55 protein-coding genes, 1 pseudogene and 1 other annotated feature are annotated in these 57,671 nt (G+C 37.9%); of the genes and pseudogenes, 16 read left to right on the plus strand and 40 right to left on the minus strand.

Annotated features, from left to right (window positions below; genetic code table 11):
• The first annotated feature begins 139 nt into the window (after positions 1 to 139).
• The 3 genes from BAMA_RS15495 (at position 140) to BAMA_RS15505 (ending at position 1,463) form a co-directional block, all read left to right on the plus strand.
• Complete coding sequence (locus tag BAMA_RS15495) at positions 140 to 712, plus strand: TetR/AcrR family transcriptional regulator (protein WP_034640810.1); 573 nt, start codon at positions 140 to 142, stop codon at positions 710 to 712.
• A gap of 86 nt (positions 713 to 798) precedes the next feature.
• Complete coding sequence (locus BAMA_RS15500; protein WP_034640812.1) at positions 799 to 1,146, plus strand: DMT family transporter; 348 nt, start codon at positions 799 to 801, stop codon at positions 1,144 to 1,146.
• Positions 1,147 to 1,148: 2 nt separating this feature from the next.
• Entirely contained in the window at positions 1,149 to 1,463 is a 315-nt protein-coding gene (locus tag BAMA_RS15505) for a DMT family transporter (RefSeq protein WP_034640814.1), read from the plus strand.
• A gap of 195 nt (positions 1,464 to 1,658) precedes the next feature.
• On the opposite strand, the gene BAMA_RS15510 is transcribed toward BAMA_RS15505, so the two are convergent.
• From BAMA_RS15510 to acsA, 5 genes are all read right to left on the minus strand, one after another.
• On the minus strand, positions 1,659 to 2,213 hold the full coding sequence (locus BAMA_RS15510) for an ECF transporter S component (RefSeq protein ID WP_034640816.1): 555 nt from the start codon (positions 2,211 to 2,213) through the stop codon (positions 1,659 to 1,661).
• The gene (locus tag BAMA_RS15515) at positions 2,200 to 2,586 is read right to left on the minus strand and encodes a DUF4430 domain-containing protein (protein ID WP_034640818.1); all 387 of its coding nucleotides are present in this window, start codon (positions 2,584 to 2,586) and stop codon (positions 2,200 to 2,202) included. Before BAMA_RS15515 ends, BAMA_RS15510 begins: the two co-directional genes overlap by 14 nt.
• A 124-nt stretch (positions 2,587 to 2,710) precedes the next feature.
• Positions 2,711 to 3,967, minus strand: a complete 1,257-nt coding sequence (gene tyrS, locus BAMA_RS15520) for a tyrosine--tRNA ligase (protein WP_034640821.1) — start codon at positions 3,965 to 3,967, stop codon at positions 2,711 to 2,713.
• A 68-nt stretch (positions 3,968 to 4,035) separates the two neighbouring features.
• Positions 4,036 to 4,262 (minus strand) — a binding site (T-box leader).
• A 148-nt stretch (positions 4,263 to 4,410) separates the two neighbouring features.
• Entirely contained in the window at positions 4,411 to 4,968 is a 558-nt protein-coding gene (locus BAMA_RS15525; protein WP_034640823.1) for a maltose acetyltransferase domain-containing protein, read from the minus strand.
• A gap of 255 nt (positions 4,969 to 5,223) precedes the next feature.
• Positions 5,224 to 6,942 (minus strand): acetate--CoA ligase, encoded by a 1,719-nt coding sequence (acsA, locus tag BAMA_RS15530; protein ID WP_034640825.1) that lies wholly within the window; start codon positions 6,940 to 6,942, stop codon positions 5,224 to 5,226.
• Between the two features lie 219 nt (positions 6,943 to 7,161).
• Here acsA and BAMA_RS15535 point away from each other — a divergent pair, with 219 nt between their 5' ends.
• From BAMA_RS15535 to BAMA_RS15555, 5 genes are all read left to right on the plus strand, one after another.
• Positions 7,162 to 7,794: a GNAT family N-acetyltransferase gene (locus BAMA_RS15535; RefSeq protein WP_034640827.1), complete on the plus strand. Its 633-nt coding sequence runs from the start codon at positions 7,162 to 7,164 to the stop codon at positions 7,792 to 7,794.
• Between the two features lie 14 nt (positions 7,795 to 7,808).
• Positions 7,809 to 8,453, plus strand: coding sequence for an acetoin utilization AcuB family protein (locus BAMA_RS15540; RefSeq protein WP_034640829.1), 645 nt, complete (start codon positions 7,809 to 7,811; stop codon positions 8,451 to 8,453).
• Entirely contained in the window at positions 8,450 to 9,616 is a 1,167-nt protein-coding gene (locus tag BAMA_RS15545; RefSeq protein WP_157406021.1) for an acetoin utilization protein AcuC, read from the plus strand. The genes BAMA_RS15540 and BAMA_RS15545 overlap by 4 nt, the downstream gene beginning before the upstream one ends.
• Positions 9,617 to 9,782: 166 nt before the next feature.
• A complete protein-coding gene (locus tag BAMA_RS15550; RefSeq protein ID WP_034640834.1) occupies positions 9,783 to 10,643 on the plus strand; it encodes an alpha/beta fold hydrolase in 861 nt (286 codons plus the stop codon).
• Positions 10,636 to 11,520: an alpha/beta fold hydrolase gene (locus tag BAMA_RS15555; RefSeq protein WP_034640836.1), complete on the plus strand. Its 885-nt coding sequence runs from the start codon at positions 10,636 to 10,638 to the stop codon at positions 11,518 to 11,520. Before BAMA_RS15550 ends, BAMA_RS15555 begins: the two co-directional genes overlap by 8 nt.
• A 43-nt stretch (positions 11,521 to 11,563) precedes the next feature.
• On the opposite strand, the gene BAMA_RS15560 is transcribed toward BAMA_RS15555, so the two are convergent.
• Positions 11,564 to 13,057, minus strand: a complete 1,494-nt coding sequence (locus BAMA_RS15560) for a peptide MFS transporter (protein WP_034640838.1) — start codon at positions 13,055 to 13,057, stop codon at positions 11,564 to 11,566.
• 381 nt (positions 13,058 to 13,438) lie between these two features.
• Between BAMA_RS15560 and mscL the strand changes: the two genes are divergently transcribed.
• On the plus strand, positions 13,439 to 13,837 hold the full coding sequence (gene mscL / locus BAMA_RS15565; RefSeq protein ID WP_034641094.1) for a large conductance mechanosensitive channel protein MscL: 399 nt from the start codon (positions 13,439 to 13,441) through the stop codon (positions 13,835 to 13,837).
• Positions 13,838 to 13,875: 38 nt separating this feature from the next.
• Here mscL and ccpA read toward each other — a convergent pair whose 3' ends face one another.
• The 4 genes from ccpA to BAMA_RS15585 form a co-directional block, all read right to left on the minus strand.
• Positions 13,876 to 14,874, minus strand: coding sequence for a catabolite control protein A (ccpA, locus tag BAMA_RS15570; protein WP_034640840.1), 999 nt, complete (start codon positions 14,872 to 14,874; stop codon positions 13,876 to 13,878).
• A gap of 272 nt (positions 14,875 to 15,146) precedes the next feature.
• On the minus strand, positions 15,147 to 16,217 hold the full coding sequence (locus BAMA_RS15575; RefSeq protein WP_034640843.1) for a bifunctional 3-deoxy-7-phosphoheptulonate synthase/chorismate mutase: 1,071 nt from the start codon (positions 16,215 to 16,217) through the stop codon (positions 15,147 to 15,149).
• A 372-nt stretch (positions 16,218 to 16,589) separates the two neighbouring features.
• Entirely contained in the window at positions 16,590 to 16,919 is a 330-nt protein-coding gene (gene ytxJ, locus BAMA_RS15580; protein ID WP_157406023.1) for a bacillithiol system redox-active protein YtxJ, read from the minus strand.
• Positions 16,912 to 17,394 carry a DUF948 domain-containing protein gene (locus BAMA_RS15585; RefSeq protein ID WP_034640847.1) on the minus strand — a complete coding sequence of 161 codons (483 nt, stop codon included), beginning with the start codon at positions 17,392 to 17,394 and terminating at the stop codon, positions 16,912 to 16,914. Before BAMA_RS15585 ends, ytxJ begins: the two co-directional genes overlap by 8 nt.
• Before the next feature lie 178 nt (positions 17,395 to 17,572).
• Between BAMA_RS15585 and BAMA_RS15590 the strand changes: the two genes are divergently transcribed.
• Entirely contained in the window at positions 17,573 to 18,688 is a 1,116-nt protein-coding gene (locus BAMA_RS15590; RefSeq protein ID WP_034640848.1) for an aminopeptidase, read from the plus strand.
• 33 nt (positions 18,689 to 18,721) lie between these two features.
• Here the strand turns inward: BAMA_RS15590 and BAMA_RS15595 are convergent, their stop codons facing one another.
• The 5 genes from BAMA_RS15595 to BAMA_RS15615 all read right to left on the minus strand — a co-directional run bounded on the left by BAMA_RS15595 (position 18,722) and on the right by BAMA_RS15615 (position 22,212).
• On the minus strand, positions 18,722 to 18,916 hold the full coding sequence (locus BAMA_RS15595; protein ID WP_034640850.1) for a hypothetical protein: 195 nt from the start codon (positions 18,914 to 18,916) through the stop codon (positions 18,722 to 18,724).
• A 16-nt stretch (positions 18,917 to 18,932) separates the two neighbouring features.
• Complete coding sequence (locus tag BAMA_RS15600) at positions 18,933 to 19,331, minus strand: PH domain-containing protein (protein ID WP_034640852.1); 399 nt, start codon at positions 19,329 to 19,331, stop codon at positions 18,933 to 18,935.
• Between the two features lie 63 nt (positions 19,332 to 19,394).
• Complete coding sequence (locus BAMA_RS15605; protein WP_034640853.1) at positions 19,395 to 19,937, minus strand: GNAT family N-acetyltransferase; 543 nt, start codon at positions 19,935 to 19,937, stop codon at positions 19,395 to 19,397.
• A 146-nt stretch (positions 19,938 to 20,083) separates the two neighbouring features.
• Complete coding sequence (gene murC / locus BAMA_RS15610) at positions 20,084 to 21,394, minus strand: UDP-N-acetylmuramate--L-alanine ligase (protein ID WP_034640855.1); 1,311 nt, start codon at positions 21,392 to 21,394, stop codon at positions 20,084 to 20,086.
• Positions 21,395 to 21,597: 203 nt separating this feature from the next.
• Positions 21,598 to 22,212 (minus strand): TetR/AcrR family transcriptional regulator, encoded by a 615-nt coding sequence (locus tag BAMA_RS15615; protein WP_034640857.1) that lies wholly within the window; start codon positions 22,210 to 22,212, stop codon positions 21,598 to 21,600.
• Positions 22,213 to 22,370: 158 nt separating this feature from the next.
• Here BAMA_RS15615 and BAMA_RS15620 point away from each other — a divergent pair, with 158 nt between their 5' ends.
• Entirely contained in the window at positions 22,371 to 24,593 is a 2,223-nt protein-coding gene (locus BAMA_RS15620; RefSeq protein ID WP_034640859.1) for an MMPL family transporter, read from the plus strand.
• A 38-nt stretch (positions 24,594 to 24,631) separates the two neighbouring features.
• Here BAMA_RS15620 and BAMA_RS15625 read toward each other — a convergent pair whose 3' ends face one another.
• The 8 genes from BAMA_RS15625 to BAMA_RS15660 all read right to left on the minus strand — a co-directional run bounded on the left by BAMA_RS15625 (position 24,632) and on the right by BAMA_RS15660 (position 33,997).
• Complete coding sequence (locus BAMA_RS15625; protein WP_034640860.1) at positions 24,632 to 25,747, minus strand: nicotinate phosphoribosyltransferase; 1,116 nt, start codon at positions 25,745 to 25,747, stop codon at positions 24,632 to 24,634.
• A gap of 59 nt (positions 25,748 to 25,806) precedes the next feature.
• Positions 25,807 to 29,835 carry a DNA translocase FtsK gene (locus BAMA_RS15630; protein WP_034640862.1) on the minus strand — a complete coding sequence of 1,343 codons (4,029 nt, stop codon included), beginning with the start codon at positions 29,833 to 29,835 and terminating at the stop codon, positions 25,807 to 25,809.
• 115 nt (positions 29,836 to 29,950) lie between these two features.
• Positions 29,951 to 30,313, minus strand: a complete 363-nt coding sequence (locus BAMA_RS15635) for a hypothetical protein (protein ID WP_034640866.1) — start codon at positions 30,311 to 30,313, stop codon at positions 29,951 to 29,953.
• Positions 30,314 to 30,471: 158 nt separating this feature from the next.
• Positions 30,472 to 31,086, minus strand: a complete 615-nt coding sequence (ytpR, locus tag BAMA_RS15640) for a YtpR family tRNA-binding protein (protein WP_034640868.1) — start codon at positions 31,084 to 31,086, stop codon at positions 30,472 to 30,474.
• Entirely contained in the window at positions 31,083 to 31,895 is an 813-nt protein-coding gene (locus BAMA_RS15645; RefSeq protein WP_034640870.1) for a DUF1444 domain-containing protein, read from the minus strand. Before BAMA_RS15645 ends, ytpR begins: the two co-directional genes overlap by 4 nt.
• A 79-nt stretch (positions 31,896 to 31,974) precedes the next feature.
• Positions 31,975 to 32,289, minus strand: a complete 315-nt coding sequence (locus tag BAMA_RS15650) for a thioredoxin family protein (protein ID WP_034640873.1) — start codon at positions 32,287 to 32,289, stop codon at positions 31,975 to 31,977.
• A 72-nt stretch (positions 32,290 to 32,361) separates the two neighbouring features.
• Positions 32,362 to 32,871, minus strand: a complete 510-nt coding sequence (locus BAMA_RS15655; RefSeq protein WP_034640875.1) for a DUF84 family protein — start codon at positions 32,869 to 32,871, stop codon at positions 32,362 to 32,364.
• A 52-nt stretch (positions 32,872 to 32,923) separates the two neighbouring features.
• Complete coding sequence (locus tag BAMA_RS15660; RefSeq protein WP_034640878.1) at positions 32,924 to 33,997, minus strand: M42 family metallopeptidase; 1,074 nt, start codon at positions 33,995 to 33,997, stop codon at positions 32,924 to 32,926.
• 139 nt (positions 33,998 to 34,136) lie between these two features.
• Here BAMA_RS15660 and BAMA_RS15665 point away from each other — a divergent pair, with 139 nt between their 5' ends.
• Positions 34,137 to 34,448, plus strand: a complete 312-nt coding sequence (locus tag BAMA_RS15665; RefSeq protein WP_034640879.1) for a PepSY domain-containing protein — start codon at positions 34,137 to 34,139, stop codon at positions 34,446 to 34,448.
• 185 nt (positions 34,449 to 34,633) lie between these two features.
• On the opposite strand, the pseudogene BAMA_RS24095 reads toward BAMA_RS15665, so the two are convergent.
• The 3 genes and pseudogenes from BAMA_RS24095 to BAMA_RS15675 form a co-directional block, all read right to left on the minus strand.
• A pseudogene (locus tag BAMA_RS24095) lies at positions 34,634 to 34,735 on the minus strand (hypothetical protein); the annotation flags it as partial.
• A 12-nt stretch (positions 34,736 to 34,747) separates the two neighbouring features.
• The gene (locus BAMA_RS15670) at positions 34,748 to 36,304 is read right to left on the minus strand and encodes a fatty acid--CoA ligase (RefSeq protein ID WP_034640880.1); all 1,557 of its coding nucleotides are present in this window, start codon (positions 36,302 to 36,304) and stop codon (positions 34,748 to 34,750) included.
• A 292-nt stretch (positions 36,305 to 36,596) separates the two neighbouring features.
• On the minus strand, positions 36,597 to 37,436 hold the full coding sequence (locus tag BAMA_RS15675; protein WP_034640881.1) for a YtnP family quorum-quenching lactonase: 840 nt from the start codon (positions 37,434 to 37,436) through the stop codon (positions 36,597 to 36,599).
• 86 nt (positions 37,437 to 37,522) lie between these two features.
• Between BAMA_RS15675 and BAMA_RS15680 the strand changes: the two genes are divergently transcribed.
• Positions 37,523 to 37,873, plus strand: coding sequence for a PH domain-containing protein (locus BAMA_RS15680; RefSeq protein ID WP_034640883.1), 351 nt, complete (start codon positions 37,523 to 37,525; stop codon positions 37,871 to 37,873).
• 16 nt (positions 37,874 to 37,889) lie between these two features.
• Here the strand turns inward: BAMA_RS15680 and BAMA_RS15685 are convergent, their stop codons facing one another.
• The 8 genes from BAMA_RS15685 to trmB form a co-directional block, all read right to left on the minus strand.
• Entirely contained in the window at positions 37,890 to 38,324 is a 435-nt protein-coding gene (locus BAMA_RS15685) for an ester cyclase (protein ID WP_034640884.1), read from the minus strand.
• A 133-nt stretch (positions 38,325 to 38,457) separates the two neighbouring features.
• Positions 38,458 to 39,330: a PspC-like choline-binding domain-containing protein gene (locus BAMA_RS15690; RefSeq protein ID WP_034640887.1), complete on the minus strand. Its 873-nt coding sequence runs from the start codon at positions 39,328 to 39,330 to the stop codon at positions 38,458 to 38,460.
• Positions 39,331 to 39,397: 67 nt separating this feature from the next.
• The gene (locus tag BAMA_RS15695; protein ID WP_051758991.1) at positions 39,398 to 40,369 is read right to left on the minus strand and encodes an N-acetylmuramoyl-L-alanine amidase family protein; all 972 of its coding nucleotides are present in this window, start codon (positions 40,367 to 40,369) and stop codon (positions 39,398 to 39,400) included.
• A 318-nt stretch (positions 40,370 to 40,687) separates the two neighbouring features.
• Positions 40,688 to 42,007, minus strand: a complete 1,320-nt coding sequence (locus tag BAMA_RS15700; protein ID WP_034640888.1) for an aspartate aminotransferase family protein — start codon at positions 42,005 to 42,007, stop codon at positions 40,688 to 40,690.
• 47 nt (positions 42,008 to 42,054) lie between these two features.
• Positions 42,055 to 43,479 carry a sodium:solute symporter family protein gene (locus BAMA_RS15705; protein ID WP_034640891.1) on the minus strand — a complete coding sequence of 475 codons (1,425 nt, stop codon included), beginning with the start codon at positions 43,477 to 43,479 and terminating at the stop codon, positions 42,055 to 42,057.
• A gap of 17 nt (positions 43,480 to 43,496) precedes the next feature.
• Positions 43,497 to 44,456, minus strand: coding sequence for an agmatinase (speB, locus tag BAMA_RS15710; RefSeq protein ID WP_034640893.1), 960 nt, complete (start codon positions 44,454 to 44,456; stop codon positions 43,497 to 43,499).
• A gap of 123 nt (positions 44,457 to 44,579) precedes the next feature.
• The gene (locus BAMA_RS15715; protein ID WP_034640895.1) at positions 44,580 to 45,953 is read right to left on the minus strand and encodes a sigma-54 interaction domain-containing protein; all 1,374 of its coding nucleotides are present in this window, start codon (positions 45,951 to 45,953) and stop codon (positions 44,580 to 44,582) included.
• A 94-nt stretch (positions 45,954 to 46,047) separates the two neighbouring features.
• Complete coding sequence (gene trmB / locus BAMA_RS15720) at positions 46,048 to 46,701, minus strand: tRNA (guanosine(46)-N7)-methyltransferase TrmB (protein ID WP_034640899.1); 654 nt, start codon at positions 46,699 to 46,701, stop codon at positions 46,048 to 46,050.
• Positions 46,702 to 46,856: 155 nt separating this feature from the next.
• Here trmB and BAMA_RS15725 point away from each other — a divergent pair, with 155 nt between their 5' ends.
• Positions 46,857 to 47,135, plus strand: a complete 279-nt coding sequence (locus BAMA_RS15725) for a YtzH-like family protein (RefSeq protein ID WP_034640903.1) — start codon at positions 46,857 to 46,859, stop codon at positions 47,133 to 47,135.
• Here the strand turns inward: BAMA_RS15725 and BAMA_RS15730 are convergent.
• The 4 genes from BAMA_RS15730 to pepV form a co-directional block, all read right to left on the minus strand.
• The gene (locus tag BAMA_RS15730; protein WP_034640904.1) at positions 47,132 to 47,935 is read right to left on the minus strand and encodes a phosphotransferase family protein; all 804 of its coding nucleotides are present in this window, start codon (positions 47,933 to 47,935) and stop codon (positions 47,132 to 47,134) included. The two genes, BAMA_RS15725 and BAMA_RS15730, sit on opposite strands and share 4 nt — an antisense overlap.
• Positions 47,936 to 48,153: 218 nt before the next feature.
• Positions 48,154 to 50,250 carry a type I pullulanase gene (gene pulA / locus BAMA_RS15735; RefSeq protein ID WP_034640908.1) on the minus strand — a complete coding sequence of 699 codons (2,097 nt, stop codon included), beginning with the start codon at positions 50,248 to 50,250 and terminating at the stop codon, positions 48,154 to 48,156.
• A 77-nt stretch (positions 50,251 to 50,327) separates the two neighbouring features.
• The gene (thpR, locus tag BAMA_RS15740; RefSeq protein WP_034640911.1) at positions 50,328 to 50,876 is read right to left on the minus strand and encodes an RNA 2',3'-cyclic phosphodiesterase; all 549 of its coding nucleotides are present in this window, start codon (positions 50,874 to 50,876) and stop codon (positions 50,328 to 50,330) included.
• A gap of 243 nt (positions 50,877 to 51,119) precedes the next feature.
• A complete protein-coding gene (pepV, locus tag BAMA_RS15745) occupies positions 51,120 to 52,526 on the minus strand; it encodes a dipeptidase PepV (protein WP_034640913.1) in 1,407 nt (468 codons plus the stop codon).
• Positions 52,527 to 52,927: 401 nt separating this feature from the next.
• Here pepV and BAMA_RS15750 point away from each other — a divergent pair, with 401 nt between their 5' ends.
• Entirely contained in the window at positions 52,928 to 53,152 is a 225-nt protein-coding gene (locus BAMA_RS15750) for a DeoR family transcriptional regulator (RefSeq protein ID WP_034640915.1), read from the plus strand.
• Between the two features lie 133 nt (positions 53,153 to 53,285).
• On the opposite strand, the gene BAMA_RS15755 is transcribed toward BAMA_RS15750, so the two are convergent.
• Together BAMA_RS15755 and BAMA_RS15760 are read right to left on the minus strand one after the other, a co-directional pair.
• A complete protein-coding gene (locus tag BAMA_RS15755) occupies positions 53,286 to 54,005 on the minus strand; it encodes a pseudouridine synthase (RefSeq protein ID WP_034640918.1) in 720 nt (239 codons plus the stop codon).
• Positions 54,006 to 54,047: 42 nt separating this feature from the next.
• On the minus strand, positions 54,048 to 55,691 hold the full coding sequence (locus BAMA_RS15760) for a putative polysaccharide biosynthesis protein (protein ID WP_034640921.1): 1,644 nt from the start codon (positions 55,689 to 55,691) through the stop codon (positions 54,048 to 54,050).
• Between the two features lie 297 nt (positions 55,692 to 55,988).
• On the opposite strand from BAMA_RS15760, the gene BAMA_RS15765 reads away from it, so the two are divergent.
• On the plus strand, positions 55,989 to 57,260 hold the full coding sequence (locus BAMA_RS15765; protein ID WP_034640923.1) for a BaiN/RdsA family NAD(P)/FAD-dependent oxidoreductase: 1,272 nt from the start codon (positions 55,989 to 55,991) through the stop codon (positions 57,258 to 57,260).
• Positions 57,261 to 57,671 lie beyond the last annotated feature (411 nt).

Raw genomic sequence — 57,671 nt, forward strand, 5'->3', positions numbered from 1 at the left:
GAGAAAAGCCAATCTTTTGATTGGCTTTTTTTCGTTACAAACCTTTTGAGGGAATACAAAGGATTTTTTCCTACACTTGACATTTTAAATCCTTTCGCTAAAATGAATGATATTCAGTCATTAAAACGAAAGGATGTAGATAATGGATAAAAAAGAAAGAATTATTAACGCTGCGATTGATGTATTTATTGAAAAAGGAATTGAAAAAGCAAAGATTTCCGATATTGTAAAGGCTGCTGGTATTGCGCAAGGAACGTTTTATTTATACTTCCCTTCTAAATTATCAGTTATGCCCGCGATAGCAGAAGTAATGGTCGAAAGAATGGTACGTTCTGTTACAGAATGCGTACAAAATGAAGCTCCTCTTACAGACCAACTTTCACAAATGATTGATGCTATTTTTGACTTTACAAGGGACCATCGTGACATCCAAGCGATGGTATATGCTGGTCTAACATCAAGTGAACATATAAAAGAATGGGAAACAGTATATCAACCAATTTATTCTTGGATGAACGAGCTTTTAAGCAAAGCAAAACATGCAGGCACCGTGCGCAGCTCTATTCATGTAGAAACAACTTCCAAGCTTTGCATCGCCTTTATTGAATCAGCAGCAGAACAAATTTATTTATATGATCATAAAAAAGATGATCAAGCGAATCTGCATAAAGCAGAAGTATTAAGCTTTTTAAAACATGCATTACGTATTTAAAAAGTACATGTAAAACGAATTCACTTTTAACAAAGGGGTTCGTTTTGTGTGAAAATGAATGAAAGTCAGTCATTGGAGGTTTTATAATGAAAAATAAAGCATGGACATATGTAATCTTAACATGTCTTTTTGAATTGTTTTGGGTGTTCGGTTTCAACACTGCCCACACATGGTGGCACTGGGTAATCATTATCAGTATTATCCTTCTTGATTTCTACTTCTTGTCTAAAGCATGTGAAGCTTTGGCAACAGGTACCGTATATGCAATCTTTGCTGGGGCAGGAACTGTTGGAACAGCGGTAATGGACGTCTTCCTATTTGATGGAAGCTTTTCTGTAGGAAAGTTCTTCTTTGTCGTCATCATTATTCTTGGTGTTATTGGGTTAAAACTAGCTGATAACAAAGAAGAAAAACTAGCAAAAGGAGTTGCGTAAACATGGGTTGGATCTTTGTCTTTTTTGCAGCAATTAGTGAAATCGTTGGTGTTATTGGTCTTAAAATGTACAGTGAGAAGAAAACGTTACGAAACGGTGCAATTTACTTAGGTGGATTTGCAGTTTCCTTCACACTTCTCTATACTTCCTTTCAATATTTACAAGTAAGTATTGCATATGCAGTTTGGATTGGTATTGGAACCGCTGGTGCTGTCTTGTTAAATATGTTTTTCTTTGGGGAATCTAAAAACATGGCACGTATTGTGAGCGTAATGGCGATTGTTATTGGCGTCACTGGATTAAAAGCATTATCTTAATAAAGTGAAACTTCACTCAGTGGGGGTTTTCTTCATCCCCCGCCGAGTGTTAGTTGAACGAATCGGGCTTTACAGGCTGTTAATCTCCCACCTAAACTTCTTCGTTTTCTCTTAAGTTTTGAGGTGGGATTCTTACAGCCCGCAAATAGCGGGATAAAAAAGAAAAGTGGTGTCTTATGTTAGACACCACTTTTCTTATATACTCACACTATAATATTTTCTCAGTAATTTATGTAATAGCGGGATGAACACCGGTGCTAATGCAACGTAGAAAATGAAGTTGCCAATTGCATGGTACATATCGAATGGTAATCCTGCTAACCAATATACCCAAAAATATTTCAAACCATAAAATGGTGCTTGCCATAGTGCCATAATGAAACCATATAACAAACCAGTAAAAGCCGCGTATACACTCATTGCAAGGTGTGGAATTCGTTCAAATAATGGACGAATAACAATACCTGTTAAAAGTGCAATTACCGCATAGCCAATCACTTGCGGAATAGTCCATAGTCCCATTCCGAGGACAAGGTTTGATAAAATCATCGACAATGCACCAATTAGCACACCGTATTTCACACCCATTACAAGTGCAATAATAATAATGATTACTGTCATCGGTTGTACATTTGGAATAAATGAAAATGTAATACGCCCCGCAACTGTTAACCCAGTAAGCATTGCCACTAATACGATACTTTTTACATGTGTGAGCGGGATATTCCGAAATTCATCACTTAACTTCATGTAAGTCCCATGTAATCACGTCGCCAGCTTTCACTTTGATGTCTTTTGCACCCTTCATTGCAGGCTCGTCATTCACTTCGAACATCCAGTACTTACTTGCATCTGCATCTTGTTTTTTACCTTCGATTGAAGTAATCATACCGTTATCATCTTCAATTTTGAAGTTTTCTTTCATGATATCGTATACGTTCGCATCAGCTTTTACATCTACTGCTTTTTTCGCAACTTCTTCTTTTCCATTATCCATTGTTACTTCAATTGTAACCTGTGATTTCGTATCTTTCTTCGTTTCTTTCGCTGTATCTTGGCAGCCTGTGATGATCATCATCATTGCAATAAGTAAAGATGTCATCATTAATTTTACTCTTTTCATTTCTAAATCCTCCTTCATATAAGTGCAGAATAACTTCATGAATATTGAAATAATAATGAAGCCAAAAGTTATTATAGCACATAACTAAAAAAAAGACGCATTCCTCAGAACACGTCTTTTCTTCTTAGTAACGAATTAAGAAATACTTCTTCTTACCGCGGCGAATAATTGTAAACTTTCCTTCGATGCGGTCCTTTTCTGTTACAACATAATCTAACTCTTGTGTACGCTCACCGTTAATGTAAACTGCACCGTTCGTCACATCTTCACGTGCTTGACGTTTTGACGGTGAAATTTTACTTTCAACAAGTAAGTCGATTAATGCTGTATCTTCTGCATTACGCTCTACAGATGGTACATCTTTAAAACCTTGTTCAATTTCATTTGCAGTTAATTCTGCAACAGAACCGCTAAATAGTGCCGCAGAAATTTTGATCGCTTGTTCTAATGCTTCTTCGCCGTGAACAAGTTTTGTCATTTCAGCTGCTAATGCTTTTTGTGCTGCACGTTTTCCTGGATCTTCTTCTACTTGCTTTTCTAACTCAATGATTTCTTCATGAGATAAGAATGTGAAGTATTTTAAGTATTTAACAACGTCGCGGTCATCTGTATTAATCCAGAACTGGTAGAACTCATATGGCGTTGTTTTTTCTGGATCTAACCAAACTGCGCCACCTTCTGTTTTACCAAATTTCGTACCATCAGATTTTGTAACAAGCGGGATTGTTAAACCAAATGCTTTCGCATCTTCTTCTGACTTACGAATTAACTCAAGGCCAGCTGTAATGTTCCCCCACTGATCGCTACCACCAATTTGCAGGCGGCAACCGTGCTGATTGTATAAGTTTAAGAAATCGTATGATTGTAAAATCATGTAACTAAACTCTGTGAAGGAAATACCTGTATCTAAACGAGATGCTACTGTATCTTTCGCTAACATATAGTTTAAGCCGAAGTTTTTACCAACGTCACGTAAGAATGTAATAACATCTAAATTACCAAGCCAGTCATAGTTATTTGCTAATGTTGCTTTATTTTCTACACCTTCAAAGTCTAAAAACTTAGCAAGCTGATTTTTCAAGCTCTCTGTGTAGTAAGCAACTGTTTCTTTTGTATTTAATGAACGCTCTGCTTTTTTACCACTTGGGTCACCGATCATTCCAGTACCACCGCCAACAAGAGCGATTGGTTGATGACCAGCTAATTGGAAGCGACGTAACATTAATAAAGGTAACATATGACCAATGTGTAAGCTATCTGCAGTTGGGTCAAAACCACAGTATAATTTCACACTTTCTTTTTCTAATAACTCTTGTAAACCTTCAGCATCTGTTTGCTGATTAATTAGACCACGAAACTCAAGATCTTGTAATAGATTCATTTCATTCACTCCTTTAAAAAAATCGTTTGTGCGTAGAATTTGAGAACATAAAAAAATCGTCCCCTAAAATAAGGGACGATTTTTGATCGCGATACCACCCTAGTTGCAGGCAAAATAAGCCTACCACTTCATTCACATAACGGCTCATCACCGTCTTTCCCCTTTTGAATATCGTTCAATCGAAGAAAGATGCTCCAGAGTTGTAATTCGCGATCATCTATGTGCTGATTTTCACCGACCATCAGCTCTCTAAAACAGGGAAATGATCACTACTTCTCCCTTTCCACGCTCAATTATTTATATACTTTTCTTTATATCATTATTTGTATAGGTGTGTCAAATGGAGGTTGCAATCCATATTGTAACAGCTGAAAATAATGCGACTCCATTTTTTCTTCTCATAAACTTATACAAACAACAAAGGTAACAGGTTCAATATTTTTTTATTTTATCTTTTTCATAACTTTTGCCGGATTCCCTCCAACAACAACATTATCCGGTACATCTTTCGTCACAACTGCACCAGATGCAACAACGACATTATTACCAATCGTAACACCAGGGTTAATTACCGCTCTTCCCCCAATCCACACGTTATCCCCAATCTTTACTGATTTTCCAAATTCCGCACCACTTACTCGCTCTACCGCATTAAGTGGATGTGCTGCTGTATAAATGTGAACACCCGGAGCTAACATACAATTGTTACCGATATGTACTGGACATACATCTAAAATGACACAATCGAAGTTCGCATAAAAATTCTCGCCAACATGGATATTGTAACCGTAGTCACATCGAAATGAAGATTCCATATAAATGTTTTCACCAGTACTACCAAATAGCTTCTTCAAAATTACAGTTCGCTCTTCTTGCTTCGCTTCACACGTTTCATTAAACTTTCTTGTTAATAGACGTGCTTGTCTTCTTTCTTCTACTAACCTTGCATCAGACGCGATATACAACTCACCTTGCACCATTTTTTCTTTTTCTGTTTTCATACATAATACTCCCCTATATACATCTTGTTTTTGAGCAGCTAAAGAACTGCCTCGAAATCACAAAGAAACATACACTCACTTTCTATATGTGTTTTAAACAACGCACGTGGCAGTCAAAAGCACTGTCCGTTACTACACATCACCAGTTCCTCTCTACCACCAAAAAGCAAGGTTTTTGATTCTCTGTTTTTTATTTTTACTTCTATATCATAACAAATAAGAAAGGCCTGAACATTTCGTTCAGACCTTTCTTATTTAATCTTCCATTGTTGATAAATCGCCAGTTGGCAAGTTTAACTCCCACGCTTTTAACACACGTCTCATAATTTTACCGCTTCTCGTTTTCGGTAATTTATCTCGGAATTCAATTTGTCTTGGCGCTGCATGAGCTGCAAGGCCCTTCTTTACAAATTGACGAATGTCTTCTTTTAATTCATCAGATGCTTCGTATCCTTCGCGCAGCGCAATAAACGCTTTAATAATTTCACCGCGCACTGGGTCTGGAATACCAATAACACCAGCTTCTGCAACTGCTGCATGTTCAATTAATTTACTTTCTACTTCAAATGGCCCAACGCGCTCACCAGAAGTCATAATGACATCATCAATGCGGCCTTGGAACCAGAAATATCCGTCTTCATCCATATAAGCTGAATCACCAGATACATACCAGTCACCTTGCATAAAGTAAGACTCATACTTTTGTGGATTGTTCCATACTGCACGCATCATAGATGGCCAGCCTTTTCCAATCGCTAAGTTCCCCATTGTATATGGCGGTACTTCATTTCCTTCGTTATCAACAATCGCAGCCTTTACGCCTGGAATTGGTTTCCCCATTGAACCTGGACGAATTTCCATACAAGGGTAATTACAAATAACTTGTGCACCTGTTTCTGTCATCCACCACGTATCATGAATGCGAAGTTGGAACACTTTCATCGCCCAGCGAATAACTTCTGGGTTTAGCGGCTCACCAACACTTAAAATGTGGCGAAGTGCCGATAAGTCATATTTTTTAAGTGCTTCTTCACCAGCTCCCATTAACATACGGAATGCTGTTGGTGCACTATACCAAACTGTTACACCGTAATCTTCTAGCGTTTCATACCATGCCTCTGGGCTAAAACGGCCACCTAACACAACATTTGAAGCACCAACTAACCAAGGTGCAAAAATACCATAAGCAGTTCCTGTTACCCACCCTGGATCAGCTGTACACCAATATACATCGTCTTCTTTTAAATCAAGAACCCACTTCGCCGTTTGATATTGTTGTACCATCGCATTTTGCACATGAAGTACACCTTTTGGCTTTCCAGTAGACCCAGATGTATAATGAAGAATTAAACCATCTTCTCTTCCTAACCATTCAATTTTTAAGTCTTTCGAAGCTTTTTCAAATAATGGTTTAAAAGAAACGATTTTTCCGCCTTCTTCTACATTATCGCCTACTAAGAACACTGTTTTTAATGATGGTAAATCATTAAATGGTACGCGCTCTAATAGTTCAGGCGTCGTAATTAATACTTTCGCTTCGCTATCTTCTAAGCGGTCACGCACTGCACCTTCCATGAACGCTTCAAATAATGGACCAACAATTGCCCCAAGTTTTACTGCACCGAGTAATGTAAAATATAATTCAGGTGAACGCGGCATGAAGATAAACACACGGTCGCCTTTTTCAACATCACCGTAGCTTTTCAAAACATTTGCTGCTTTATTTGAGAAATCTTTCATTTCTTTAAATGTATATTTCTCTTTTCGATTTCCATCTTGGTAATATAAAGCAACTTTATTTTTACGATGCGACTTCGCATGCTTATCAATTGCTTCATATGCCATGTTTACTCTACCAGTTTCATGCCAAGAAAAATTTTTGTTCACATCTTCCCAATTAAAATTTGCGTATGTTTCCTCATAACTTAATAAATTATTTTCTCCTTTAATGATAGGAAGCGTTTCCACTTTCATACTTTACATCCCCCTTCTATGTATTCTATTATCTATTATAAAGATACAATTTAAAATTTTCAGTATATTTTACGTTTTTCAGACAAATTTTTACTGACAAAATTCGATGAACATTGCACAATTCATACTGTACGATAGAATAGAGTTTGCACTTTCACCTCATCATTTCCAGCTCAGTAGATAACAGATTCACAAATTGATAAAGGTGGTGAGTAACCATTGATTCATAACAAAGTATATAACGCTAGAAGCTTAAAAACAGGAAAAGGAACGTTAATTGTTGAAGGACCTGTCTCAACTCATAATCTAGAAATGTATGAATTTCATCCGGATTTAGTTGCCTTCAGACCAGCCGAACAACAATATAAAGCAATTGTCGAAATTTCTAAGTTACCAGAAGCACGCATTATCGTTGCTCGTCAGGAGCAACTCATTGTTGGATATGTGACTTACTTATACCCAGATCCTCTCGAAAGATGGTCAGAAGGAAAAATGAAAGACTTAATTGAACTCGGGGCTATTGAAGTTGCACCTGCATTTCGCGGCTGTGCTGTCGGTAAGAATTTATTAGAAGTTTCAATGATGGACGACAACATGGAAGATTATATTATTTTAACAACCGAATATTATTGGCATTGGGACTTAAAACAAACAGGCTTAAATGTTTGGGAGTACCGAAAGATTATGGAAAAGATGATGAATGCCGGCGGACTCGAATGGATGGCGACTGACGATCCAGAAATTTGTTCACACCCAGCGAACTGTTTAATGGTACGTATCGGAAAACGAGCGTCTTCTGATTCAATTCAAAAATTTGACCGCCTACGTTTTCAAAATCGATTTATGTACTAGAAAGGAGGCTCTTTATGATTATTGAAGAAATTATGAACCGAACCGTCATCACACTTCGGCCAACTGATACAATTGAAACAGCACTACGAACATTGAACGAAAAAAGCATCCGCCACATCCCAATTGTCAATGAAGAATATGAAGTCGTTGGCATTATTTCTGACCGCGATGTGCGAGATGCAAGCCCATCTATTCTCGATGCGAGTGTTTCAATGGATACGTTATCCTTACCAATCGAACGTATTATGAAACACCCTGTTATGACATGCCATCCACTTGATTTCGTTGAAGAAATTGCGACGTTATTTTTCGAACATAAAATTGGCTGTCTTCCTGTTACACAAGGCGGGAAACTCGTTGGTATTATCTCTGAATCAGCAGTACTTCATACGCTAGTAAAATTAACTGGTGCACATCAACCGAGCTCACAAATTGAAGTACAAGTAAAAAATGAACCTGGTATTCTAGGAAAAGTCGTTGCCATTTTTAGTGAGCTTCGTATAAATATCGTTAGCGTTCTTGTCTACCCAGCAAAAGACGAATCGCATAAAGTACTCGTATTCCGCATTCAAACGATGAATCCTTTAAAAGCAATTGAACAATTAGAACAAAATGGCTATCACGTATTATGGCCAAATATGATGGGGATGGAAACATGAACAACGTCTTTATTTACTCAGATGATTACCGGGGCTATTCTTTTAGCCCCGACCATCCTTTTAATCAACTTCGCGTAACGTTAGCGTATGACTTACTACAAAAAGGTGGTTTCATTGCCCCCGAGCAAGTCGTACCACCACGCATGGCAACAGATGAGGAAATTGCTTTAATTCATACAGAGGAATACATAAATGCGGTAAAACGTGCTGGAGAAGGCAAGTTAGAAAAAACAATTGGAACGGCATACGGCATTGGAACAGATGATACACCGATGTTTCCAAACATGCACGAAGCAAGTGCTTTACTCGTTGGCGGAACATTAACAGCTGTTGATGCCGTACTAGCTGGCAATGCAACAAGCGCCCTCAATTTAGGTGGTGGCTTACACCATGGATTTCGTAATAAAGCATCAGGATTTTGCATTTATAATGACAGTTCAATCGCGATTCAATATATGAGAGAAAAATATGGACTTCGCGTATTATATATCGATACAGATGCTCATCATGGCGATGGTGTACAGTGGTCTTTTTATGATGACCCAAATGTATGCACCATTTCCCTTCATGAGACAGGTCGTTATCTATTTCCTGGAACAGGTGCTGTAAATGAACGCGGTCAAGGCGTTGGTTACGGATACAGTTTTAACGTACCACTCGACGCGTTTACAGAAGACGATTCGTTTTTATACGCTTATCGTACCGTTGTAAAAGAAGTTGCCACTTACTTTAAACCAGACATTATACTGACGCAAAATGGAGCGGATGCTCATTATTATGATCCTCTCACACATCTTTGTTCAACAATGCGAATTTATCGTGAAATTCCAAAGCTGGCTCGGGAAATTGCTGATGAATTTTGCGGTGGTCGCTGGATTGCTGTTGGCGGCGGTGGCTATGACATATGGCGCGTCGTTCCAAGAGCGTGGGCAAGCATTTGGCTCGAAATGAACAACATCCAAAACATCTCAGGATATCTCCCGCCAGAATGGATTGAAGCTTGGAAAGGACAAGCACCTACTGAACTCCCTCTTACTTGGGAGGATGACCACAACATGTACAAACCAATTCCACGCAAACAAGAAATTGAAGAAAAAAATGCATTAACGGTAGCGAAGTGCCTTGAAATTATTCGGAATAATATGAAAAAGACTTTGTATTAAAAAGAAAAACCTTTCTTTTTTAGGTGGAAGAGAGCATCTGGCCGAGTGCAGTAACGGTCAGGGCCTTTTTCTATCATTTGCCAAACTTCAAGTAAACCCCTTTTAAAATCGTTTTATATAGAATAGGATTTTAATCCTATTCTATTTTTATGAAAGGATGCTAAAAATGTGGAAACAACAAATCATACATACAAAACGTGGATACTTTGAACTATTTACAAAAGGAACTGGCGAACCACTTTGTATTACCCACCACTATTCACAGTTTAATGAAACAGGTGATTACTTTGCAGATTCCTTTACGAAAACACACCAAGTATTTTTAGTAAACTTAAAAGATGCAGGCAACTCTACACAAGCTCATCAAGAAGATGAATTAAGTATGAGAGAAACTGTAAATGATTTAGAAGCTGTGCGAGAGGCACTGAAACTCTCCACTTGGCACTACGCTGGCCATTCAACTGGCGGTATGCTTGGACTCTTATATGCCATTCATTATCCAAAGTCACTACAATCTTTAATTGTAGTGGGCGCAGCTGCTAGTAACTATACAAAAACAAAAAACTGTATTTACAACGAAAATCATCCACAATTTCAGTACATGCAAGATCTCATCGAACAGTTAAAACTACCATCTCTTTCAAAAGAGGAGCGCATGCATCTATCAATTGAACGAACAAAATTATCATTATACAAACAAGACAACTACGACACATATTTTGCAAAACCAATTTATAAAACGATGGCAACAAGCCGTATGAACTATTTCTCTAAAGAATACCCTGCGTTTGATTTACATGCTGAACTTACTCGTATCATCACAAAAACACTCATTATTTGTGGTGAGCATGATGTACAATGCCCAGTAGAATATTCAATAGAGATGCATAAGTACATACCGAATTCTGTCTTTGTTCGCTTTGAACATAGCAATCATTATCCTTTTTTAGAAGAAGAGGAGAAGTTTTTAAGTGTCATTCAGGAATTTTATGAATTACTCTCAAAGGAGCAAGTGAACAATGCATAGAAATGGCGAAAACTATATAACTGTTAATGGAATTGGGCATTGGTATAAAATCGGTGGTGCCGAGCATAATACCATTCCAATTATAGTTGTCCACGGGGGACCTGGTGGCAATCACTATGTTTCCGAAAGAACTGTTGGACCAAAATTAGAATCATTCGCAACGGTTATTTACTACGAACAACGTGGGTGCGGACGCTCTAGTGCACCAACTGATGATAATGCTTACTCTATTCCTTTATTAATTAATGACTTAGAAAAAATAAGAAAAGCACTACACATTCCCACATTTCACCTATTAGGCTATTCCTTTGGCGGACAGCTTTGTTTAGAATACACATTAGCTTATCCAAACCATGTTACATCACTGCTTTTACAAGCTCCTTCCACTGGAAATTATGAAGATATGTATCAGAAACAGCTAGCGGCATTTGAAAGTATTACGACCGGAAAAATAAGGGTGAAAGTTCAACATATTCAAGAACTTCCTTTATCTTTAAAAGAAAAATACGACATGATATGGAATGTAGTCGATACAGAAACAGTTGATCGTTTCTTATTTCAAAATGCAGATTGTGCACAGAGAAACCGTACACTTTGGAAAAGAAGCGGCTTACAAAATACAGGTCTCATGGCAAAGGTTGTATTTCGTTCTCGCTCCTCCACTCCACTAAAAGAACGAATTTCTTCTATTACTGTACCAACACTATTTCTTGTTGGGAAACACGACCGAAATACTGGAATCTTTATGAGTGAACAGCTAGCAAATCAAATGCAACATGTTAGTATAAAAGTCTTTGAAAATAGTGCACACTTTCCAGACATTGAAGAAACAGAAGCGTACGCCAATGAAGTTCAGCGCTTTTTAGAGCTTACATAAAGAAAAGCCGCTTCAATAGAAGCGGCTTTGTTATGCTATAGAATTAACGCATTCCTCTCATAAACCCTTGAATCTTTGGTGACATCATAAATAATGCAACACTTAAGATTATAGAAGCAAGTCCAATTGCACCGAAGTACAGTACTTCCGTTTCTGGACTATATAGACGTACAAGCTGCGCATTAATCGCTTGCGCTGATGCACTAGATAAGAACCATAAGCTCATCGTTTGTGCTGAGAAAGCGGCTGGTGCTAATTTTGTCGTTACAGACAGTCCAACTGGTGATAAACATAACTCTCCCATTACAACTAAGAAGAAGCTAAGTACAAGCCACATTGGATTAACTAACGACTCTGTTCCATTCATGTATGCTGGAATAATCATGACGATAAATGATAAACCAGCAAACAGTAGTCCAATCGCAAATTTCTTTGGTGTAGATGGTTGGCGATTGCCAAGCTTCAGCCATAACCAAGCAAATACTGGTGCAAAGAAAATAATAAACAATGGATTTAACGACTGGAACCAAGCTGGCTGTAAGTCTAGACCAGCAAAGCTAAGTTGAGTACGCTGATCCGCATAAATAGCTAGAATGATAGAACCTTGTTCTTGAATTGTCCAAAACATCGTCGCCGCTATAAATAACGGGATATATGCAATAAGACGTGAGCGCTCTACCTCTGTTGTTTTTGGACTACGGTACATCACAATAAAGTAGGCAGTTGGAATAACAACCCCTAGCAAACTAATTAACAAAGTGAAGTTATCAATTGTTGCAAAGCCCATTTTAAATGCTAATGCACTTAATAACACGATAAAGAAGATGCCGATACCAATTTGTTTAAATACACGACCCTTCTCATCTTCTGTTAATGGATTTGGAACTGTTGTCCCAGCTAATCCAAGATTTTTCTTCTTCGTCATCACAAATACAATAAGCCCTAACAGCATACCAATTGCAGCTAATCCAAAACCAAGATGGAAGTTATATGTTTGTCCAACTGTACCAACGATAAACGGTGCAGTAAATGCTCCTAAGTTAATTCCCATATAGAAAATGCTAAACCCTGCATCACGGCGATGGTCTTCTGCACTATATATATCTCCTACGACACTAGATACATTTGGCTTTAAAAATCCTGTTCCTAAAATGATGAATGCCATCGATACAAATAAAGCAGTTGCACCGGCAGGTAACGCTAAAATAATATGACCAATCATAATTAAAACGCCGCCGTAAAATACCGCTTTCGTTGTTCCTAACAATCGGTCAGCTACCCATCCCCCGATGATACCTGACATATACACAAGCGATCCATAAATCGCCATAATAGATGCCGCTGTCGTTTTATCGAGTCCTAATCCACCTTTAGAAACCTCATAATACATGTAGTAAATGAGTAACGCTTTCATTCCATAGTACGAAAAACGCTCCCAGAACTCGGTGAAAAACAACGTGAATAACCCTTTAGGATGTCCAAAGAATCCTGTTTGCGGGATGCTTTGAATAACTTTGTTTTTCTCATTCACAGACATAACCTATTCCCCTTTGAAAAAATTTAAATGATTGTAACTATTTCATTATATTATAAGTTATATAATTATAAAATATAATTATTTTCAGAAAATATTACATTTCACATAAATATTCAAAAAATGAAAAGGTTATTGGTTTTTCTCCATATTAATTTTGCAAACCAGAACAAAGTCGGGATATAGAGAAATACCTTTATATTCATTTAAACATAACAATGTATTATCCCTTCCAAAGCCCATTTATGGAAAACGCTTACTGATTTCCGAATCTTCCCTATTTCTCGTTTTCCCTTCCTTTCTATTGTTATTTCATATAAAATGTGTCGAGTGGAACACTAGACGATACAAACAATTTGAAAGGAGTGCAATTATACTATGTCTATGTTAAACGAATTTAAAAAGTTTGCGTTAAAAGGAAATGTTATAGATTTAGCAGTCGGGGTTGTAATCGGCGGCGCGTTCGGAAAAATCGTAACATCTTTAGTAAACGACATTATTACCCCTATCATTGGATTATTACTTGGTGGCGTAGATTTCTCAGGTCTAGCTTACAAATATAAAGATGCTTCTATCAAGTACGGTGCATTTATTCAAACAATTGTGGACTTCTTAATTATCGCATTCTCGATCTTCTTATTCATTAAACTATTCAACAAATTAACATTCAAAAAGGCAGAAGAGGTAAAAGAAGAAGCACCAGCACCAACAAAAGAAGAAGCTCTTCTTGGAGAGATCCGTGATTTATTAAAACAGCAAAATGCTTCTAAAGATAATATGTAATAAAAAAACTCACAGCACGGGGCTGTGAGTTTTTCTTATTATTTCGTAGAATCTCTAAACTGAATACGGTGTGGCAAGATAACTGTATTGTCCTCTACCGTTTCTTTGTTCATATATTTCGTTAATAGACGCATAGCAACTGCTCCAATGTCGTACATTGGCTGTACAACTGTTGATAACTGCGGGCGTACCATTAATGCAAGACGTGTGTTATCAAATCCTAACACCTGTACATCTTCCGGTACGTTTAATCCTGCATCTTGAGCAGCATGGATAACACCTAATGCCATTTCATCAGAAGATACAAAAATCGCTGTTGGTTTATTGTCAGCTTCCCATAACTTACTAAAAGCTTCCATACCAGAATCATACGTGTAATCACCATCAATTACAAGCGCTTCATCATATGCAACGCCTGCTTCTTCTAATGCACGTTTGTAACCTTGTAATTTCTTTGCACTTCCAGCTTTATCAACGAATGGACCTGATACAAATCCAACATGCGTATGGCCTTCATCTAAGAAATGCTTCATCGCATCGTAAGCAGCTTGCGTATAGTCGATATTAACAGACGGTGTTTCATTTTGCTCATCAAATGATGCCGCAAGTACGATTGGTACAGGAGACTTTTTAAATTCTTCTACATGAAGATCTGTAATGTCTTCCCCCATAAATACGATACCATCTACTTGTTTGCCAAGCATCGTATTTAATAAGTGAAGTTCTTTTTCTTTATTTTGGTCAGAGTTACTTAAAATGATATTGTACTTATACATCGTTGCGATATCTTCAATACCACGTGCAAGCTCTGCATAAAATGTGTTTGAAATATCAGGAATGATTACCCCTACTGTTGTTGTTTTCTTACTCGCTAGTCCACGCGCTACTGCGTTTGGACGGTAACCTAAACGTTCAATTGCTTCTAATACTTTTTTACGTGTTGTTGGTTTCACGTTCGGATTACCGTTTACAACACGTGATACAGTCGCCATAGACACGTTTGCTTCACGTGCTACATCATATATAGTTACGTTCATGTTTTCACACACTCCTTTTTAAAAAAATAATCTATATTATGTATCGGTCTGCTTGAATGAAAAAAAGACATCCACTCCACTTGAAGATGCCACCAATCGTCTTGAGCCCTTTTACTAATGATACGATACAAATGACGATTCCGACAACATGTTCCCGTAAAACTTTCAAAAAAAATCGCTGTTTCTCTTATATTTCCGCTTTTTTCATAGAAAAACCGCTTTTTTGTAAAAAAAGTCTATGTAGATGATGCTACATAGACTTTCACTCAAGATTATCTCTTTGAAAATGCTTTTAATTCATCCATAAAACGATGGAATTCTGGAATGTCCATTTGTTGTGCTGAATCAGAAAGTGCTACAGCTGGGTCCGGATGTACTTCTGCCATAACTGCATCTGCACCAATTGCGATTGCTGCTTTTGCAGTTGGTAACAATAGATCACGACGACCTGTAGAGTGCGTCACATCTACAACAACTGGTAAATGTGTTTCTTTCTTCAAAATTGGGACAGCAGAAATATCTAACGTATTACGCGTTGCTTTTTCATATGTACGAATGCCGCGCTCACATAAAATAATATTGCCGTTTCCTTGCGCCATAATGTACTCTGCCGCATGAATAAACTCTTCGATTGTTGCTGCTAAACCACGCTTTAATAATACTGGCTTGTCCACAGCACCCGCTGCTTTTAATAGCTCGAAGTTTTGCATATTACGCGCACCAATTTGGATAACATCTACGTAATCTAACGCCATTTCAATATCATTTGGATTTAAAATTTCACTCACAACAGCTAAATCATATTCATCTGCTACTTTGCGTAAAATTTGTAGTCCTTCTAAACCAAGACCTTGGAAATCATACGGTGATGTACGTGGTTTGAAAGCTCCGCCGCGCATTAATTTTAAGCCTTGATCTTTCATCGCAGCTGCAACTTCGCGCACTTGCTCATAACTTTCAACAGCACATGGTCCCATAATGAAATGCGTATTTCCATCACCAATTTTTTCGCCTTTAATATCAACAATTGTATCTTCCAGTTTTTTCTTACGAGACACAAGAAGCGCCTTACTATGATCGTCTTCTTGTAACTCTAACCCTGTTTGGAAAATTTGTTTAAAAATATGTTGAAGCGTGGACGTTTCAAACGGTCCATCGTTATTTTCAGCAATTAAATCTAGCATTTTTCGCTCACGTACTGGATCGAAACGCTTTACACCTTGCACTTCTTTTAATTTGCCAACTTCTTGTACAAGACGGCCGCGCTCATTTAATAATTGTAAAATTTGCATGTTCTTCTCATCAATTGCAGAACGTAATCTCTCTAATTCTTGTGATGCCATAAGTAAAGCCTCCTCTGGTCCATTCATTGTTTGCCAACAAAAGTATGTAACCAACGCTAGTACGAATAACTTATTATATCCAATCTGCATATAAATGTCACTTCATATACTTTCCACTATATGCAATATGGAATCGTTATTTTTTTAAATGTAATCGAAAAGGATAGGGAGCGTCAATATATAAATTCACATAAAACCTGAAAGATTGAAAATCTTTCTTTTTCGGGGTGGAATAGTGATGCTGGCTTTGCATTGTAACGGTGAGAGTCCTTTTCTGCCATCACCCTTGTTTCAAAACACAGGCAGCGAGATTTTTTTGGACTCTCTTCCTCGTAAATTCTGAAACAAAAAAGCAGGCACATTCGCCTGCTTTTACTTAATATTTTCCTGTAAAACTTCTTTTTTGATCTTCCAATGCGACGTGTGCCATACTGTTTCTCCGTCCTTTATGTATAACACTTGTGGTGATTCATGTCTCACGCCAAAATGTGCAGCAATACGATTCGATACATCTCTTGCTTCTTGTACATGTAAATAGTATGCCGGAATCTGCTGTGATTCTCCGCAGTATTCTTCAAACTGCATAAAAGCCCCGCTACTAATTGGACATGTCGTACTATGCTTAAATAAAATATAAGGATCGTTTTTTACTAGCAATTCTTCTAATTCAGCTATTGTCGTGAGTTTCTTCACTTTATTCACCTCGCATACGCATTCTATGTCTTCTCGCTCTTACTTCCTCTTGTTCAAAATTGTCTACATTCGCTTTCTTTTTTGAGCGAAAACGATTATACACATCAATAATTGCATTGCTCCACTGCACAACTTGTGCTACTTTATCAGCGTTATCTTCCACTTGGTCCGCAACAGAATCCGAAACGTTACGTAATCTCGTATTTAAGGATTGAATTGTCGTCCCAATTCCATCAACGCCTTCAACAACTCTATTTAATGATTGTGATTTCTTATGAATATCTTCTGCTAATGCATTTGTTTTATGTAATAACTCTTCTGTTTCTTTCGTAATACCTTGCATTTGTTTTTCAACGCTTTCCAATGTAACAGCTACATTTTCAAGTGTTTTTTGTACTGAAACTAATGTTTTACATACATACATAACAAGTATAGCGAATGCAACTGCAACGATAGCTGCGCTGACATATAAAAGTACTTCCATGTCCTCACTCCTTTACTTTTCTTTTCCTCATTATACAATGATTTTCCGTTTCATTCTAATCGTACCCATCATACATTAATTTTCATATTTTTTCGTCAAATATAACACAAACTCTTCTCCAAATGCGAATAAGTAGGTTACAATATAAGAAGAAATAATAAATAGGGAGGTTTTACATATGAAAGATCCACGTATTCAAACGTTAGCACATAACTTAATCAACTACTCTATCTCCTTACAAAAAGGTGAGAAAGTATTAATTGAAAACTTTGGCCTTCAGCGCGAACTTGTAACTGCCCTTGTGAAGGAAGCATATGCAGCTGGTGGTTATCCATTTGTATTATTAAAAGATCACATCGTTGACCGTTCCTTAATGATGGGTGCAACAGAAGAACACTTTGAACAAATCGCAGCGTATGAAGCAAGCGTCATGAAAAATATGGATGCTTACATCGGTCTTCGTTCTGGTGATAACGTAAATGAGCAATCTGACGTACCGAGCGAGCGTATGAAAGTGTATGGCAATACAGTTGGTAAAAAAGTACACCGTGACATTCGTGTCCCACATACAAAATGGGTTGTTCTTCGCTATCCAAATGCTTCAATGGCGCAGCTTGCAAAAATGAGCACAGAAGCATTTGAAGACTTCTACTTTGACGTATGTAACTTAGACTATGGCAAAATGAACGACGCAATGGATGGCCTTGTGGAACTAATGAACAACACTGATAAAGTTCGCATTACAGGACCTGGAACAGACTTAACATTCTCAATCAAAGACATTCCAGCAATTAAATGTGCTGGTCATGCAAACATTCCAGATGGTGAAGTATACACAGCACCTGTTCGCGATTCTGTTAACGGTACAGTTTCTTACAACACACCATCGCCATACAATGGTTATATGTATGAAAATGTACAACTTACATTTAAAGATGGAAAAATTGTTGAAGCAACTGCAAACGATACAGAGCGCATTAACAAAGTATTTGATACAGATGAAGGTGCACGTTTCGTTGGTGAGTTCGCAATTGGCGTAAACCCATACATTTTACATCCAATGGGTGACATTTTATTTGATGAGAAAATTGACGGCAGCTTCCACTTTACACCTGGACAAGCATATGAAGAAGCGAACAACGGAAATAACTCAAACATTCACTGGGATTTAGTATGCATTCAGCGCCCTGAATATGGCGGCGGTGAAATTTACTTCGACGACGTATTAATCCGTAAAGACGGTCGCTTTGTCATCCCAGAATTAGAAGCGTTAAACCCTGAGAATTTAAAATAATAAAAAGTGAGCACCGTTTCCTGTGCTCACTTTTTATATGTCTTTATTTCTATAAGATTTCTCTTTTGTTTTTTCATATTTAAAATGAAAATAATAAAGTAGCGCTACCGCAAACGCACCTAACCCGATTGAGCCATATAACGGCCATCCCCAAGTCATATACCCTTTTGTGCATACACCAATTACTGTGATCATTTCGAAACAAAATAACACTTTTATATTTTTCATAGAAGCCCTCCCGTTACTAATTTAATTCTAACTTTAGGTGAGGGTTCGCTTCTTGAAGTAATGCTAAAAATGCTTCTTTGTCTTTTGGCATTGCAATTGAGTGCACATCATAATTATTCGTTGTAAGCTCAAGGTTTGGCATCCATTTTCCAACTTCACGAACAACTCGTACATCAGCTATGGAAACGTCACGGTTCCATATACCATATTTTAATTTACCGTTCTTAATTTTATGCTTCTTTAAAAATACTTCTAAAATAGGAAAATTAACAATACTCCACATACCTAAGCCACCTAGTAGTAAAGCCCAATCACCTTTTTGGCTAAAACCCCATACATATGTAGCAAGCACTGGGATAATAGTACATAAAACAAACAGCATTGCACTTTTACTTCGGCGAATGACAAATTCCATAATATCACCTCTTAACCAAATTATACCACATAGTTACAGGTGATTCGGACCTTTCTTACACTATCATGCATTCCAATCTGAAGCTAACATGCTGTATACTGCCATATCATGAAAATGATCATATAACCACTCTCCATCACGCATCACACCATCTAATTTAAAACCAAGTCGTATTGGAATACCACGACTTCTATCATTATCAACGCCACAATGAATTTCAACTTTATTCAGCTTTAAATCTTCAAAAAGATAGCGAAGCACAGCTGTTACACTTTTTGTCATAATCCCTTTTCCGCCCGCTTCTTCTGCAAGATAATACCCAAGACTTGTCGCTCTTTTATTCCAGTTAATTTCATGTACACCAAGCATTCCAACTAGTTTTCCTTTATAACGAATACCAGCTTCAAAACCGTTACCATCTGCAAAACGGTGAAGCCACATCGGAAAAATTTCATTATAAGCTTCCGCAGATTTCGTATTATCCACCCAAGGCAACCACTTTCGTAAATGCTCACGATTTTGATCTACTAATTTATATAATTCCTCTTTATGACGCTTTTCTAGTAATTGTAATTCGATTTCTTCGTTTACTCGTAACGTGAACATAACTAAATCCCCTTTATTAGTTTTCATTATTCTAGCATATTTGGAAATGTATTGTAAGTTAATATTCTTAAAATTTAGTATAATAAAAATATAAACAACAAACTTTCGCATAGAAAAAAGACGTGCACAACCGCACGTCTTTTTTATTACTTCTCCGCTACTTCTACTTCTTTTACATAAGCAGCTTCGAACTTTTGAATATCACCAGCACCCATGAAAATCAGTACGCTGTTTTTATGTTTTCTCAACACTTCAGTCGTCATAACAGTGATTAACTCTGCACCGTCAATACGCTGTTGTAAGTCTTGAATTGTTAGTTCACCTTTATTTTCGCGAGCAGAACCGAAAATATCGCATAAGTATACTTGATCGGCTTTACTTAAGCTTTCTGCAAACTCATCTAAAAACTTTTGAGTACGCGTAAATGTATGCGGCTGGAATACAGCTACAATTTCACGTTCTGGGTACTTTTGACGAGCTGCTTCAACTGTCGCATTAATTTCTGTTGGATGATGTGCGTAATCATCGATGATAACTTGCTCACCTAACATTTTTTCGTTAAAGCGACGTTTTACACCTTGGAACGTTGTAAATTGATGTTTCACTGCTTCTACATCGATGTTTTCATAATGGCAAAGCGCAATAACTGCTAATGCATTCATTACACTATGATCGCCATAACCTGTAATATGGAATGTTTCGTAATATGTGTTACGAACAAATACATCAAATACAGTACCATCCGTTCTCTTTTGAATGTTGCGTGCTTGGAAGTCATTGTCCGCACCAAATCCATAGAAAATAACCGGTACTTTCGCTTGAATTTTTTGTAGTTCTTCATCATCACCACATGCGATAATTCCCTTTTTCACTTGCAGCGCCATTTCTTGGAACGCATTAAATACATCGTTAATGTCTGCAAAATAATCAGGATGATCAAAATCAATGTTTGTCATAATTGCATAGTCTGGATGATAAGATAAGAAGTGACGGCGGTATTCACATGCTTCAAACACAAAATACTTACTATCCTCTACACCGATTCCTGTTCCATCACCAATTAAACAAGAAGTTGGATTTGCTCCTTGCATGACATGTGCTAATAAACCTGTCGTTGATGTTTTCCCATGTGCTCCTGTAACTGCTACACTTGTGTACTGGCTCATGAATTCCCCTAAGAAATGATGATAACGATACACAGGAATATTTAATTCTTTTGCCGCTTCAATTTCTTCATGTGTATCAGGGAAAGCATTCCCAGCAATCACAACTTGACCTTCTTGAATATTCGCTTTATCAAAAGGTAAGATTTTAATTCCTTTTCTCTCTAACGGTACTTGTGTAAAGAAATGTTTTTCATAATCAGAACCTTGCACATTATGTTTCATATCATGAAGGATATTCGCTAACGCACTCATCCCTGTCCCTTTAATTCCCACAAAATGGTAAACTGTCATCTTAAAGAACCTCCAACATTTCGAACTATTACAACGGCCTATCTATAAGACAGTATATGATTCTTTTCTTATTTTGGTAATCATCTTACATTTGTTTGTAATTGTGTTCATTCTTTCGTACTGAGTTTATACCAAACCCATTATAGCAGAAAATAATCCGCTATACTATGATAACAGAAAAACTACAACGGTCAATTCCTTTCCTACTCTTTCGCAATACCATTCCAAAATAAATCTACAAGCTCTTCTGCTGCTTTTTCGGGCCCACCTAACTCTTTCATTAATTGTTCTTTATTTGAAATCATCGTCACATTCGCAAACATGTGAGAAAGTAACAACGGATTTTTCGTTTTAATTTCTCCTTCTTCCATCGCTTGCTGAAAAACAGCTTCTAAACTATGATGAATAGAAGCTTCAGCCTCCCGAATTTGCTTTACATGCTCTTCTGTTAAAGACGGCGTCGCCTCTCTCATTAACGTTTCAAAATCAATATGAGGCACACGTAAACGATGTACTGTAATCGTATATAACTTTTCTTTTAAGTTTTCCCCATCTTGCAAAATCATATCTGTACGTTGCTGAATTCTCTGCATCATACTTGCTATTGCCATCGCAAATAACGTCGCTTTATTTTTAAAATAGTAATACACACTTGCCTTTGTAACGTTACAAGCTTCTGCAACTTGCTCCATTGAAATCTTTTCATATCCATGCTCCATAAATAAGAAAGAAGCTGTTTGTAAAATATTTTCTTTCGTATCACCTACTTGTTCCTTCTTTGGTCTTCCTGGTTTTTTACTCATTTTATCTACACTCATTCATAGAACTCCTTTAATTCATAAAAATGTTAAAAATATATCTTTTGAAAATTAACCTTCCAGTATATATAATTAATTATGACCTTACATTCAAAATTAAAAATAGATTTATACACTATTGTAAGGGATAATAATTCATTTTGAAATGGAGGAACATTATGGAGTCTTGGTTAACAAAATTTAGCCGTATAATGAGTGGGAAAAGAAGCCGCTGGGTTGTTATTAGTTGTTGGGTTTTATTAACTGTAGTTCTTACTGCTTTATGGCCATCTGTTAACGATGAAGTCATAGATAACAACCAAAACTTGAGTAAAACTGCGGATTCTGTAAAAGCTGAAGAAGTAATAAAAGAAGAATTCCCAAACACATCCGGTGTTCCTGCTTTAATTACGTGGCACCGAAATGATAGGCTAACGGAAGAAGATTTAAAAGTTGTTCAGGAATTATCACGTGAGCTCGAAGCATCTCCTCTTCCCGAACAAGCTTCAGCACCACCATTACATCAATTACCATTACCCGCTTTAATGGACATGGTTTCTGAAGATGGCACCACACTCGTACAACCAATTTTCTTTCACGAGAATGCAGAAACAGATGTATTAAAAAAGAATTTAGAAGAAATAAAAAAGATTACGAAGGCGAAGAGTGCAAGCGATCCTTTTAAAGAAAGCTTAGAAGAAGATACATTAACTGCCCGTGTGACTGGTCCCGTTGGCATTCAGGTCGATGCGACAGATTTATTTAAAGATGCGGACGTTACTTTATTAATTGCTACTGTTGTTCTTGTATTAACGTTACTTCTTCTTATTTATCGTTCACCAATTTTAGCAATTATTCCTTTAATTGGAGTGGGATTTGCATACGGTGTTATTAGTCCACTATTAGGGTTTATGGCGAGTAAAGGATGGATTGAGGTTGATTCACAAGCAATTGCAATTATGACCGTCTTATTATTCGGGGCAGGAACAGACTACTGCTTATTTCTCATCTCATACTTCCGTGATGAATTAAAACGTACGAAAGATAGACGCAGAGCACTTATAAACGCGATGACCAACTCTTCTGGTGCAATTGCAATGAGTGGTCTTACAGTTGTCATTTCCTTATTAGCATTACTATTAGCAAAATATGGCGCGTACCATCGTTTTGCTATCCCATTTAGTTTATCAATTTTTATAATGGGCATCGCGAGCTTAACACTTATCCCAGCTTTATTATCCGTATTCGGTCGTGCATCTTTTTACCCATTCATACCGCGTACACGAGAAATGGAAGAAGAGCGTGCTAAGCATAAAGGAAAAGCAGTTCCTCTGCAAAAAGAAACAGGGAAAGTTGGGAAATGGATTGGAAACGTTGTAACGAAAAAACCTTGGACAGTTACGATTATCTGCCTTGTTCTATTTGGTTCACTTGCTTTCGTTTCCACACAAATTAAATATACGTACGATTTATTATCTTCTTTCCCAGAAGATATGCCTTCTAGAGAAGGGTTTCAAATTATTTCTGACGCCTACTCTCCGGGTGAACTTGCACCTGTATCTGTTGTAATCGATACAGATGGGAAAGATGTTGCATTACAAAAAACATTAGAAGATTACGAAATGGCTGCGAATATATCGTCCCCACAAAACGGTACAGTAAATACAGATATTGTGAAATATGATGTTACACTTTCAATTAATCCATATTCAACAGAAGCAATGGAAGAAATTCCAGTCATTCGTGAAAAAGTAGAAGAGACACTAAAAGAGGCTGGTGTAGAAAGCGCGAGCTCCAAAGTATGGATTGGTGGTCAAACAGCTACTCAGTACGACACGATGGTGACAGGCGATAACGATGCTAAGCTAATTATCCCAGTGATTATCGGTGCAATTGCACTATTACTTATTGTGTACTTACGTTCAATTGTAGCGATGCTATATTTAATCGGTACAGTCGTTTTATCATTTGCCGCAGCACTTGGACTCGGTTGGCTCATTTTGCATTACGGGTTCGGTGCAGATGCGATTCAAGGATCCATTCCGCTTTATGCGTTTGTATTTTTAGTTGCCCTTGGTGAAGACTACAATATCTTTATGGTATCTAGCATTTGGAAGAAACGAAAAGTCATGCCTCTAAAACAAGCAATTCGTGAAGGGGTACAAGAAACAAGCGGCGTCATTACATCAGCAGGTCTTATACTCGCTGCAACGTTTGCTGTCCTAGCATCACTTCCAATTCAAGTACTTGTTGAATTTGGCCTTATCACTGCACTTGGTATTTTAATGGACACCTTTATCGTCCGTCCATTTTTAGTTCCAGCAATTACAACACTACTTGGACGTTTCGCATTTTGGCCAGGAAAAGCAAATTTAGTTGAAGAAAAGCAAAATAATAATTAACAAAAGAAGGTCATTGCTCATAAGCAATGACCTTCTTTTTAGTCTTCTCTTTTCTCTAATTGAACACGTTCTAAACGCGGGTTCGGACGATATTTACGTCCTGCCTTCGCTTCTGGCTTTCCATTTAATTCAACGTTATCACCTGTAAAACCGATGTTCATTTTTAACAAACTACTACCAACTCCATACGTATCGACTGGCACATTTTGCGCCTCAAAGTTACGAATACGCTTTTCATCAAATCCACCGCTCACAACAATTTTCACGTGCTTAAATCCTTCGTCATCTAATGCTTTACGCAGCGCACGGATTAAGGACGGATTTGCCCCGCGTGGATCAAATGTACCAAGCACTTCTGGATGGCGAATGAAGTACTGATCAATCATCGTACGTGATGTATCAACACGCACTCCTTTTAATTCATCTCCAAACTCACGTGCAACACGAAGTGCATCTGTGATGACGTCATTGTTGTAATCAATTAATACAACTAAATCATCTTCTGGAAACTTTTTATGGTAAGCTTTCGCTGCTTCCACAACATCCCCATTAAACATTTGAATTAATGCATGAGGCATCGTCCCCATGCCGCTTTTGCCCCACCATTCATTCATTGCGTGCGTTGCCTGTGCACTCATCCCACCAATGTAGGCTGCATACCCGTCACCAGCTTGCTGTGTATAGTGATCATCACGGTCCCCCATGAAAATAACTGCTTTTTCTTTCGCTCCACTACGTGCTGCTTGTACAACGTTATATACATTTGTCGCAACAGACGTGCGGCGCCCTAAAATCCCATCAATTACACCTTCTAAATAACCGAAATACTCATAAGGCCCACGAATTGTTAACACCGTTTCAAACGGGCTCACTTTATCTCCATCTTTTAAAGAGTGAATTTCAAGCTCTTCTGGATGTTCCGCAAATGTTTGTAATAATGCAAGCACTTCATCTGTTCCACAAAGTACCGCATCATTTTTTTGGAAAAATTGCATCGTTACGACGCTTCCTGAACGAAACTCCTTGACGATATCACGTGTCTTTAAAAAATAAACAGCCGAAAACCAACCTTCACCTACACGCTCATCAAATTTAAATGTTTTATTTGTTAGTCGATTGATCTCGCCTTTTAGTTTTAATTCAATTTCTTTCATGTCGCTTACTCCCTACTTTACTATCCACGTTTTCTCTTAGTATACAGCAAAACGGTTCCTTATACATTTGTATCTTGCATTGCGGCAAATTCATCTTCTGTAATTAGAACATCTCGCGGTTTTGTTCCGCGCGCTTCCGAAATAATTCCTTGAGCTTCCATCTCTTCAATAAGACGTGCGGCACGGTTATACCCGATGCGGAATCTTCGCTGTACTGAAGACGTGGATGCTCCCCCTTGCTCTACTACAAACTGACATGCATCATAAAACAGTTCATCTTCCGTTTCATGCTGCTCAGCTTTTGTTAATAAATCTTCTTGCTTAAATAAATAATTTGGTTTCATTTGACGTTTTGCGTGAGCAACAGACCTTTCAATCTCCTCATCAGACACGTAAACACCTTGGACACGAACAGGTTTTGACGTACCGTTATCAAGGAACAGCATATCCCCGCGCCCAAGTAATTTTTCTGCTCCGCCGATATCAATAATCGTACGTGAATCCACTTGAGAGGATACCGTAAATGCAATACGCGTTGGAATGTTAGATTTAATTAATCCTGTAATAACATCAACTGATGGACGCTGCGTCGCGACAAGTAAGTGAATACCACAAGCTCTCGCTTTTTGCGCAATGCGGCAAATCGCTTCTTCGACATCACCAGGCGCTACCATCATTAAATCTGCTAACTCATCAACCACAATAACGATGTATGGCAACGTTTCACCTTTAATTTCTTGCTCATTCATAATCGTATTGTAACGCGTTAAATCGCGAGCTCCTGCATGTGCAAATAACTCATAACGACGCTCCATTTCATCTACTGCCCATTTTAATGCAGCCGTTGCTGCTTTCGCATCCGTAATAACCGGTGCAACAAGATGTGGGATAGAATTATATGGCGCAAGCTCAACCATCTTCGGATCAATAAGCATAAGCTTCACTTCGTGTGGCTTCGCCTTGTATAAAATACTTGTTAAAATCGCGTTAATACATACACTTTTACCTGACCCTGTAGAACCAGCAATTAAACCATGTGGCATTTTACGAATATCCGTTACAATCGGCGTTCCGGAAATATCAAGTCCAAGCGCTACCGTAAGTGGCGATTCACTCTTACAGAACACAGGACTTCGTAAAATTTCACGAAGGTATACCGCTTTACTCTCTTTATTCGGCACTTCAATTCCAACTGCATTTTTCCCTGGAATTGGCGCCTCGATTCGAATATCACGCGCTGCTAAATTTAATTTAATATCATCGCTTAAATTCGTAATCTTATTTACTTTCACACCAGGTTCTGGCTGCACCTCAAAACGCGTTACTGCTGGACCTTGTGTAACATTTACAACATTCGCCCCAACATGGAAGTTCCTGAACGTTGTATTTAATAACTCTTTTTGTTCCTCTAGCCACTCTTCATTATCCGTTTCCTTACGCTCCGGAATATTAAGGAGTGTAATCGGTGGAAACTCATAAGTTGGTGGCGTTTGCAATACATTTCGTACATCATGAGTTATTTGTTTGGCAGTCGGTTCTACGCGATGAGTAAATGAAGGTTCCTCTTGTACCGGCTTTTGTACTTGCTCCTGCACCGGCTCTTGTACTTGCTCTTGCACCGGCTTTTGTACTTGCTCCTGCACCGGCTCTTGTACTTGCTCCTGCATCGGCTCTTGTACTTGCTCTTGCACCGGCTCTTGTACTTGCTCTTGCACCCGCTTTTGTACTTGCTCCTGCACCGGCTCTTGTACTTGCTCCTGCATCGGCTCTTGTACTTGCTCTTGCACCGGCTTTTGTACTTGCTCTTGCACCGGCTTTTGTACTTGCTCCTGCACCGGCTCTTGTACTTGCTCCTGCACCGGCTCTTGTACTTGCTCCTGCACCGGCTCTTGTACTTGCTCTTGCACCGGTTGTTCGACCGCTGCTTGCATAAGCTCTGCACGGCGTTTCTCTTCTAATTTACGTTTATCTTGCTTTAACATCACAACGTTAAATGGTACAAACCGTTTTTTCTCACGCTTTTGTTCTTCTATTTTCACTTGTTGCTCTTTTTTCGCTTCTGGCTCTTTTGGTTCTTCTTCCACAAATTCTGCTTCGGGTTCCACAAAGACTTCCGGTTCCTCTTGGCTTTCCTCTACAACTTCTGCTTCAGCTTCCACAAAGACTTCCGGCTCTTCTTGGTTTTCCTCTGTAACCTCTGCTTCAAGTTCCACAAAGACTTCCAGCTCTTCTTGGATTTCCTCTACAACTTCTGCTTCGGGTTCCACAAAGACTTCCAGCTCTTCTTGGATTTCCTCTACAACTTCTGCTTCGGGTTCCACAAAAACTTCCTGTGCTTCTGGCTCTTCTTCTACAACTTCTGCTTCAAGTTCCACAAAGACTTCCAGCTCTTCTTGGATTTCCTCTGCAACCTCTGCTTCAAGTTCTACAAAGACTTCCAGCTCTTCTTGGATTTCCTCTATAACTTCTGCTTCGGGTTCCACAAAGACTTCCGGTTCCTCTTGGCTTTCCTCTACAACTTCCGCTTCAGCTTCCACAAAGACTTCTGGCTCTTTTGATTCCTCTTCTACAACTTCTGCTTCGGGTTCCACAAAGACTTCCAGTGCTTCTGGCTCTTCTTCTACAACTTCTGCTTCAAGTTCCACAAAGACTTCCAGCTCTTCTTGGATTTCCTCTGCAACCTCTGCTTCAAGTTCTACAAAGACTTCCAGCTCTTCTTGGATTTCCTCTATAACTTCTGCTTCGGGTTCCACAAAGACTTCCGGTTCCTCTTGGCTTTCCTCTACAACTTCCGCTTCAGCTTCCACAAAGACTTCTGGCTCTTTTGATTCCTCTTCTACAACTTCTGCTTCGGGTTCCACAAAGACTTCCAGTTCTTCTTGGATTTCCTCTGCAACTTCTATTTTAGGTTCCACAAAGATTTCCGGTTCCTCTTGGCTTTCCTCTACAACTTCCGCTTCAGCTTCCACAAAGACTTCTGGCTCTTTTGGTTCCTCTTCCACAACTTCTGCTTCGGGTTCCACAAAGACTTCCAGTTCTTCTTGGATTTCCTCTGCAACTTCTGCTTCAGCTTCCACAAAGACTTCCGATGCTTCTTGGATTTCCTCTGCAACTTCTATTTTAGGTTCCACAAAGACTTCCGGCCCTTCTTGGTTTTCCTCTGCAACTTCTATTTCAGGTTCCACAAAGACTTCTGGCTCTTCTACCTGAATATTTTTTTCTTCGTAGTCTACAAAAGCTTCAGATGTTATCTCTTCCTGTATAGTAACATCCTCTTTTTGATTCATGATGTGTTCTTCTCTAACAGGAGTTACTTTCATTTCAGCTGCTGTAGCAGAAGGTTCTTTACTGCTCTCTGCCTCATTCTCAGTTTCATAAGCAGATACATCGTTTCCTATGTATCCATGCTTTTCAAGCCATGCATCAACAACCGGGGTTTGCGGAACAGCTTCTGACTCTTCTTTTGCCACATAGCCGTTTTTCTCAAGCCATGCATCAACAACTGACTTCCCCTCTGTTGATATAAAAATATCTTCCTGCTTTACCCGTTCAACCTGTTCAACCTGTTCAACTACTGGCACTTCTTTCTTTTCTTCACGCTCTGGGCGCTTATATCCAAAAATCGGTGACACAACTTCTGTCGGACGAAATGGTCTTCTTTTACTCTCTTCTTCTGAAGCAATCGGCTCTTGCATAGTTTTGTTCACAACCGGGCTCTCTTTTTGTACAAATTTTGGTTGTTTAACTCGGCGCGGTGATTCTGGAACAACTTCTTCCCTCAATGCCTGACGCTTTTCACGAACTAGTACTTGTTCTATCGCTTCTTGTTCTACCTCTTCTTGTTCTAAACGAGGTGATCGCGGAATTTTCTCCTCTAATCCTTGGTCTGGAATTAATGGGAAGCGAAAATTCCCATTTGTACGCGATTTTAACGTTTGTAATCCAGTATCATCTCGCTTATTAGAGTAGTAGTTTGTACGAGAAGTTTGAGAAGTAACATTCGTCTCTACAGACTTTTCTGTTTCTGTCACTGCTGTTTGTTTCTTGTCTTCCTCTGCCTTAAACAGCTTTTTCATCCAATCTAGCATAATTACCACTCTTTCTACTAAATAGTAACACCCTTTATTGTATCAGCATTCAGCAAAAAGTGCAGATGAAATTGCCTATTGTTTATTTACAGAAAAGTTAATCTTTTGAATAACTCTATTCATCTAAAAATGTGTTTCGTACAGTTGCTATTACTTCGTCTATATGCGTAGCAATACAAACGGGCTCCCAAATTTCAGCGCCATGCTCTGCTGTATATACACATAATGTTTTTGTATCTACAAAAATAGGATCACCAAGATCTGTTTCATAACCAATCACAATCCAGCTTTCTTGCCAATCCCCTTCATTCGTTCCAATTAATGAATTCCCTTGGTCGTCATAGCGATATCCAATTTGACCTTCTTTAAATTCTTCTTTATGAAATAGGTAAATTTCTAACGACTGCATTTCAATATCGTGAACATGAGAAGTTTGAGTCAATTGTACAAGTTCATAAATTTTTGGATTTTGTAACATAGCCATATACCCCTTTTCACATTTTTATCGATTCTAACCAATATATGCCAGAAAAGCAATTGTATTTTTTGTGAAAGCTCTTTCTTTATGAATATGTGAAGCTTTATAAAAAACGACAAAAAAAGAGTTACCTCGCATGAGGTAACTCTTTTTTTACATTAAAATTTAAATTCTTGTCCAACTTCGTAGCTGTCTTCTAATACAAGAATACCTTTTTCCTGAGGAGCATCTGGAAGCTCTAATTCACGTGCAGAGCAAAGCATACCAGAAGATGGAACACTGCGTAACTCAGCTGGCTTAATTAGCATACCACTTGGCATTACTGCACCAATTTTCGCCACAACAACCTTTTGTCCTGCGTCAACATTTGGCGCACCGCATACGATTTGAAGTGTACCTGTGTCCACTTCTACTGTACAAACGCTTAGCTTGTCCGCATTCGGATGCTTTTCTTTTGCTGCTACATAACCAACAACGAATTTCGGTGAAAGATCTGCTTCTACTTTCTCTTCAAAGCCATTTTTCGCTAAAATGTCGTTAATCTTTTCAACAATCTCTTTCGTTAATGTAATGTTACCTTTTTCTGTAATTTCCATATAAGAGGAAGCATTAAAAATGTTGAAGCCCGCTGTTACATTGCTTTCACGATCGAAAACACGCGCTACGTCTCCTTTTCGATCAAATGTGCGGTTTTCTAATGTAATATCTTGCACGGCAACAATTAATGTATCGCCAATACCTTCAAGGTTGTAAAAAACGTTCACTTTGTTCATCCTTTCTCTTTTCCATTTGGTCGTTTTCGATTTTTCGCTAAAATAAAGATTGGTTCAAATTCACCATCTTCATATACGAACGATAGTGAAGTAATCGGTACATGACCTTCTGCAAAAAACTTCATCGTCATTTGTGCAATAATATCATAACCGATTTCGTTCACGATATCAGCAATAATTAATACATCTTGGTGCGGAACTGCTACAACCATGTCGCCTTTTATGTTTGCACGCATCTCTTGTAATAACGATTCATTTAAAATACGAGTTGCATCATATCCATCATTTGTATTTAAGAAATAAAATGTATTATTAGCTACTGTATCTTGTTTAAACTTATATGGTAACGAACGGGCATTAAACAATGCCATCTCACGTACTTGTTGCGCCGATAGTCCAAGTTTTTCTAATAAACGCTCATCAATTAAACGGTACGTTTTATTTGAATCAAGTGCATAGTAAATCGCCGTTTCTGCTGTATGTTCTGTAATTAAAAATGGATTTCCTTCCGACGCTTCTTTCGGGAATGATGTAGAACGAATAACCGGTAAAATTTTCGCCTGCTCATTCACTTCTTGATGCATCGCAAGTAGCGCTTCTTCTACGTAATACACAACGTCCTCAATTGCTTTTTCCTTCTTTTGTTCCCACTTTGCTACAATACCTGGAATGGAGACGTTAATCCCTGTTTTTGACTCCGTTTGCTCGATGCGTAATACATCTTTTTCACTATCATACTGGAAATTCCACTCCGGTCTTTGCAATCTTTCCATAAGCATATCTTTCATTTTCTCATTTGTCATTTTCACTTCATTCTCCTCCTTTCCGAAAAAAACAACCTCTACGTGTAAGTCTAGAGGTTGTTTTCATTTTCATTGGCTATATTGCCTATTTTAAACCTTCGATAAACTCTTCAATTTGCTCTTGTGTTTTTCGGTCTTTATTTACATAACGACCTGTTTCTTCACCTTTATTGTACGCGACAAAGCTCGGAATACCAAATACGTCTAGTTTTACGCATAGGTCAATGAAATCATCACGGTCTACATAGTAAAACGTAAAGTCACTATATTTCTCTTCTACTTCTGGCATAAATGGGTCGATAAAACGACAATCCGGACACCACTCTGCTGAAAATAAGAAAATGACGTTTTCTTCATTTTTTAACTGCTGGAATTGTTCCATGCTTTCTAGTTTTTTCATCACTATATCCCTCCAGTAGAAACGTATATTATCTTCCTTATATAGTACCATACATCTCTTATGGTGCAACGTTTATGCTTGTGTCTTATCATACATATATTGTCCTGCTAAAAGCTTCGTAACATGCACAAATAAATCCGTTCTTGTTACATAGTTATTTGTAAAAATCCCCATCGCACCTTCACTACTACCAATATCACGCCGTTTCATATATTCATTCATAATTTCGCTTAACTCTTTTCCTTCTTTTAGCGGTTGTAAAAATTCCGTTGGAAGCGGAATACGTGCGCCTCCAGCAATAAATTCTTTTCCTTCTTTCGTCACAAGCGCGCCCCAATTACATAACAATAGGCCAGCTTCTGTTTCTACAACGCCTCCTTCTAATCCAATCCCAACATCCGCATTTCCTTGTTCCATTGCTAATCTTGCACGATTTATTGCCCCTTGCAATGTTTCTTCATCTGAAAAAGGCTGCGCTGAAACGTGTGATGGTACAGAAAGTGAAACAACTTCTGCTTCTTGTAATACGCGCTCTACCGCTTGTACTTTCGTTTTATTCTTTGATCCAACTGCTACTTTCATCGCTATACCTCCAAATGTAAAAAGAAAAGGCCTCATATGGGCCTTTTCCGTATTAAACATTTTGCTTAATCGTTTCAAGCGTTGTTTTATCTGTTGCTTTTACAAGTTTAATGAGTAATTCTTTCGCCGCTGCGTAATCATCAATATGTAAAATCGATGCATGTGTATGAATGTAACGCGCACAAACACCAATTACTGCTGAAGGTACGCCAGAGTTACTTGTATGTACACGCCCTGCATCTGTACCGCCTTGTGATACGAAATATTGGTACGGAATGTTATGCGTTTCAGCTGTATCTAAAATAAACTCACGAATACCACGATGTGTTACCATTGAGCGGTCATATAAACGGAGAACGGCTCCTTTTCCAATTTGACCGAACTGCGTTTTATCTCCAGATGCATCATTTGCTGGCCCTGCATCAAGCGCATAGAAAATATCTGGATTAATCATATTGGCAGCTGTTTGTGCACCACGTAACCCAACCTCTTCTTGCACTGTTGCACCAGAATATAGCATATTTGGAAGTTTCTCATCTTTTAATTCTTTTAACAATTCAATTGCAAGGCCACAGCCATAACGGTTGTCCCATGCTTTTGCCATAATTTTCTTCGGATTTGCCATCGGTGTAAACGGACAAATTGGTACAATTTGTTGGCCTGGCTTAATTCCAATTCCCTGTGCGTCTTCACGGCTATCTGCACCAATATCAATTAACATATTTTTCATATCCATCGGTCTTGCACGCTGTTCGTCACTTAATAAGTGTGGTGGAACAGAACCAACTACACCAATAACAGGTCCATTATCTGTCATAATTTGCACACGCTGTGCTAATAGCACTTGGCTCCACCAGCCACCTAACGTTTGGAAACGAATCATACCATTTTTCGTAATTTGCGTTACCATAAATCCAACTTCATCCATATGACCTGCAACAAGAACGCGTGGACCGTTTTCGTCACCTTTTTTCAGTCCAAAAACACTCCCTAAACGGTCTTGTACAATCTCATCGGAATATTTACTAAGCTCTTGTTTCATAAAACGGCGCACATCATGTTCAAACCCCGGCGCCCCTTGTAATTCTGTTAACGTACGAAATAATTCCATCGTTTCTGTATTCAATGAAGTCCCCTTCTTTCATCCAGTATTCGTCCATCTCATTGTAACGAAATTTTCGAAATCTTTCTAGTTTCTTCTTTTTTCTTGTAAATTGCATTATACTTATAGGTGAGACATTCTGTTATAGAATAGAGGTGAATGTATGAACTGGAAAAGTGTACTAGCAGGTATCGGTATCGGATTTGCTGCAGGTTATGTCGTTGCAAATAAAATACAAGAACAAGCTCACATTTCTTCTGACAAAGCATTAAAGATGGTAAAAGAAGCATTTGAAAATAAAGGCGAAATTACAGGTTCTTGGGTACATATGGTCCCAGAAACATTTGAAAAATATGATCTTACGTACGATGTATATCGCGGTGGTATTACAACTGCACTTGATGATGTACAAGAACGATTTGAATTTTTAGTAGATGCAAAAACAGGAACAATTTTAGAAATTAAAGTTGCTTAATAACGAAAGGATGCAGATTTTCCTGCATCCTTTTTATTTTTGACGTACTTTCGGTTATTTCTGATAGTTTATCGGCTATTTTCGGTACACTTTCGGCTATTTTTGATAGTTTATCAGCTATTTTCGGTACACTTTCGGCTATTTTTAATAGTTTATCAGCTATTTCCGATACACTTTCGGCTATTTTTCTCCCAATCGTTATAATACGGATAGGCTTCTTTTTCTAAAAATTTACGGAAAGCATCACGAAAAATATGATGCTCTTCCGTTAAGTACTTATGTTTCATCCGTTTCTCTCCTTACTCATTTACGTTGGCAATTTCCTTTCTTAAAATAAACTTCTGCGTTTTTCCACTTGCATTACGAGGTAGCTCTTTCGTAAAAATATAACGACGTGGACGTTTATAGTTCGCAAGCTTATCACTTTCCTTACAATATTGATCCAACATCTCTCCTGTCAGCGTTGGATCTTTCGAAACAATATAAGCAACAACACGCTCCCCCCATAATTCATCTTTCTCACCAAGCACGGCAACGTCTAATATACCTTCATGTGTATATAAAAAATCTTCTACCTCACGTGGATACACATTTTCACCACCACTTATCACCATATCATCCACACGATCCGCTACATATAAATAACCCTCTTCATCGAGATATCCTAAATCTCCTGAATGGTACCACCCTTTATACAATGCTTTTTCTGTCGCTTCTTCTTTATTGTAATAACCAGCCATTAAACACGAACCTCTTATAATGATTTCACCAATTTCATGAGGTGGTAACATATCATCAGGGTCAGATGGCCCATCTTCATTTGGACGAACGATGCGAATTTCATGATTATATGCCGCTCTTCCTGCTGAGCCAATTTTAGAAATCTGTTCATTTTCTCGTAAAAACGTAACAGCAGGCCCCATTTCTGTCATTCCGTAAGCTTGTACTAACGAAACTTTTAACTTATCATGGCACGCTTGTAACAATGCCGGTGCCATCGGAGCAGCACCGTATAGACCATATTGGACAGAAGATAAATCATAGTTTACTAACGCTTCTTGTAGCATCATATTCCACATCGTCGGTGCTGCAAATAAAACAGTGATTTTCTCACTTTGAATCGTTTCTAATACTAACTTTGCATCAAAGTGGTGAAGGATAACATTTGTTGCACCGCTATGTACACGCGGCATAAAACAACAATGTAATTCAGCACAGTGGAACATTGGAGCAGTTACAAGACCACAACTATTTTCCGTGTAATGTAAATACGAAATGCTAATTAAACTTTGCTCCAAGATTTCACGGTGCCGGTGCAATACACCTTTTGGGTAACCTGTCGTTCCACTCGTATACATAATGGAACAAATATCATTTTCTGTTACATCTACATGTTCAAATTCCGGCAAAGCATTACATAATTGTTCTTTATAAGAAATAGAAAACGGTAGGTGCTCTTCATCGGTATACCAAAACTGAATGTGAGGAAATTGTGTATGAATGCTTTCTATATGAGAGGATAGTAACTTTTCAAAGAGTACGATTTTAGGAGACGCATCTTGCAAAATATAAACGAGTTCTTTCGGTTTCAAACGAAAATTAATTGGATTAAATATTGCTCCTATTTTGGCACAAGCAAAGCATACTGTACCAAGTTCACTACTATTAAATAAAAAAGTAGAAACGCGATCACCTTTTCGAACCCCGCTTTTTTGCAGCGCATGCGCAAGCTTGTCCACTTGTTCATTCCACTCTTCATATGTCCAGCGAATATTTCTTCCAGGCTCCACAATCGCTTCTTTCTGTGGATAATTTCTTGTTGTCATTTCAAGCATTTTCCCAATTGTCATGTACAATAGCCATTCCTCCTTTATCCCGCTATTTGCGGGCTGTAAAACTCCCACCTCAAAACTTAAGGGAAGCGAAGAAGTTTAGGTGTGAGATAAACAGCCCGTAAAAGCCCGATTAGTCGGGCCAACACTCAGTGGGGGATGAAGAACCCCCCACTGAGTGAAGTTTCACTTTATAGTAAAACGTTTTCAAAACAAACAACTTAAAGACAATTATAACAATATTCAGATTCCTTAAAAGTGGAATTTGTCGACAAATAGTTACAGAAGTCATGTAGGCATTTGTCGACATGCAACGTTATCTTCGTTCTATTTTCTCGGTAATATTCCCTGACATATCCCACTTTACTGCACGGTAATATGCATCATGATAAAAGGTGAACCATACATTTTGTTCTATACCATATGTCATCCATTTTTGCTTATTCTTAATAGAAGTCATTGGATAATCATCATACGCCATTACCCACAGTGGATTTTTGTGAGCATGTGTCGGCATTAAATCAGCTAAATGCAGCATTGTTTCATTATTGCTCGTTACAATAACAACCGCGTGTCCATCGCTATGTCCACCTGTATGAACCATTTTTACTTCTTCTGTCACATGTATTTCTTCTCGGAAAGTGACAACTTGATGAACAATTGGCTCCCAATTTTCTTTCCAATATGTATTTTGTGAGCGAACATTTGGATTTCTCATTTCATCCCATTCTGTTTGTGATACATATACTTTTGCATTCGGAAACGCCGGCACAAATTTTCCATCTTCCCATTTCGTTAAACCAGAAGCATGATCAAAATGAAGATGCGTCATCATCACATATCGAATATCTTCTTCTGTTACACCAAGTTTAGTGAGGGATTGCTGAATAGATGATTCTTCTGTTACACCTTGATTTCGTTTCATCTTCTCATCCAATTTGCCATTTCCAATGCCAGTATCAATTAACATATACCCCTCTTTCGTTTCTAGCAAAAGTGGGTCTGTTCGTAAGTAAATTTGGTTATTATCGTTATGTTCATATCTCTTCGACCAAAGCACTTTTGGGACGACACCAAACATGGCACCACCATCTAAATGAACGTTCCCACCTTGTAACCAACTCACTTTTACATTCCCAATTTGCAAATATTCCATTTCAATTCCCCCTTTCTTCTTTATATTAACATAAAATTCAGATAAAATAAGATTACACATGTTAACGACTAAAAGGAGCCATAACAATGAATACACTATTAACTGAAGCAAAACATATGTTACATTACGATGAAATCATTATCTCTTCTATTAAATGTTCCTTAGAAACATTTCAATACCGCGGAGCCGCGCGTCCAGGTGTACTCATTTTGACAAATCAAAAGCTCTTTTTCTATGGTCCTAATATGTTAGGAAAAGCAATGTTTGAGGAATACAGCTATCATGAAATCTCTACAATAAAAGAGCAGAAAAATTTATTTGGTACGAAAATTTCTATTTTATATGGAACAGAGTGGGTTAAGTTCAAATATATCCAAAGTAGCAATCCAGAAGCTTTTGTAGAAAAAGTTCGTGAAAAAATACTTCTTTCCAAATAAAAGAACCCTTTTATAACTAAATGGGTTCTTTTTTCTCACTATTTCTTTCTAATTGAGCAGTAATACCGGCACGGTCAATTTGAATCCAGTACTCTACAATCTTTCCATCTTCAATACGATATACAGCACTTGCCAGTTCAATAACTGGTAACCCTGTTGGCTCAAATCCGTCAACTTCGCCAATATGGATCCCTGTCTGTTTCCAGCGGACATATACACGATTTTGCTGAGGGATTAATTCTTGTATGTCTACAGTAAATTGTCCATAAGCTTCCAACATCTCCTGCACATGATTCGCATATTCTTCCGGTGACCTTTCTACATATATTTCATGTTCTGCTTGCACTTGATGGGCAATTACTTTTTCAGCCATAAACTGTGAGGCAAGGTGTAGATTTTTCCCAGAACGAATTTCTTTAAAGAAACTTTTTACTACAACTTCAGGTGTCACTTATATATCACCTCGAATATATTTTATATTCAAAATTATAACACTAATTAATCGGAACTTCACTCGGTAGGATTTTTCTTCATCTCCTTCATTAAATTAAATAAAGAGTAGGAATCTCCTACTCTTCTTACATTCATCCGCCAATTACTTCACCGTTATCACGGAACGTATACCAATTGCCATCAATGAAATATTCACCTGTTACCATTTCACCACCGGATTTCAAGTAATACCATTTATCTCCTTGTTGTAACCAGCCTATGTGCGTTATACCATCTACTAAATAATACCAAGCTCCACCATATTGTAACCAGCCGTTTTTCGCTTTACCATCAGTATCATAGTAGCTCCATATATTTAACGAATCATCGTATACTATCCAGCCTGTTGACATTTCTGGTGTGAGCATATATTTATTTCCATTATATCTTAACTCACCTAAATGAAGTACACCATTCTCGTGAAGGTAATACCATGTTCCTTCATATTCAGTCCAACCTGTAGTTGTAATTTTTGCTCCATCCTTACCAAATAAATAGAAATGGCGGTTATATTCAAAGTGTCCCGTTTGCATCACGCCATCATTAAAAGCGTACGACTTTCCGTTAAGATCTAACCAATATTTCTCCATCTTTCCTGATGGATGTAAATAATACCAGTTTCCACCATCATAGAGCCATCCTGTCTGCATTGCTCCGTCTTGGTTCATATAGAACCAATCGTCACCAGCATCTACTGGGTCTGTATCGTACTTCACCCAGCCTGTTTGCATTGCACCGTCATTTCCGAGATAGTACCACTTATTATTAACAAACAACCAATCTACCACTCTATCACCATGGTGATCATAATAATACCAATTATCCCCTTTTTTTACCCAACCTACTTTTTCTACTTTCTCTTCCTTTTGGACATTACTTTTCTGCTTTACAAGTTCATCTGCATGTGCTGTAACTGGTACTAACATTGTGCTAGCCATAATAGCGGCTAATAATTGCTTTTTCATAATCTCATCCCCTATATACATTTTTAAAACTATAAAACCGGTATTCTATTACAATGATCCTTTGTTTTTACCCAGCAACTAATACACCATGATCAAAGAAGAAATACCAAGTACCGTCAATGAAATGTTCACCTGTTGCCATCTCACCATTTGATAGGAAATAATACCAATTCCCCTCGTCATACATCCAACCTGTTTGCATTTCTCCATCTACTAAGTAATACCAAGCCCCACCATATTGTAACCAGCCAGTTTTTGCTTTACCGTCAGCTTCGTAATAGTTCCACCAATTTAACTCTTCGTTATACAGTACCCACCCCGTTGCCATTTCAGGTTTAAGGAAGTATGTAGCGCCACCATATTTAAACTCACCTACATGGAGCTTTCCGCCATCTTTCAGATAATACCAATTTCCATCTTGTTCAACCCAGCCTGTAGTTGTGATTTTCGCTCCATCTTTTCCAAATAAATAATGATAATATCCATCTTCGTAAGCTCCAGTTTGCATAACTCCGTTATCAAAAATATAAGATTTCCCATTAAGATCTAACCAATATTTCTCCATCTTCCCTGATGGGTGTAAATAATACCATTTCCCTCCATCTTGGAGCCATCCAGTCTTCATTGATCCATCTCGGTTCATATAGTACCAATCTTCACCATACTTTATCCAGCCTGTTGCCATTGCACCGTTTTCGTTCAAATAGTACCAAGTCCCGCCATGCTGTAACCAACCTATTTGCATCACGCCATCTGCATTCATATAATACCAAGAGCCACGTATATTAACCCAATCCGTTCTCATAGCACCATCACTTCCAAGATAGTACCACTTATTATCAAGAGACAACCAATCTACCATTCTTCTACCATGATAATCATAGTAATACCATTTATCTCCCTCTTTTACCCATTCTACTTTTCCTGTTTTTTCTTCTGTTTGTACATCACTTTTCATATTTACAAGTTCATCTGCCTGAGCTGTAGCTGGCACTAACATCGTACCCATCATAAGCACTGCTAATAATTGTTTTTTCATGACTTTGTTCCCCCATATAATGTTTAAATTTGGGTTTCTTTCCCACAAAAAGAATTATATTACGACATTACGAAATATACAATACATTTTTGTAATCTTTTTGTAACAATTTAAATAAAAAAGAAATCTTCGTTAACAAACGGTCTTATATGAAGGGTTTTAAAATATAAAAATAGAACTATATGTACTTGCCAGAAAAAAGATGAAAGATGTGAAGCATGTGGAAAAAATATAGACAGTATGAATTTTGCTTTTATTTTATTTCATTTCAAATAAAAACCACCGCTATCATATGATAGCGATGGTTTCTTTAGTATTTTAGTTGTTCACAAACAACTCTTCTTCATATTGTGTAAGTGCAGCATCTAAAATCCCCAGCCCATTATCAATTTGCTCCTTATTCACAGAGAGCGGCGGAATCATTCGAATGACTTCACTTGAATTTCCGCAGAAGTAGAAGAGCACGCCTTTTTCTAAGGCAATATCTAATATTTTAAATAACCCCTCTCCATTGGCTTCCCCTGTCTCTGGATGAATGATTTCAATTCCAATCATTAAACCGACAGCTCGAATATTTCCGATAACAGGATGCTTCTCTTTTAAATCATATAGCTTTTGAACAGCGTAAGCTCCCATCTCTTTTGCATTCTCTACTAAACATTCTTCCTTCATAACCTCAAGCGTCGCAAGTGCTGCTGAACAAGCGATTGGATTTCCACCAAAAGTTGTACCATGCGTTCCTAAAGGCCACTGTTGCATTAGTTCTTGTGAAGCCACTGTTGCACTAAGTGGTAATCCTGATGCAATCCCTTTTGCAATTGCCATAATATCTGGTGTTACACCAAACGTTTGTGCCGCGAACCATTCACCAGTACGACCAAATCCTGTTTGCACTTCATCAAAAATTAGCAGTATACCGTGCTGATCACAAATCTCACGAATCTTTTTCAACCAACCTGCTGGTGGAACGATGTAACCGCCTTCTCCTAATACCGGCTCAACAATGACACAAGCAACTTCTTCTGGTGTTACTTGATGATTAAATAGCGTAGCAAAATCTCGCTCTAATTTCTCAACACAATATTGTTCAGGATTTACTCCTGATGGACAATCTTTCGTATTTGCATATGGAATTTGGTACGTTAATCCATTTGGTTGCATAAACTTTCGATATTTACTTTTTGAAGTTGTGACACTAAGTGAACCCATCGATCTTCCATGGAAGCAACCTAAAAATGAAATTGCATACGGTCTCTTCGTTACATATTTCGCTAGCTTAATCGCACCTTCGATTGCCTCTGTTCCACTATTTGCAAAGAAAAAGCAATCTAGCTTTGGAGGTAATACTTTTCCAAGTTCCTCTGCAAGACGTAAAATTGATTCATACATAATGACACCTGATGGACCATGTGTTAAATGGTCTGCACTATCTTTAATCGCTTGTACAACTTTTGGATGACGGTGTCCAACGTTTGTTGTGGCAATGCCTGAGGTGAAGTCTAAATACTTTTTCCCATCAGCACCAAAGTAATAACAGCCTTCTTCTTTTACAACTGGTAAATTCGGATGATCTTTCGCCATACTAGGTGCTAATAATTGCGGCATTCTTTCTATTAAATGATTCCAACTTGTATTCATGTAAGTTCCTCCTTCAAAGGTTCATCTTTTGCTATGAAATAATTCTTTTACGCATCTACATCTGCGTTTGTGTGCTGCTCTTTCCATTCCTCATACTTTTCAAATTCCGGTGATGTTACATAAGAAATGGCCACAATAGAAATTAGGCTACACGCCATTCCATATAAAATCGGCTCTGTCGAAGTAAGTCCTTGTACAGCTAAACCACCAATTGTTACACATGCACTTAAAATAATGGAATAAAAGGCCGCTTTGTCTGTCACACGCTTCCAAAACAGTCCTAAAATAATCGGAAAAAATACAGAACCAGATAAAATTGCATATGCAACATCTAATGCAACAATGACATCTTGAATCCAAATAGCACTAACGATTACGAATATTCCGACTATTAAGGTGACAATTCTTGATGTTCTAATAATAGCTCTCTCACTCATTTCTTTAGACGATGCACTTTTTATTAAATCATTTACAATTAATGTAGAAGAGGCCAAAAGTGTTGCCGATGCTGTTGACATAAGAGCCGAAACAATACTTGCAACAACAATGCCTAACAAACCAGCTGGTAAAATTGCTAGTGCCATTGTAACAAATGCACTTTGTGGATCCCCTAAGTTCGGGTAAAGAACAGCTGTACACATTCCAATAATCGCAATTGCAAGCGCATACAATAAGCAATAAATTCCCGCACCAATCGTTCCTTTTCTTGCAATCTTCACCGTTTTTGCAGTGAAGATACGCTGCCATATATCTTGTCCAATTAGCACTCCTAAGCAATATAAAAGAAAGTACGCGAAGATTTTATCGCCACCAATTGTTGCAATATCAAAATGGCTTTCTGGTAACTTATTTTGCAACGCTGACCATCCGCCAATCTTTTGTAAACTAAGAGGTAACATAATGACAAAAACTCCAATTGTCATCACAAGAAATTGAAAAATATCCGTCATTGTTACTGACCACATTCCGCCAAGTAATGTATATAAAACTACAATACTACCACCTAGTAACATACAAAGTTGAATGTCCCATCCAAGAAGTACGTTTAATATCGTCCCCATCCCAATTACTTGTGTAACTGTAATCATTGTTACATATATAAAGGTAATGAGTGAGGTCACGATTCTCGTTTGTGAATTAAAACGTAATCCTAACAATTCACTAATTGTAATAATCTTAAACTTAGATACTTTCTTTACTAAAAATATACCTAATAACATAATACCAAATCCAATCATCACAACGAGCCATATACCTGAAATTCCAAATTCATATCCTAACCTTGCTGTTCCGATTGTAGAGGCGCCTCCAAGAATAACGGCTGATAAACAGGCTAAATACATAATTAGTCCTAAGCTACGACCAGCTACCATGAAGTCTTCTGATGTTTTTGCTTTTCGTGCTCCTGCAAAACCAATACCAACAATAATGAGAAAGTAACCAATCATAAGTAAAATATCTATTGTTCCCATAACATCCTCCTCAATTATTATGAATTTTGTTCTACTAAGCTATTCTTCCTTTGCAATGCCACAAGCGTAATCATTTCATACGCAATACTTGATGCTGCAATAGCTGTAATTTCCCCACTATCATACGCCGGTAACACTTCTACTAAATCAAATCCTACAATGTTCAAACCATATAATCCTTGCACAAGTTCAACTGCTTCGATTGTTGTTGGCCCACCAACTTCTGGTGTTCCTGTCCCAGGTGCATATGCAGGGTCAATAAAATCAATATCAAACGACACAAACGTTACAGCATTTTGAACTCTTTCATGAATTCTTCTAAGCACTTCTGTATATCCAATTTTTCTTACTTCTTTCATTGTAATAACTTCAAATCCGAGCTCTCTTGCATCTTCTATATCATTTGGACCATATAACGGACCTCTCATCCCAATTTGAATAGAATGTTCCACATCGATAAGGCCTTCCTCAACTGCTCGGCGAAACGGTGTACCATGCATATATTTCTCACCATAATAATGGTCCCACGTATCGCTATGAGAATCAAAATGAACGAGAGCTACTGGTCCAAATTGCTTCGCAAATGCCCGTAAATTCCCAAGCGAAATGGAGTGGTCACCGCCAAGTATAATAGGAACAATTCTTTTTTCTAGTAAAGGCGTTAATCCTTCCACAATGTTGTCGTACGTGCGATGTATGTTACCAGGAACAACATCTAAATCTCCGTAATCAACACCTGAACAATAATCAAAAATATTAATTTCTTGATCCGGGTTATATGGGCGTAATAAACTTGAGAAGTTCCGAATATGATTTGGTCCTAAACGTGCACCAACGCGATAAGACTGAGCTGTATCAAAAGGAACTCCTAATACTGCAAAATCTACGTGTTCAGTCGTATTTTTTTGTTCTAGTCGCATAAATGTTTTTACTCCGCAAAAGCGAGGTGACATCGATGAATCTTTCGGTTTATACATAGTCTCACTCCCGTAATCTATATTTTTACTGTTTTAACTCCATCCTTATATCATTTCTATTATGCAAGTTTCGTGCCAAGTAAAAAATATGAAGAAAATCCACTCCATATTTTTCGTAATGTTTCATTCAATTTTATATTTCTTAAGTTTTCTAACGACAGAAGGCTGACTGATTCCTAACATTTCCCCAATTTTAACGGTCGTCTTATATTTCTTTTTCGCATCTATTAACACTTGTTTTTCCACTGTTTCAAGTATTTCATTAAGCGTCTCAGCTGGCTTCATAAATGCTTCAGTATCCACTTTACCTATGTAAGAATCCGGTATATGTTCAACTGTAATTAACTTCGAACGCGACGTAATAACAAGGCGCTCCATTAAGTTCATTAATTCTCTTATATTCCCTTCCCACTTTTGCCTTAATAAAATTTGTATTACCGCTTGATCTAATTCTCGTTCGCGCTTATATTTCTCACAAAATTTATTCAAAAATACATATATTAAATTCATCATATCTGCCGGTCGGTCCCTTAATGGTGGAATCAAAATTGGAACAACGTATAATCGGAAATATAAATCTCTTCTAAAATGACCACTTTCAACGAGCTGTTCTAAATTACGATTTGTTGCAACAATTAGGCGAAAATTTGCCTTTTTCGGTTTCGTACCACCAACGCGATAAAATACTCTTTCTTCTATTAGTTTAAGAAGCTTTACTTGCTGTTCTAGTGATAATTCCCCTACTTCATCAAGAAATAACGTTCCTCCATGCGCTAGTTCTGCAAATCCAAGCTTTCCATTTTTCTTTGCCCCTGTGAAAGAACCTGCTTCATACCCAAAAAATTCAGCTTCAAATAACGACTCTGGCACAGCAGCGCAGTTCACTTCAATGAACGGCCCGTAATTTCTTGCACTCTTCTCATGAATATAACGAGCAATCACTGTTTTTCCGACTCCTGATTCACCAAGCAATACAATATTCACATCTACTTCCGCAATTTGATGCAGTGTCTCCATCACTTTATACATTGCAGGATCATCTGCAACGAGTCCTACCGATGTCATTTTTTCACGTAATGCAATATGTGCCTCTTCTTTTACACGGTCAATTTCTTCTTGCATATGATCTAAATACGTTTGCATCCCAGCTAAATCTGAAACATCATACGAATAACTAACAACTCGGTATACTTCTCCTTCTTCATCAAACAATGGAATACCTGTTACAAGTAATTTCGTTCCCGTCTTTGTTAGCTGAACAACTGTAATTTTCTCTTTCTTCTCAATAATTAACGGCGTTACAATAGGTGTAATAATCCCTTGTCGTTCCAATTCATAAATTGATGCACCTATTAAATCTTCATAAACAATTCCATAACGATCCGCTGTAAACTCGGTTGCTTTTAAAATCGTTCCGTTTACGTCAGTAACAATTAAATCTTCCATTAACGATTCTAATATCACTTCTGTTTCTGAAATATATTCTGTATATAGCAATTTCTCACTCCTTAAAAAGAATATTCCGTCTATTTATCAATGAATATTGTATTCGATATTGTATAAAGAAGTAAAGAAATAAAAAACCTACACATTATTGTGCAGGTTCTGTACGATATTTCCCCTCAACGCGGTAAATACGATTTCCTTTACTTGAGAACTTTTCTTCGTATTCTGTCATAATATTGCCTTCAAAATCACTGTTGTGAAGATCTAGGCTAATGTAAGGCAGTAACATGCCGTACTCTGCCATGCTTGATAGCGAGTATTCAAATAATCCTTGGTTATCTGTTTTAAAGTGGACTTCTCCGCCTTTTACAAGTACCGTTTCGTAGTTACGTAAAAACGCTTTGTACGTTAAACGACGTTTTGCATGGCGATTTTTTGGCCATGGATCTGAGAAGTTTAAATACACACGGTCTACTTCGTTTTCAGCGAAGAACACTGTTAAATCTTCTGCGTCTTTATTAATTAATTTTAAGTTTGGCACTTCTTCTTCAATTAACTTATCAAGCGCGTCTACGATAACACTTGTAAACTTTTCAATTCCAATGTAGTTTACATCTGGATTTGCTTTTGCCATTTCATAAATAAAACGGCCGCGGCCTGTTCCTACTTCAATGTGGATTGGATTTTCGTTACCGAATAATTCATTCCAATTTCCAAGTTGTTCTTCTGGGTTTCCAATTACAAAGTGCGAATATTCTTTCGTACGGTCCATTGCATATGGTTTATGTCTTAAGCGCATGCGTTTCTTCCTCTCTGTTTATCAAGGTGTATTATCAAATAAAAAACCAAGTACGTACGAGCACTCGGTCCGTTTCTTTTTGTATAAAATCTACAGTTTCAACAAAAACTACAAAGTGTATAAAACTTACTGCCAACCGAAAGGATGTATCAGAAATGCCTCTAAATCAACAACATCAACTGGAGATTTTAAAAGACATTTTAGTGAATCATCAAACCGATTGTTGCGGAACTGTTGCCGAATGTGAACAATTAGAACGGATTGTACAAGCGCTGCTCGCAAATGAAGCGGTAGCAAGCGATGTAAAAACAATGTTAAATGACGTACATTACTACAGCCAAGCTGGGAAGATGTCTCCTGATTTAGATCATCACATTTCCGGTCATCAAGAGCAGTTATCCCAGTGGATTTCAGGAATGGATAGTCTTTCTTAATATGATTTCGAAGCGAGCAGCTGCGTTAAATATTGTAACCAATATTGAGCTTCTGCTTGCTTATTTTTTGTTGTGTACCATTGAATAGACAGCATACACTGTGCAACAACGTACCACTTCATACGAGCAAGAAGAGATTCTGTCATCTCAAGCCCATAACTCTCTAGCCAATTGCTCCACTCTTCACGTGGAATATACCAATGAAGAAGCATCCCAACATCAAGAGCAGGATCAGCAATCACTGCACCGTCCCAATCAATTAAAAATAATTCATTTTCATCTGATAGTAACCAATTATTATGGTTCACATCACAATGACAAACAGCAACATGCTCATAGTTCATGTTTTCAAGAGACTGCTGTAAATAATGAAGTCCTTCTTGAACCACTTCGTTCTCTTTTACATTTTTTTGTAGAAGAGAATGTACTTCCTCTAATAAATCCTTTGCATGTATCGGCTGCTTCCCAAGCTTACGAATCATATGCACAAGCGCTTCAGAAGAATGAATTTTCTTCAAAAGTTTTGCAACGCGCTCAAGCCCCATATCTTCTGGTTCTAATCTTCTGCCTGGCAGCCATCTCTGTGCTGAAATGACATCACCGTTCGTCAACCTCCTTGTCCAAAGTAACTTTGGAACAATTCCTTCTGCTGACAACACCGCAAGGAAAGGTGATGAATTGCGCTTTAAAAACAACTTTTGTTGTCCATCATGTGCAATATAAGCATCACCTGTTGCCCCGCCGGCTGGTGTAACTTTCCACTCTTCTCCTAACAATTGTTCCAACCATTCCTTGTTCATTATCCGTTAACAATTCCTTATCTTTTATAGTCATAAAAAGAAAAACCTCAACATCTTATCGATGATCGGCACTTCTATTAAGTTCTTTATCATGCGTAAAAAGCAATTTCAGCTTTTCACTTTATTTTACAAAACATAAAATACGATGGCAACCTATCGAAATAGCCACCTTTGTCAATTCTACATTTATTATATTCGCATCGTCAAGTAGCGATTTGTCACATTGTGACGAATACGTAAGAGCTAACAGGCTTAATCATTGTCTTATTTCCTTCAAATGTAAAAATCGGATGGGGATTTGCCATGTTATCATCCGCTATTACATGCCACACGCCTTTTTTTGGAAGATTCAATTCTTGCTCTTCCAATCCGTTATGAAACACGGCTACAATATCGCTCCACTTTCCAAACGCAGAAACATCTTGTAACCAATAAGCCACTACAGATGGTGCTGTCTTCATAAATGACATATGCTTTTCAATTAACTGCAAAGATGAAAAACGAAATGCATGATGCTGTTTTCGAAGAGTAATTATTCCTTCTATATAAGCAATTGTTTTCTCTTCTTTTTCTGCTCTTTCCCAGTCTATTTGGTTAATTTCATCTGGAGCGTTGTAACTATTTTCATGACCTTGTTTTGTCCGGTAAAATTCTTGGCCAGCATGAAGAAACGGAACGCCTTGTGAAAGAATTGTCATCACTGTTGCTAATTGGTGACGACGTTTCAAAATATATTCTTCTTCGTCGTTACTCACTAGTAGTTTATCCCACATCGTCATATTGTCATGGCATTCTACATAATTAATCGTTTGACATGGGGTGTCAAATCCTTTTCCCATTAAAGCGGCTTGGACAAACTCCTGATTCGAAATATCACCAAAAGCAAATCCCTTTCCCCTGACATCAAATGTACTTCCCTTAATCGTATCTCGGAAGCGATCGTTAAACTGAGCAATACGTGGCATCTGCTTCGCATTATAAAGTGCAGCTTTTTTCTCTTTTGAAAGCGGGGTCTGTAAATCCCATCCTTCACCAAGCAAAATGACACGTTCTTTTACTTCATCCACTTTCTTTCGAATTATATTCATCGTATCTATATCTAAAATACCCATTAAATCAAAGCGAAAACCATCAAGACGATATTCTGTTAACCAATATAAAACAGAATCAACAATAAACTTTCGCACCATTTTCCGCTCAGATGCTACATCATTCCCAACACCCGTCCCATTTGATGGCATGCCGTTCTCACCATGCCTAAAATAATAGCCTGGTACAAGTTTTTCAAATGATGATGTTTCCCGCTGAAACACATGGTTATACACAACATCTAAAATGACGCGAAGACCATGCTCATGTATCGTACGAATCAGCATTTTACACTCGATAATTCGACTATATGGGTCTTGAGGATTCAAGCTGTATACACCGGCTGGCACGTTATAAAAAAGTGGATTATAACCCCAGTTATATGACAAAAATGGCTTCTCTTCGTCAACACCAGCAAATTGATGAAGAGGCAGCAATTCTACATGTGTCACACCTAATCGTTTCATATAAGAAAGCGGCTTACTTCTTTCCTCTATGAAGCCACTATATGTCCCCTTTTGCAATACTCCACTACTTGGATGCATCGTCATATCACGAATGTGCGCTTCATAAATGACTGCATCTGTTTCAGCACCATAAGAAGGTAAAATCGCTTTATCTTCTACATATGTTTTTTCCATATTGATAATAACGCCACGTTCCCCATTTATTGTTACTGATTTCGTATACGGATCAACCGCTTCATGCCATATTAAATTAATACACACAAGCACCATATACTGCGCTCCATCAAAGTCACCTTCTAATTGAGAACACCAAACCCCTTTCTCTTCTCGCGTCATTTCGTAATCATGATAATTTTGTTCATCTCTATAAATACGAAGCTTTGCACGTGACGCTGTAGGTGCCCATATTTTACATACTGTTTTTTCTTTCGTATACTGCGCTCCTAAATCATTTCCTTCATAATAATACACTTCATCAAACTGCTCCGTTCGAATGACAGCCCCAATTTGCAAATCCGTTTCCACACTGCGTTCATCCAAGATGAAGTAACATTTACTTAAATCAAGTGGCTCGTGTGCCTTACACTCGTACTTCATTGCATGAGAAAGATTGATGATTGAGCAAATAGATAGATCCCACTTTTCATCTTTATGACGAAGCGAGAACGTATTGCTTACACCATATTCATGTGGTAATAGCACTGTAATTTTATCCATCTCGTCTAAGTATGCTTCAAACGTGCGCTGAATTTTCAACATATGGCATCACCATCCTCTCGAAACAAACTCTGTCTTCTTATTATCATATTCATAATAGAAGGAAACGTTTTCAATCGTTACACTTTCTGTAAAATTACTTCGCATACTGCTTCATATTTGGGCTTTCTATCCATACGTGTTTCATATAACGTCACCTTCTCAACCACAAAATCAATTGGAAGTAGTTCGTCTAATTGATCAAGTTGAAACGCTTCCTCACCTTGCCATTTTCGTGCGACTGTAATATGAGGACGGTACGGTCGATCTTCTAGCTGAAATCCATTTTGTTTACATATGTGCTGCACACGTTCTTGCAGCTGAAATAACGTAGGCTCTCCATTCACACCCATCCAAAAAATACGCGGATAAGCCTCGTCTCCAAACGTTTGAAACTTCGTTAGCGATAACGGAAACTGAGGTGTTTGTCCAAGCTGCTGCAAGTCTTGCTGCAGTTTCCCCATTCTGTCACTTTCCACTCTTCCTAAAAAGGAGAGCGTAATATGGTAATCGTCTCGATATACAAATGAACGAAACGGTAACGATTTTTCCGCTAAGTCTTTCCATTTCGTTAATGCATCTTTCACGTGCTCTTGTAACGTCACAGCGATAAAATAATGTCTTTCCATTTCGAACACTCCTTTTTACTTAGTTTGACATGTCTTATATATCTCATTCATTTTTGTATAAAAAGAATGAGATACATAAATTAAATTTCTAACTACATAACAGCTCTATTCTCACGAGATTTTGGTGATGGATTCAGCGATTTTGAGATTTTTTCAGCGATTCACTTTTTCCTTATAATACGATTCTCACAAAAAAAGCTGCTCCAAAGGTACCTATATACTTTTGAAACAGCTCCTATTATATTACTTCGCTAATTCATAAATAGCATGCGCATAAATTGCTGTTGCTTTTAACATACTTTCAATTTCAATGTACTCATCCTTTTGATGAGCAAGCTCTTCTTGACCTGGGAATAATGGTCCAAATGCAACGCCTGCTTTTAATGAGCGTGCATATGTGCCACCACCAATCGCTAATAGTTCTGCATCCTTTCCAGTTTCCTCTTCATACACGCGTTGCAGTGTACGAATAAGTACATGATCTTTATCGACGTGATGTGGACGAGAATCTGATACATCCTCAATATGGAAGCCTTTTTCGCTTAAAGAATTCGTAAATGTTTGTAATGTTTCTGCTAAATTTGTTGTAACCGGATAACGCATATTTAAACCTAGCTTTCCACCTTCTTCTTTTATGTAAGAAAGATGACCAACGTTAATCGTTAACGGTCCTGTAATCTCGTCCTCATAAGCAATACCCGCCTTTTTCCCAAGCGTATCACCTGTAAATGTTTCCGCTACAAATGTAACGAACTGACGAGCTTGTCCATCTAATGTAAGTGTTGCAAGGAAGTTGACAAGTGTTAAACCAGCGTTTTCACCTTTTTCTGGTGTAGAGCCGTGTGCAGAAGTCCCTTCTACTTGAAGCTTCACACTATTCCCTTCGACAACTGCTTTACCTACTTTACCTTCCTGCTTTACATATGCTTCGTACTGCTTTGCAATTTCTGCCGCTCCTTCACTCACAACAACTGCTTCTGCAAAATCAGGAACCATATTTAAACGACGACCAGATGAGAAAGAAACTAATACATTTTCAGCCGCTTCATACGCTTCTTTGTCTTGAACAACGTAAAAATCACAAATTCCTTTTTCTGCATTAATAATTGGGAAATCAGCATCTGGTGCAAAACCCATTGTTGGCATTTCTTCATGCTTAAAGTAATGATCAACACACTTCCAATTACTTTCTTCATCCGTTCCTAAAATCATACGAACGCGCTTAGATAATGGTAATTCTAATTCTTTTACAATCTTCATTGCATAATATGCCGCCATCGTTGGCCCTTTATCGTCAATTGCACCGCGCGCAAAGATTTTACCATCACGAATATCCGCGCTATATGGAGGCGTTGTCCAGCCATCGCCTTCTGGTACAACGTCAACGTGGCATAAAATGCCGACTAACTCGTCGCCTTTTCCCATCTCCAAATGACCCGCATAACCTTCTAAGTTTTTTGCAGCAAATCCATCTTTTTCACCTTTATGTAACATAAATGAGAGCGCCTCCGCTACACCTTCCCCAAACGGTGCACCTTCTTTCGCTGTCTCTTCTTCCCACACACTTTTAATTTGCAAAAATGCTTGTGTATCACGAATGATATCTTCTTTTCTTTTCTCTACTTCTTCCATCCAATGAATCTTTGACATAACTTCACCTTCTTCTCTATTCTCTTTTTCATCATATCAAACAACTTCTTTTCATGACAACGAACGAAAGGCTACCTTTATACAAATTTTCTAAACATATTGATACTATCAGCAAAAAACATTCATTTTTTGAATTCATATAATTCCGATTATTAAAATTAGTTTTTCTTTTATTTTTTTAAATTTCATGCAGGAATTTGACGTTTTTCGTAGAATGTTACGAAGTAAGTTGGCATAGAAAGATAAAAAGTCAACGCATTTCGTTCTACAAGTTTCTACTTAATATTAAATTTTTGTAAAATTAAGGACAATGAAAGCATGAAATTTATATTGTGGAGTACAATGAGAATGAAGACCTTCTTTCCTGATGTTGGTCAAAAAACTAGTAGAGGAGTGGTTTTATGACGAAACCGACAACTACTCGTATGATAACACGAATTAAATCCATTTATATGTACATTAATGAAAAAGGTACAGTAACAACGAAGGACCTTGTAGATGAATTTGGCATTACACCAAGAACGATACAGCGTGATCTCAATGTGTTGCAGTTTAATGAACTCGTGTATAGCCCTTGCCGTGGTAAGTGGACAACAACAGGAAAGAAAGTGAGAATGACCTCGTGAATAATTAAACTCTATATACATACCCCTTTCTCAAAATAGAGAAGGGGTCCTTTTAACAGAAATGAGCGGAGGCTATCCTCCGCTCATTTCTATTACATACGTTCCTATACAATTTTCTTAAAAAGCTTTTGCATCATTCCTGATGATAAGTCTTCAATAACTCTACTTCTTCATCCGATAATTCACGGTATTGTCCAAGCTCTAGCTCTTCATCTAATACTAACGGTCCCATTTCTGTACGCTTTAAATAGATTACTTTTTTGCCAACCGCTTCAAACATACGCTTTACTTGATGGAACTTTCCTTCTGTGATTACAAGTTCAATTTCAGAAATTTCATCGCTATGTAAAACCGTTAATTCGCCTGGTTTCGTTTCATAGCCATCATCTAATATAACGCCTTTTTGGAACTCTTTCACATCTTCTTCTGTTACAACGCCCGCTACCTTTGCGTAATACTTTTTCGGCACATGCTTTTTCGGAGATAATAATTGATGTGTTAATTTCCCATCATTTGTTAAAAGAAGAAAACCTTCTGTATCAATATCTAATCGCCCAACTGGGAACGGATCAAAAATTGCATCTTCCATCTCTAACAAATCAATAACTGTTTCATGATTCTCATCTTCTGTTGCAGAGATTACTCCCGGTGGCTTATGCATCATTAAATAAATGAATTCTTTATACTCAACGATTTCACCGTGAATCATTACTTCTTGCTCTTCTACATTTACATGAAACTTTGCATCTTTAACTGGTGTACCATCTACTTTTACAACACCATCTTTTAATAACTTCTTTACTTCTTTACGGCTACCATAGCCCATATTTGCTAACAATTTGTCTAATCTCAATTTTTTCACCTTCTCTATCTTTCATAGAAAAGAGGCGTATTCTTACGCCCCTTTTCTTTTAAACCTACCAAGAAGTTTACGCTGAATCTTCTCTAAAAATTCACCGCCAAACACTCTTTCAATTACACCTGTTTTAAATGCTAATACTAAATAGAAGACGCCGCCAATTCCTGCACAAATCGCAACAGTCAAACCAGCTGCCATACGGCTTGTCTCATATGGAAGTACGAATGAACAAATCCATAATAGCAGTTTCACAACAACTGTCATTGCAATTGTTAATACTGCAATTTGGAATGCTCTTTTTAGCACCGTACTAAATGAGAAGTGCGCATACTTGCTAATCTTTCTACTTGTATATAAGATTGAAACTGCAAAACCAGCGCCCGTCGCAATAATAGCACCAACCGTTTCAAAATAACGGATAAGAATTAAGTTACAAATGATTTTCACAATAACCCCCATTACAAGTGCAATAATAGCATGCTTTTGCTTATTAATCCCTTGTAAAATGGCTGCAATTACAGTAAATAAAGCAAAGAATAATGCAACCGGTGCATACCACATTAAAATATTTGCCCCAAGCTCACTTTCTCCGTAAAATGCTGTATAAATTGGATACGCAAGTGCCGAAATTCCAACAACAGCTGGTAATGTTAAAAACATATTGATTTGGAATGTTTGTGTAATTTGTAGTTTCAAATAACGAAATTGTCTATCTGTATATGACTGCGTAATCGCTGGCACAAGCGTTAAACTATACGCCGTTGCAAGTGATACAGGAATCATAATGAGTTTATGTGTCCACATCGTTAAGATACCGAAAGCATTTTCTGCAATATCTCCTCTACCGATTGACTGCATAATCGAATTGAACGTTAATGCATCAATTTGTTGATAAACCGGAATTGCTAAGCCTACTACAACATACGGTATTGCATATGCAAACAACTCTTTAAATAAAGAAGCTGTACTCACGGTTGATTCAGGTACTGTTTGATTCAATATATATTGATCTAAATGATGCTTTCTCTTCATCCAATACCAAATGAGAACACCAAGTGCTGCAACTGCTGAAACAAAAGCTGCAAACGTTGCAACTCCTACCGCTGTTGCGACAGATCCACCTAACACTTTAATTACAATAAAGCTTCCTGCTAGCAAAAAGACAACGCGAACAATTTGCTCAATAATTTGCGAAACCGTCGTGGGCCCCATTGACTGATGTCCTTGGAAATAACCACGAATTAAACTTGCTGCTGGTACAACGATTAGCGCAAAGCTGACAAGACGAATAACCATCGTTACATCTTCAATACTATTATGCAAATCTTCTTTTCCAAGCATCGCCTCTGCAAATAACGGCGCTGACATATACAGTACTAAAAAGGACAATAGCCCCGTAATAGTCATCATAATCATTCCAGAGCGGAACATTCTGCGGCTCGTTTTATAATCCCCAAGCGCATTATATTTTGATACAAATTTCGAAACGGCAAGTGGTACTCCAGCCGTCGCAATACTTAAAAAGATTGTGTACGGAATGTATCCATACGTATATAGCGCTCCGCCTTCTTCGCCAACCAAACTATGAAATGGAAAGACGTAAACCATGCCGAGGAACTTTACTAAAAATGTCCCTAACGTCACGATGAGCGTGCCGCGTAAAAACTTTGAATCCGACATCCTCAACACTCCTACATGTAAATAAAGTGAAACTTCACTCAGTGGAGGTTTCCTCCCTCCCCACTAAGTGTTAGTTGAACCGATCGTTTATCTCCATCTAAACTTCTTCGCTTGAAGCGGGAGTCTTACAGCCTGTTAATGCGGGGTCAAACTGTATTCAATTGTTACCTCATTTCAAACTCTAACTTTTGTATTGTACCACAGTTTCCTATGAAAGCTGTACTGCCTCTATTTTTCTTTTCATCTAAAACATGCTATTCTTTTAGGCAGTAAGAAAGAAAATGAGGTCGATATATTATGCATTACGATGTAATTGTTATCGGAGGCGGCCCTTCAGGACTTATGGCTACAATCGGAGCAGCTGAAGAAGGCGCACGCGTCTTATTACTTGATAAAGGAAACAAACTTGGTCGTAAACTAGCAATCTCGGGTGGCGGTCGCTGTAACGTAACAAATCGCTTACCACTTGATGAAATTGTAAAACACATACCTGGAAATGGACGTTTTTTATACAGCGCTTTTTCTATCTTTAATAATGAAGATATTATTCAATTTTTCGAAAAGCTTGGTGTGAAGTTAAAAGAAGAAGATCATGGGCGCATGTTCCCAGTTTCAAATAAAGCACAGTCCGTTGTTGATGCACTTTTAACAAGACTCGAGCAGCTCCGCGTAAAGATTCGCACAAACACACCTGTTGAAACGATCGAATATGAGAATGGCCAAACGAAAGCCGTTGTCTTAAAAACAGGTGAAGTCATTGAAACAAATCACGTTGTTATCGCAGTTGGTGGGAAATCTGTTCCACAAACCGGCTCTACAGGTGATGGCTATGCTTGGGCAGAAAAAGCAGGTCACACAATTACAGAGCTGTTCCCAACGGAAGTACCAATTCTTTCAAAAGAGCCATTCATTCAAGATCGCTCACTGCAAGGACTTGCGCTTCGTGACGTAAGCCTTAGCGTCTTAAATCCAAAAGGAAAAGCAATCGTCTCTCATAAGATGGACATGTTATTTACCCATTTCGGTGTATCTGGCCCAGCTGCGCTTCGCTGTAGCCAATTCGTTGTAAAGGCACTGAAGAAATTTAAAACTAACAACATTCAAATGAGCATTGACGCGCTTCCTGATGAAAATGCGGAACAACTTTTCCAGCGTATGATGAAGCAAATTAAAGAAGAACCGAAAAAAGGCGTTAAAAATGTATTAAAAGGATATGTACCAGAGCGTTACTTCCTATTCTTGTTAGAGCGAAACGAAATTGATGGTAGCCAGCAAGCTGGACAAGTGGCTCACGAAAAAATTCGTGCGCTTGCAAAAGATTTCAAAGGATTCACATTCTCCGTTCACGGTACACAATCAATTGAAAAAGCATTCGTAACAGGCGGCGGCGTTTCCGTAAAAGAAATTCAGCCAAATGAAATGTCATCTAAGCTAATGAACGGCTTATACTTCTGCGGTGAAGTATTAGACATTCACGGTTACACAGGTGGCTATAACATTACATCTGCCCTTATTACAGGACGTATTGCTGGTACAACAGCCGGACAGTATGCGAAGTCGGGTTATTAAGATTACTTCCCCCTCTCTTTCAATGGAAAAGAGAGGGGATTTATCTTTCAAAATCCCCATAAACAAAAACGCTCAAAATTTGATTTGAGCGTTTTTGTTTATGACAATTTACTATCCTTATTCGACCTACAGCACTCTGTTAGTTCAATAACAATTGCATTAATAAATATATTTAAAAGTCTCATATTTCCCATTCCTAATAATAGTTTCAAATTCTTCTCCACCATTTTTACGCTTTAATAAAGTACCTATTTCATCATCTTTCATATTGTAATGTCTCTTATTTAGAAAGTTGACTTATCAATGATTTTAGCATAACTAATTACTCTCATTCCATCCCTTTGTTTCAAACACCACGCGTGGTTCAAAAAGGCACTGACCGTTACTACGCATCGCCAGTCCCCCTCTTCC

The sequence above is a fragment of the Bacillus manliponensis genome (assembly GCF_000712595.1).
Classification (GTDB): Bacteria; Bacillota; Bacilli; order Bacillales; family Bacillaceae_G; genus Bacillus_A; species Bacillus_A manliponensis.

What these genes read in the sequence shown, in the direction of transcription:
- BAMA_RS15680 (WP_034640883.1), top strand. Translation starts at nt 37,523, where the DNA reads ATGAATACACTATTAACTGAAGCAAAACATATGTTACATTACGATGAA.
- BAMA_RS15550 (WP_034640834.1), top strand. Translation starts at nt 9,783, where the DNA reads ATGTGGAAACAACAAATCATACATACAAAACGTGGATACTTTGAACTA.
- BAMA_RS15615 (WP_034640857.1), bottom strand. Translation starts at nt 22,212, where the DNA reads ATGAGTGTAGATAAAATGAGTAAAAAACCAGGAAGACCAAAGAAGGAA.
- BAMA_RS15665 (WP_034640879.1), top strand. Translation starts at nt 34,137, where the DNA reads ATGAACTGGAAAAGTGTACTAGCAGGTATCGGTATCGGATTTGCTGCA.
- BAMA_RS15750 (WP_034640915.1), top strand. Translation starts at nt 52,928, where the DNA reads ATGACGAAACCGACAACTACTCGTATGATAACACGAATTAAATCCATT.
- BAMA_RS15730 (WP_034640904.1), bottom strand. Translation starts at nt 47,935, where the DNA reads ATGAACAAGGAATGGTTGGAACAATTGTTAGGAGAAGAGTGGAAAGTT.
- BAMA_RS15605 (WP_034640853.1), bottom strand. Translation starts at nt 19,937, where the DNA reads ATGTTCACGTTACGAGTAAACGAAGAAATCGAATTACAATTACTAGAA.
- BAMA_RS15595 (WP_034640850.1), bottom strand. Translation starts at nt 18,916, where the DNA reads ATGAAAAATATAAAAGTGTTATTTTGTTTCGAAATGATCACAGTAATT.
- BAMA_RS15690 (WP_034640887.1), bottom strand. Translation starts at nt 39,330, where the DNA reads ATGAAAAAGCAATTATTAGCCGCTATTATGGCTAGCACAATGTTAGTA.
- BAMA_RS15500 (WP_034640812.1), top strand. Translation starts at nt 799, where the DNA reads ATGAAAAATAAAGCATGGACATATGTAATCTTAACATGTCTTTTTGAA.
- BAMA_RS15765 (WP_034640923.1), top strand. Translation starts at nt 55,989, where the DNA reads ATGCATTACGATGTAATTGTTATCGGAGGCGGCCCTTCAGGACTTATG.
- BAMA_RS15630 (WP_034640862.1), bottom strand. Translation starts at nt 29,835, where the DNA reads ATGCTAGATTGGATGAAAAAGCTGTTTAAGGCAGAGGAAGACAAGAAA.
- BAMA_RS15585 (WP_034640847.1), bottom strand. Translation starts at nt 17,394, where the DNA reads ATGGAAGTACTTTTATATGTCAGCGCAGCTATCGTTGCAGTTGCATTC.
- BAMA_RS15625 (WP_034640860.1), bottom strand. Translation starts at nt 25,747, where the DNA reads ATGAAAGAAATTGAATTAAAACTAAAAGGCGAGATCAATCGACTAACA.
- BAMA_RS15510 (WP_034640816.1), bottom strand. Translation starts at nt 2,213, where the DNA reads ATGAAGTTAAGTGATGAATTTCGGAATATCCCGCTCACACATGTAAAA.
- BAMA_RS15725 (WP_034640903.1), top strand. Translation starts at nt 46,857, where the DNA reads ATGCCTCTAAATCAACAACATCAACTGGAGATTTTAAAAGACATTTTA.
- tyrS (WP_034640821.1), bottom strand. Translation starts at nt 3,967, where the DNA reads ATGAATCTATTACAAGATCTTGAGTTTCGTGGTCTAATTAATCAGCAA.
- BAMA_RS15635 (WP_034640866.1), bottom strand. Translation starts at nt 30,313, where the DNA reads ATGTTACAAAATCCAAAAATTTATGAACTTGTACAATTGACTCAAACT.
- BAMA_RS15545 (WP_157406021.1), top strand. Translation starts at nt 8,450, where the DNA reads ATGAACAACGTCTTTATTTACTCAGATGATTACCGGGGCTATTCTTTT.
- BAMA_RS15650 (WP_034640873.1), bottom strand. Translation starts at nt 32,289, where the DNA reads ATGAAAAAACTAGAAAGCATGGAACAATTCCAGCAGTTAAAAAATGAA.
- BAMA_RS15590 (WP_034640848.1), top strand. Translation starts at nt 17,573, where the DNA reads ATGAAAGATCCACGTATTCAAACGTTAGCACATAACTTAATCAACTAC.
- BAMA_RS15705 (WP_034640891.1), bottom strand. Translation starts at nt 43,479, where the DNA reads ATGGGAACAATAGATATTTTACTTATGATTGGTTACTTTCTCATTATT.
- BAMA_RS15540 (WP_034640829.1), top strand. Translation starts at nt 7,809, where the DNA reads ATGATTATTGAAGAAATTATGAACCGAACCGTCATCACACTTCGGCCA.
- BAMA_RS15695 (WP_051758991.1), bottom strand. Translation starts at nt 40,369, where the DNA reads ATGAAAAAACAATTATTAGCAGTGCTTATGATGGGTACGATGTTAGTG.
- murC (WP_034640855.1), bottom strand. Translation starts at nt 21,394, where the DNA reads ATGACAGTTTACCATTTTGTGGGAATTAAAGGGACAGGGATGAGTGCG.
- BAMA_RS15515 (WP_034640818.1), bottom strand. Translation starts at nt 2,586, where the DNA reads ATGAAAAGAGTAAAATTAATGATGACATCTTTACTTATTGCAATGATG.
- BAMA_RS15575 (WP_034640843.1), bottom strand. Translation starts at nt 16,217, where the DNA reads ATGGCATCACAAGAATTAGAGAGATTACGTTCTGCAATTGATGAGAAG.
- acsA (WP_034640825.1), bottom strand. Translation starts at nt 6,942, where the DNA reads ATGAAAGTGGAAACGCTTCCTATCATTAAAGGAGAAAATAATTTATTA.
- BAMA_RS15655 (WP_034640875.1), bottom strand. Translation starts at nt 32,871, where the DNA reads ATGAAAGTAGCAGTTGGATCAAAGAATAAAACGAAAGTACAAGCGGTA.
- ytpR (WP_034640868.1), bottom strand. Translation starts at nt 31,086, where the DNA reads ATGAACAAAGTGAACGTTTTTTACAACCTTGAAGGTATTGGCGATACA.
- BAMA_RS15525 (WP_034640823.1), bottom strand. Translation starts at nt 4,968, where the DNA reads ATGAAAACAGAAAAAGAAAAAATGGTGCAAGGTGAGTTGTATATCGCG.
- trmB (WP_034640899.1), bottom strand. Translation starts at nt 46,701, where the DNA reads ATGCGCTTAAGACATAAACCATATGCAATGGACCGTACGAAAGAATAT.
- thpR (WP_034640911.1), bottom strand. Translation starts at nt 50,876, where the DNA reads ATGGAAAGACATTATTTTATCGCTGTGACGTTACAAGAGCACGTGAAA.
- BAMA_RS15505 (WP_034640814.1), top strand. Translation starts at nt 1,149, where the DNA reads ATGGGTTGGATCTTTGTCTTTTTTGCAGCAATTAGTGAAATCGTTGGT.
- BAMA_RS15675 (WP_034640881.1), bottom strand. Translation starts at nt 37,436, where the DNA reads ATGGAATATTTGCAAATTGGGAATGTAAAAGTGAGTTGGTTACAAGGT.
- pulA (WP_034640908.1), bottom strand. Translation starts at nt 50,250, where the DNA reads ATGTTGAAAATTCAGCGCACGTTTGAAGCATACTTAGACGAGATGGAT.
- BAMA_RS15560 (WP_034640838.1), bottom strand. Translation starts at nt 13,057, where the DNA reads ATGTCTGTGAATGAGAAAAACAAAGTTATTCAAAGCATCCCGCAAACA.
- BAMA_RS15600 (WP_034640852.1), bottom strand. Translation starts at nt 19,331, where the DNA reads ATGGAATTTGTCATTCGCCGAAGTAAAAGTGCAATGCTGTTTGTTTTA.
- BAMA_RS15760 (WP_034640921.1), bottom strand. Translation starts at nt 55,691, where the DNA reads ATGTCGGATTCAAAGTTTTTACGCGGCACGCTCATCGTGACGTTAGGG.
- ccpA (WP_034640840.1), bottom strand. Translation starts at nt 14,874, where the DNA reads ATGAACGTAACTATATATGATGTAGCACGTGAAGCAAACGTGTCTATG.
- mscL (WP_034641094.1), top strand. Translation starts at nt 13,439, where the DNA reads ATGTTAAACGAATTTAAAAAGTTTGCGTTAAAAGGAAATGTTATAGAT.
- pepV (WP_034640913.1), bottom strand. Translation starts at nt 52,526, where the DNA reads ATGTCAAAGATTCATTGGATGGAAGAAGTAGAGAAAAGAAAAGAAGAT.
- speB (WP_034640893.1), bottom strand. Translation starts at nt 44,456, where the DNA reads ATGTATAAACCGAAAGATTCATCGATGTCACCTCGCTTTTGCGGAGTA.
- BAMA_RS15700 (WP_034640888.1), bottom strand. Translation starts at nt 42,007, where the DNA reads ATGAATACAAGTTGGAATCATTTAATAGAAAGAATGCCGCAATTATTA.
- BAMA_RS15555 (WP_034640836.1), top strand. Translation starts at nt 10,636, where the DNA reads ATGCATAGAAATGGCGAAAACTATATAACTGTTAATGGAATTGGGCAT.
- BAMA_RS15620 (WP_034640859.1), top strand. Translation starts at nt 22,371, where the DNA reads ATGGAGTCTTGGTTAACAAAATTTAGCCGTATAATGAGTGGGAAAAGA.